This window comes from Sphingobium sp. RC1 (genome assembly GCF_059738765.1).
The window spans coordinates 55,974-112,201 of record NZ_AP027308.1 but is presented as its reverse complement, the minus strand read 5'-3'; the positions used below and the strand labels follow the sequence as shown (position 1 = coordinate 112,201).

The 56,228-nt window shown below is 62.4% G+C and carries 53 protein-coding genes and 3 riboswitches (2 of these 56 cut by a window edge); of the genes, 25 read left to right on the top strand and 28 right to left on the bottom strand.

All coding sequences use genetic code 11. The annotated features are described in order from the left end of the window. Positions 1–785, top strand: partial view of an acyl-CoA dehydrogenase family protein gene (locus AC6JBC_RS14600; protein WP_498026211.1) — the 3' portion only. Its footprint begins 421 nt before the window's first position; 785 of the gene's 1,206 nt are visible here — the last part of the coding sequence; the start codon falls outside the window, past its left edge; it ends in the stop codon at positions 783–785. Positions 786–789: 4 nt separating this feature from the next. Beyond that, the gene (locus AC6JBC_RS14595) at positions 790–1,905 is read left to right on the top strand and encodes an acyl-CoA dehydrogenase family protein (protein WP_498026210.1); all 1,116 of its coding nucleotides are present in this window, start codon (positions 790–792) and stop codon (positions 1,903–1,905) included. 2 nt (positions 1,906–1,907) lie between these two features. On the opposite strand, the gene AC6JBC_RS14590 is transcribed toward AC6JBC_RS14595, so the two are convergent. The 4 genes from AC6JBC_RS14590 to AC6JBC_RS14575 are packed head-to-tail and all read right to left on the bottom strand — an operon-like array spanning position 1,908 to position 4,737. Next, a complete protein-coding gene (locus AC6JBC_RS14590) occupies positions 1,908–2,357 on the bottom strand; it encodes a nuclear transport factor 2 family protein (protein ID WP_498026209.1) in 450 nt (149 codons plus the stop codon). Continuing rightward, on the bottom strand, positions 2,354–3,148 hold the full coding sequence (locus tag AC6JBC_RS14585) for a ThuA domain-containing protein (protein ID WP_498026208.1): 795 nt from the start codon (positions 3,146–3,148) through the stop codon (positions 2,354–2,356). The genes AC6JBC_RS14590 and AC6JBC_RS14585 overlap by 4 nt, the downstream gene beginning before the upstream one ends. A 21-nt stretch (positions 3,149–3,169) precedes the next feature. Continuing rightward, positions 3,170–3,931, bottom strand: a complete 762-nt coding sequence (locus AC6JBC_RS14580; RefSeq protein ID WP_498026207.1) for an SDR family NAD(P)-dependent oxidoreductase — start codon at positions 3,929–3,931, stop codon at positions 3,170–3,172. Positions 3,932–3,954: 23 nt separating this feature from the next. Then, complete coding sequence (locus AC6JBC_RS14575; protein ID WP_498026206.1) at positions 3,955–4,737, bottom strand: glucose 1-dehydrogenase; 783 nt, start codon at positions 4,735–4,737, stop codon at positions 3,955–3,957. Positions 4,738–4,983: 246 nt separating this feature from the next. On the opposite strand from AC6JBC_RS14575, the gene AC6JBC_RS14570 reads away from it, so the two are divergent. The 5 genes from AC6JBC_RS14570 (at position 4,984) to AC6JBC_RS14550 (ending at position 9,997) form a co-directional block, all read left to right on the top strand. Beyond that, positions 4,984–5,886, top strand: coding sequence for an SDR family NAD(P)-dependent oxidoreductase (locus AC6JBC_RS14570; protein ID WP_464795419.1), 903 nt, complete (start codon positions 4,984–4,986; stop codon positions 5,884–5,886). 67 nt (positions 5,887–5,953) lie between these two features. Further along, a complete protein-coding gene (locus AC6JBC_RS14565; RefSeq protein ID WP_498026205.1) occupies positions 5,954–7,078 on the top strand; it encodes an alkene reductase in 1,125 nt (374 codons plus the stop codon). Between the two features lie 102 nt (positions 7,079–7,180). After that, positions 7,181–7,411 carry a biotin/lipoyl-containing protein gene (locus AC6JBC_RS14560; RefSeq protein ID WP_498026204.1) on the top strand — a complete coding sequence of 77 codons (231 nt, stop codon included), beginning with the start codon at positions 7,181–7,183 and terminating at the stop codon, positions 7,409–7,411. A gap of 56 nt (positions 7,412–7,467) precedes the next feature. Next, positions 7,468–8,400 carry a 3,5-dioxohexanoate:acetyl-CoA acetone transferase gene (kce, locus tag AC6JBC_RS14555; RefSeq protein ID WP_196227088.1) on the top strand — a complete coding sequence of 311 codons (933 nt, stop codon included), beginning with the start codon at positions 7,468–7,470 and terminating at the stop codon, positions 8,398–8,400. Further along, complete coding sequence (locus AC6JBC_RS14550; protein ID WP_498026203.1) at positions 8,387–9,997, top strand: class I adenylate-forming enzyme family protein; 1,611 nt, start codon at positions 8,387–8,389, stop codon at positions 9,995–9,997. Before kce ends, AC6JBC_RS14550 begins: the two co-directional genes overlap by 14 nt. Before the next feature lie 51 nt (positions 9,998–10,048). Here the strand turns inward: AC6JBC_RS14550 and AC6JBC_RS14545 are convergent, their stop codons facing one another. Next, positions 10,049–10,909, bottom strand: coding sequence for a MaoC/PaaZ C-terminal domain-containing protein (locus AC6JBC_RS14545; protein ID WP_498026202.1), 861 nt, complete (start codon positions 10,907–10,909; stop codon positions 10,049–10,051). A gap of 158 nt (positions 10,910–11,067) precedes the next feature. Here AC6JBC_RS14545 and AC6JBC_RS14540 point away from each other — a divergent pair, with 158 nt between their 5' ends. Then, complete coding sequence (locus AC6JBC_RS14540; RefSeq protein WP_498026201.1) at positions 11,068–12,096, top strand: zinc-binding dehydrogenase; 1,029 nt, start codon at positions 11,068–11,070, stop codon at positions 12,094–12,096. Positions 12,097–12,121: 25 nt separating this feature from the next. Here the strand turns inward: AC6JBC_RS14540 and AC6JBC_RS14535 are convergent, their stop codons facing one another. From AC6JBC_RS14535 to AC6JBC_RS14505, 7 genes are all read right to left on the bottom strand, one after another. After that, a complete protein-coding gene (locus AC6JBC_RS14535; RefSeq protein WP_498026200.1) occupies positions 12,122–12,424 on the bottom strand; it encodes a YciI family protein in 303 nt (100 codons plus the stop codon). A 27-nt stretch (positions 12,425–12,451) separates the two neighbouring features. Continuing rightward, on the bottom strand, positions 12,452–12,979 hold the full coding sequence (locus AC6JBC_RS14530; protein ID WP_449468879.1) for a MarR family winged helix-turn-helix transcriptional regulator: 528 nt from the start codon (positions 12,977–12,979) through the stop codon (positions 12,452–12,454). Between the two features lie 162 nt (positions 12,980–13,141). Then, the gene (locus AC6JBC_RS14525) at positions 13,142–14,311 is read right to left on the bottom strand and encodes an acyl-CoA dehydrogenase family protein (protein WP_498026199.1); all 1,170 of its coding nucleotides are present in this window, start codon (positions 14,309–14,311) and stop codon (positions 13,142–13,144) included. After that, positions 14,304–15,197: an HpcH/HpaI aldolase/citrate lyase family protein gene (locus AC6JBC_RS14520; protein WP_498026198.1), complete on the bottom strand. Its 894-nt coding sequence runs from the start codon at positions 15,195–15,197 to the stop codon at positions 14,304–14,306. Before AC6JBC_RS14520 ends, AC6JBC_RS14525 begins: the two co-directional genes overlap by 8 nt. After that, positions 15,194–15,649: a MaoC family dehydratase gene (locus AC6JBC_RS14515; protein WP_498026197.1), complete on the bottom strand. Its 456-nt coding sequence runs from the start codon at positions 15,647–15,649 to the stop codon at positions 15,194–15,196. Before AC6JBC_RS14515 ends, AC6JBC_RS14520 begins: the two co-directional genes overlap by 4 nt. Continuing rightward, positions 15,649–16,845, bottom strand: a complete 1,197-nt coding sequence (locus AC6JBC_RS14510) for an acetyl-CoA acetyltransferase (protein ID WP_498026196.1) — start codon at positions 16,843–16,845, stop codon at positions 15,649–15,651. Before AC6JBC_RS14510 ends, AC6JBC_RS14515 begins: the two co-directional genes overlap by 1 nt. A gap of 12 nt (positions 16,846–16,857) precedes the next feature. Beyond that, positions 16,858–18,297 (bottom strand): 3-oxoacyl-[acyl-carrier-protein] synthase III C-terminal domain-containing protein, encoded by a 1,440-nt coding sequence (locus tag AC6JBC_RS14505; protein WP_498026195.1) that lies wholly within the window; start codon positions 18,295–18,297, stop codon positions 16,858–16,860. A 189-nt stretch (positions 18,298–18,486) separates the two neighbouring features. Between AC6JBC_RS14505 and AC6JBC_RS14500 the strand changes: the two genes are divergently transcribed. Together AC6JBC_RS14500 and AC6JBC_RS14495 are read left to right on the top strand one after the other, a co-directional pair. Beyond that, positions 18,487–19,236 (top strand): electron transfer flavoprotein subunit beta/FixA family protein, encoded by a 750-nt coding sequence (locus AC6JBC_RS14500; protein WP_464789258.1) that lies wholly within the window; start codon positions 18,487–18,489, stop codon positions 19,234–19,236. Next, entirely contained in the window at positions 19,233–20,162 is a 930-nt protein-coding gene (locus AC6JBC_RS14495) for an electron transfer flavoprotein subunit alpha/FixB family protein (RefSeq protein ID WP_464789259.1), read from the top strand. The genes AC6JBC_RS14500 and AC6JBC_RS14495 overlap by 4 nt, the downstream gene beginning before the upstream one ends. A gap of 262 nt (positions 20,163–20,424) precedes the next feature. On the opposite strand, the gene AC6JBC_RS14490 is transcribed toward AC6JBC_RS14495, so the two are convergent. After that, positions 20,425–22,104, bottom strand: a complete 1,680-nt coding sequence (locus tag AC6JBC_RS14490) for an AMP-binding protein (protein ID WP_498026194.1) — start codon at positions 22,102–22,104, stop codon at positions 20,425–20,427. Between the two features lie 173 nt (positions 22,105–22,277). Between AC6JBC_RS14490 and AC6JBC_RS14485 the strand changes: the two genes are divergently transcribed. Continuing rightward, positions 22,278–25,694 (top strand): ATP-binding protein, encoded by a 3,417-nt coding sequence (locus tag AC6JBC_RS14485; protein ID WP_498026193.1) that lies wholly within the window; start codon positions 22,278–22,280, stop codon positions 25,692–25,694. 32 nt (positions 25,695–25,726) lie between these two features. On the opposite strand, the gene AC6JBC_RS14480 is transcribed toward AC6JBC_RS14485, so the two are convergent. Continuing rightward, complete coding sequence (locus AC6JBC_RS14480; RefSeq protein ID WP_498026511.1) at positions 25,727–27,571, bottom strand: CocE/NonD family hydrolase; 1,845 nt, start codon at positions 27,569–27,571, stop codon at positions 25,727–25,729. 273 nt (positions 27,572–27,844) lie between these two features. Here AC6JBC_RS14480 and AC6JBC_RS14475 point away from each other — a divergent pair, with 273 nt between their 5' ends. Then, entirely contained in the window at positions 27,845–30,163 is a 2,319-nt protein-coding gene (locus AC6JBC_RS14475) for a TonB-dependent receptor (RefSeq protein WP_498026192.1), read from the top strand. A gap of 97 nt (positions 30,164–30,260) precedes the next feature. Here AC6JBC_RS14475 and AC6JBC_RS14470 read toward each other — a convergent pair whose 3' ends face one another. The 12 genes from AC6JBC_RS14470 to fdhD all read right to left on the bottom strand — a co-directional run bounded on the left by AC6JBC_RS14470 (position 30,261) and on the right by fdhD (position 40,692). Then, positions 30,261–31,040: an enoyl-CoA hydratase-related protein gene (locus AC6JBC_RS14470; RefSeq protein WP_498026191.1), complete on the bottom strand. Its 780-nt coding sequence runs from the start codon at positions 31,038–31,040 to the stop codon at positions 30,261–30,263. After that, positions 31,030–32,100: an enoyl-CoA hydratase/isomerase family protein gene (locus AC6JBC_RS14465; protein ID WP_498026190.1), complete on the bottom strand. Its 1,071-nt coding sequence runs from the start codon at positions 32,098–32,100 to the stop codon at positions 31,030–31,032. Before AC6JBC_RS14465 ends, AC6JBC_RS14470 begins: the two co-directional genes overlap by 11 nt. A 338-nt stretch (positions 32,101–32,438) precedes the next feature. Continuing rightward, a complete protein-coding gene (locus AC6JBC_RS14460; RefSeq protein WP_498026189.1) occupies positions 32,439–33,833 on the bottom strand; it encodes an NAD(P)(+) transhydrogenase (Re/Si-specific) subunit beta in 1,395 nt (464 codons plus the stop codon). Positions 33,834–33,836: 3 nt separating this feature from the next. Beyond that, the gene (locus AC6JBC_RS14455) at positions 33,837–34,127 is read right to left on the bottom strand and encodes an NAD(P) transhydrogenase subunit alpha part 2 (protein WP_196227069.1); all 291 of its coding nucleotides are present in this window, start codon (positions 34,125–34,127) and stop codon (positions 33,837–33,839) included. 277 nt (positions 34,128–34,404) lie between these two features. Further along, positions 34,405–34,935 (bottom strand): bifunctional adenosylcobinamide kinase/adenosylcobinamide-phosphate guanylyltransferase, encoded by a 531-nt coding sequence (gene cobU, locus AC6JBC_RS14450; RefSeq protein WP_498026188.1) that lies wholly within the window; start codon positions 34,933–34,935, stop codon positions 34,405–34,407. Then, entirely contained in the window at positions 34,932–35,894 is a 963-nt protein-coding gene (gene cbiB / locus AC6JBC_RS14445; protein ID WP_498026510.1) for an adenosylcobinamide-phosphate synthase CbiB, read from the bottom strand. Before cbiB ends, cobU begins: the two co-directional genes overlap by 4 nt. Continuing rightward, entirely contained in the window at positions 35,857–36,831 is a 975-nt protein-coding gene (locus tag AC6JBC_RS14440; RefSeq protein ID WP_498026187.1) for a threonine-phosphate decarboxylase, read from the bottom strand. The genes cbiB and AC6JBC_RS14440 overlap by 38 nt, the downstream gene beginning before the upstream one ends. After that, positions 36,831–37,538, bottom strand: a complete 708-nt coding sequence (locus AC6JBC_RS14435; protein ID WP_498026186.1) for an adenosylcobinamide-GDP ribazoletransferase — start codon at positions 37,536–37,538, stop codon at positions 36,831–36,833. Before AC6JBC_RS14435 ends, AC6JBC_RS14440 begins: the two co-directional genes overlap by 1 nt. Continuing rightward, positions 37,535–38,101 carry a histidine phosphatase family protein gene (locus AC6JBC_RS14430; protein WP_498026185.1) on the bottom strand — a complete coding sequence of 189 codons (567 nt, stop codon included), beginning with the start codon at positions 38,099–38,101 and terminating at the stop codon, positions 37,535–37,537. The genes AC6JBC_RS14435 and AC6JBC_RS14430 overlap by 4 nt, the downstream gene beginning before the upstream one ends. Next, entirely contained in the window at positions 38,098–39,114 is a 1,017-nt protein-coding gene (gene cobT / locus AC6JBC_RS14425) for a nicotinate-nucleotide--dimethylbenzimidazole phosphoribosyltransferase (RefSeq protein ID WP_498026184.1), read from the bottom strand. Before cobT ends, AC6JBC_RS14430 begins: the two co-directional genes overlap by 4 nt. Then, positions 39,111–39,518 (bottom strand): DUF1636 domain-containing protein, encoded by a 408-nt coding sequence (locus AC6JBC_RS14420; protein ID WP_498026183.1) that lies wholly within the window; start codon positions 39,516–39,518, stop codon positions 39,111–39,113. The genes cobT and AC6JBC_RS14420 overlap by 4 nt, the downstream gene beginning before the upstream one ends. 160 nt (positions 39,519–39,678) lie before the next feature. Further along, positions 39,679–39,864, bottom strand: a riboswitch (cobalamin riboswitch). 45 nt (positions 39,865–39,909) lie between these two features. After that, positions 39,910–40,692 (bottom strand): formate dehydrogenase accessory sulfurtransferase FdhD, encoded by a 783-nt coding sequence (gene fdhD, locus AC6JBC_RS14415; protein WP_498026182.1) that lies wholly within the window; start codon positions 40,690–40,692, stop codon positions 39,910–39,912. A 132-nt stretch (positions 40,693–40,824) separates the two neighbouring features. Further along, a riboswitch (cobalamin riboswitch) is annotated at positions 40,825–41,070 on the top strand. A 172-nt stretch (positions 41,071–41,242) separates the two neighbouring features. Here fdhD and AC6JBC_RS14410 point away from each other — a divergent pair. Genes AC6JBC_RS14410 through bluB form a run of 5 tightly spaced genes read left to right on the top strand, consistent with a single transcriptional unit; the run spans position 41,243 to position 48,266 of the window. Further along, a complete protein-coding gene (locus AC6JBC_RS14410; RefSeq protein ID WP_498026181.1) occupies positions 41,243–42,292 on the top strand; it encodes a HoxN/HupN/NixA family nickel/cobalt transporter in 1,050 nt (349 codons plus the stop codon). After that, on the top strand, positions 42,289–43,329 hold the full coding sequence (cobW, locus tag AC6JBC_RS14405) for a cobalamin biosynthesis protein CobW (protein WP_498026180.1): 1,041 nt from the start codon (positions 42,289–42,291) through the stop codon (positions 43,327–43,329). Before AC6JBC_RS14410 ends, cobW begins: the two co-directional genes overlap by 4 nt. After that, positions 43,329–47,024 carry a cobaltochelatase subunit CobN gene (gene cobN / locus AC6JBC_RS14400; protein ID WP_498026179.1) on the top strand — a complete coding sequence of 1,232 codons (3,696 nt, stop codon included), beginning with the start codon at positions 43,329–43,331 and terminating at the stop codon, positions 47,022–47,024. The genes cobW and cobN overlap by 1 nt, the downstream gene beginning before the upstream one ends. Continuing rightward, the gene (gene cobO / locus AC6JBC_RS14395; protein WP_498026178.1) at positions 47,021–47,626 is read left to right on the top strand and encodes a cob(I)yrinic acid a,c-diamide adenosyltransferase; all 606 of its coding nucleotides are present in this window, start codon (positions 47,021–47,023) and stop codon (positions 47,624–47,626) included. The genes cobN and cobO overlap by 4 nt, the downstream gene beginning before the upstream one ends. A gap of 1 nt (position 47,627) precedes the next feature. Beyond that, positions 47,628–48,266, top strand: a complete 639-nt coding sequence (gene bluB, locus AC6JBC_RS14390; protein ID WP_498026177.1) for a 5,6-dimethylbenzimidazole synthase — start codon at positions 47,628–47,630, stop codon at positions 48,264–48,266. Between the two features lie 116 nt (positions 48,267–48,382). On the opposite strand, the gene AC6JBC_RS14385 is transcribed toward bluB, so the two are convergent. Further along, positions 48,383–49,246: an alpha/beta fold hydrolase gene (locus AC6JBC_RS14385; protein ID WP_498026176.1), complete on the bottom strand. Its 864-nt coding sequence runs from the start codon at positions 49,244–49,246 to the stop codon at positions 48,383–48,385. A gap of 126 nt (positions 49,247–49,372) precedes the next feature. Continuing rightward, a riboswitch (cobalamin riboswitch) is annotated at positions 49,373–49,601 on the top strand. Positions 49,602–49,831: 230 nt separating this feature from the next. Here AC6JBC_RS14385 and AC6JBC_RS14380 point away from each other — a divergent pair. The 4 genes from AC6JBC_RS14380 to cobJ are packed head-to-tail and all read left to right on the top strand — an operon-like array spanning position 49,832 to position 52,981. Next, positions 49,832–50,887, top strand: coding sequence for a ferredoxin-like domain-containing protein (locus tag AC6JBC_RS14380; RefSeq protein ID WP_498026509.1), 1,056 nt, complete (start codon positions 49,832–49,834; stop codon positions 50,885–50,887). Further along, positions 50,887–51,516 (top strand): precorrin-8X methylmutase, encoded by a 630-nt coding sequence (locus tag AC6JBC_RS14375; protein ID WP_498026508.1) that lies wholly within the window; start codon positions 50,887–50,889, stop codon positions 51,514–51,516. The genes AC6JBC_RS14380 and AC6JBC_RS14375 overlap by 1 nt, the downstream gene beginning before the upstream one ends. Then, positions 51,513–52,235, top strand: coding sequence for a precorrin-2 C(20)-methyltransferase (gene cobI, locus AC6JBC_RS14370; protein WP_498026175.1), 723 nt, complete (start codon positions 51,513–51,515; stop codon positions 52,233–52,235). Before AC6JBC_RS14375 ends, cobI begins: the two co-directional genes overlap by 4 nt. Beyond that, the gene (gene cobJ / locus AC6JBC_RS14365; protein WP_498026174.1) at positions 52,232–52,981 is read left to right on the top strand and encodes a precorrin-3B C(17)-methyltransferase; all 750 of its coding nucleotides are present in this window, start codon (positions 52,232–52,234) and stop codon (positions 52,979–52,981) included. Before cobI ends, cobJ begins: the two co-directional genes overlap by 4 nt. Here the strand turns inward: cobJ and AC6JBC_RS14360 are convergent. Beyond that, the gene (locus AC6JBC_RS14360) at positions 52,957–53,706 is read right to left on the bottom strand and encodes a cobalt-precorrin-6A reductase (RefSeq protein ID WP_498026173.1); all 750 of its coding nucleotides are present in this window, start codon (positions 53,704–53,706) and stop codon (positions 52,957–52,959) included. The two genes, cobJ and AC6JBC_RS14360, sit on opposite strands and share 25 nt — an antisense overlap. Here AC6JBC_RS14360 and cbiE point away from each other — a divergent pair. The 4 genes in view from cbiE to AC6JBC_RS14340 are tightly spaced (each overlapping or abutting the next) and all read left to right on the top strand, a layout consistent with a single transcriptional unit that may run on beyond the window. Then, on the top strand, positions 53,705–54,907 hold the full coding sequence (gene cbiE, locus AC6JBC_RS14355; protein ID WP_498026172.1) for a precorrin-6y C5,15-methyltransferase (decarboxylating) subunit CbiE: 1,203 nt from the start codon (positions 53,705–53,707) through the stop codon (positions 54,905–54,907). The two genes, AC6JBC_RS14360 and cbiE, sit on opposite strands and share 2 nt — an antisense overlap. After that, the gene (locus AC6JBC_RS14350; RefSeq protein WP_498026171.1) at positions 54,904–55,260 is read left to right on the top strand and encodes a cobalamin biosynthesis protein; all 357 of its coding nucleotides are present in this window, start codon (positions 54,904–54,906) and stop codon (positions 55,258–55,260) included. The genes cbiE and AC6JBC_RS14350 overlap by 4 nt, the downstream gene beginning before the upstream one ends. After that, positions 55,257–56,042 (top strand): precorrin-4 C(11)-methyltransferase, encoded by a 786-nt coding sequence (gene cobM, locus AC6JBC_RS14345; protein WP_498026170.1) that lies wholly within the window; start codon positions 55,257–55,259, stop codon positions 56,040–56,042. Before AC6JBC_RS14350 ends, cobM begins: the two co-directional genes overlap by 4 nt. After that, positions 56,039–56,228, top strand: partial view of a cobyrinic acid a,c-diamide synthase CobB gene (locus tag AC6JBC_RS14340; RefSeq protein WP_498026169.1) — the 5' portion only. The gene runs 1,118 nt beyond the window's last position; 190 of the gene's 1,308 nt are visible here — the first part of the coding sequence; its start codon is at positions 56,039–56,041; its stop codon lies off the right edge, out of view. Before cobM ends, AC6JBC_RS14340 begins: the two co-directional genes overlap by 4 nt.

Below are 56,228 nucleotides of genomic sequence, written 5' to 3'. Positions count from 1 at the left end.
GCACGCGCGCGGTGAGGGATGGCGACCATTATGTCGTCAACGGGCAAAAGACCTGGACCACCGAAGGGCATCATGCCGACATGATGTTCATGCTGGTGCGGTCCAATCCTGACGTCAAGCCGCAGGCTGGCATATCTTCGTTGGTCGTGGACCTGAAGACGCCCGGCATCACCCGCCGCCCGATCTGGACATTGGACGAAGGATTGACGGTCAACGAGTTCTTCTTCGACGATGTGCGCGTGCCCGTGGAGAACCTCATCGGGGAGGAAGGGCAAGGTTGGACCCACGCCAAGTTCCTGCTGGGGAATGAGCGCACCAACAGCGCCGAAGTCCCGCACACCCGGCGTGACATTGCCCAGCTTCGCGCAATCGCTCGGATCGAGAGGAAGAACGGGCGCCCGTTGATCGAAGACCCGCTCTTTCGCGCAAAGCTGGCCCGTATCGAAATCGACACGAAGTCGCTGGAAATCGCGGTGCTGCGCGCACTGACGTCCGACAATCATGGCAGTGCATCCGTCGCGTCATTGGTTAAGGTTCGCGGATCGGAGCTGCGCCAGTGCGTGGCCGACCTCGCCGCCGAAGCCTTGGGCGACTATGGCATAGCCGTCAGCACCGACGGTGACGCGGCATATCGCCTATACGATCAAGATCATGGCGCCAGCCCCACGCCGGAACATGGCATCGGCGTCGCGGCCAAGGCGATGTTCCGTCGCGCGACCACCATCTATGGCGGGGCGAACGAAATTCAGCGCACCCTGATCGCCAAGACCGTCCTGGAGCTGTGACATCATGGATTTCAATTATACAGCCGAGCAGGACGCTCTGCGGGACAGCGTCAGGCGCTTCGTCGAACGGGAATATGATTGGGAAAAACGGTTCGCCATCATCCGATCGACGGACGGGATCGTGCCGGATCATTGGGGAGCCTTTGCCGAGCTAGGCTGGTTGGGCGCGGGACTGACGGAGGAGGCCGGCGGGTTTGGCGGCGGCGTCGCAGAAAATGCGCTGATTGCCGAGGAACTGGGGCGCGGTCTGGTGACCGAACCCTTTGTCGGCCATGTCCTCGCCACCCAATTGCTGGCGGCGATCGGATCGGACATCGCGGGCGCCCTGCTCGCGGACCTGATCATGGGCGAACAGCGCGCCGCTGTCGCTTTGCAGGAGCCTCAAGGGCGCGGCGACTGGCGGATGGTCGAAACGCGCGCGGAAGGTTCGGGGTCGTCGCGGTTCCTCACCGGGGTCAAATCTCTGGTCGAAGGCGCGAGCCACGCAGACTTGCTGCTCGTGACTGCCCGGCATGAAGATCAGGTCGGCATTTATCTTGTTAAACAGGGTCAGGCTGGTGTCGAACTGCGCCGCTATCGCACCCTGGACAATCGGCGGGTCTGCGACATCCATCTGGAGCGCGCGTCAGCCGAATTGCTCATGGAGGGCGCTGAGGCCGAACGCGCGATTGCGCTGGCCGTTGATCATGCCATCGTTGCCGTTTGCGGCGAAGCGCTGGGCATCATGGACGCTGCGCTCTGGGCAACGCGTGATTATCTGAAAGTCCGCAAGCAGTTCGGCACGACCATCAGCAATTTTCAGGCGCTTCAGCATCGCATAGCAGACATGCTGTTAGAGGTGGAGATGACCCGCTCCGCGTTGTTCCATGCGCTCGGCGCGATGGAGGAGGAAGAGGCCGTCAGGATCGCCGCCGTGTCAGCAGTCAAGGTTCAGGCATCAACCGGAGGGCTGTTCGTGGGCCAGCAGGCGATCCAGCTTCACGGCGGGATCGGCGTGACCGAGGAACTGAATATCAGCCACCATTATCGCCGCCTGTTCGTCATCGCGCGGCAGTTTGGTGACGCCGACCTGCATCTTGAGCGCTTCGCTCAAGCGACGGACGAGGTGGAAGATCGTTAGGATTAGGCGACATCGCGAAACAGGGCGACGTCCTGATTTCCCGCTTCACGCAGCGTGACGAGACCCATCTCCTCGATCAGCCATTCTCCGTCTGCAAGCCTGAAGCCATAGGAGAGCAGGCCCCATAGTTCATGAAGCGGCGGCGCCAGTTCTTCGCAGCTGGCCCAGCCATAGCGTTTCGCGCGCAGGGTCGCCCGCTCGGCCTTCACGGAAACGATCGGGTTGAGTAACATGTGGCAGGACGTCTTGGCGGGAGGATTGAGTGACGCGATCCCTGCCACCAGCTCGTCCACAGGTACGGCCGCAGCCTCATCGCCTACCAGAACCCCTATCCTTACGGTGACCATGGCTGTGAAGCTACGTCTTACGCGCCGCCAATCTTTCGCATCAACGGCTTCGTCGAGCATATATGCGGCCTTCAATACCGCTTCGGTAGGGTTGGGATGGGTCATGGCGCGTTCACCGGCATGCGCGCGCCCCAGCGGATCGCCCGCCGGATGACTTCCATGTAGACCGGATTGTCCCACGGTCCCACCTGCGGCTCAATCTCCGCGATAAAGGGCTGCATATCATATCGTCCGCAACTGTGGCCCGGTGCCAGGAACAGCGCCTCGCCCGTGCCGTGTCGATGCAGCACCGCTTGCGGACGAGGCGCATCCTCCAGCCATGGCCCCTTCACATAGCCGGGCGCATCGCCAGTATAGCGGGACTCGAGCAGGATTTCGCTCTCCCCACGCAACTCCAGAATATAGGGTTCGTCCACCACTTCGAATGACGGCAGGCCCGCTACGATCGGGTGGTCGGATATGGGGCGCACGGTAAAGGGCTGGGGCGCGAGGTGGGAGAGAAAGCGGCAGCCCAGGAGATCCATATAGGCCGGATGCCGGTCGGGCGTATCCGTAAGACCGGGCAGTTTGATGCCGCCAATCTCCACCTCTGGGCCAGAAAACTCGATGTAAGCGGCGCTCCCATGGACGGCGAGCCATCTTCCGCCGCGCGCCAGGAATTGCTCCAGTTCTGACAGTGCTTCGCCTTCTGGGAAGATGTTCGTGGTGTAGGTCACCAGAAAATCAGCAGTCCTCAGCGCATCCAGATCATGAAAACCGTTGGTGCATGTCGTCCTGATGCGCTCATGCTCCCCCAGTCGCTCCAGCAAGCGGCGGCGTACCATGTCGAAATCATGAAAGTTTCCACCAATTACGAGCAACGCCCGCACGATGCCGCTTGCCGGTTCGTCCTTCATCGCTTTTCCTCTGCCATCACTTCAGTTCCAGTTCGCCTGCCCACCATCCACCGGGATCGTTGCGCCGGTGATGTAGGCGGCCTCTTCGCTTGCCAGGAAAAGGACGACGCGTCCGATATCGGATTGGGGATCACCGATCCGTCGCATGGGGATGGTGGACAGATAAGCGTCCGGCCCCTCCGGCTTGGCGTCCAGCCAGGCGAGCATGGCGGGCGACCCGGCAAGTGGCGCGATGTTGTTGACGCGGATGCCGTCTGGTCCCCATTCGGATGCCGCAGCCCGCGTGATGGCGCCGATCGCCTGCTTCGCGGCCGAATAAGCGGCGGTGCCGCTCGTGTCCCAGTTTACGGCGGTCGAAGAGACGATGTTGATGATCGCCCCGCCGCCGCGCCGCTTCATATGGGGGTGAACCGCCTTCATCATGCGGAACGCCGCGAACGGTCCGCTCTCGAAGGTCAGCAATAGCCCCTCATCATCAATGTCGAGCAGCGGCGCCAGCACCGCCTGCTGTGCATTGTTGACCAGAATATCGATGCCGCCATGACGATCGGCGGCATAGGCGACGAGAGTCTCTATGTCCGCCGCGCTCCTGACGTCGGCGGGCGGAGCCACGTCCGACTGGCCACCCGCTGCCGTTATTTCGCCATGCACGGCGTCCAGCGTGGCCTTTGTGCGGCCAGCCAATATCACAAGCGCTCCGCCAGCCGCCAAAGCCAGCGCGATACCGCGCCCCACGCCCTGCCCCGCCCCCGTGACGAGCGCAATCTTGCCCATGATGTTCATATGACCGACCCTTCTCTTCCCCGTCAATATTGCGCAGACTGACCGCCATCGATCGGGATGACGGCACCGTTCACGAAGGATGAGTCGGCAGACAGCAGGAAGGCGACGACCGACGCGACCTCCTCTGCGGTGCCCATGCGGCGCATCGGATTATGCGCGACGAACTGCTCGGCGGCTTCCTGCCAGTCATCCGGATTTATCTGGCGCAGCGATGCTTCGACCAATGGCGTCAGGATAGCGCCCGGAGCGACCGCGTTGATGCCGATGCCCATCGCGCCATATTCCAGCGCTGCATTGCGGGTCAGGCCCACGATCGCATGCTTGCTGGCAGTGTAACCGGCCTGTCGCCCCGAACCGCGAATACCCAGCGCGGAGGCAGTATTGACGATCCGGCCATGTCCCTGCCTCGCCATCACCTTCAGCACATGTTTCAGGCCCAGCAGGACACCTTTGGCATTGACCGCCATGATGCGATCGAAAAATTCGGCATCGACATCCTCTGTAGCCACCTGCCGGTCTTCGATACCCGCATTGTTGAAGAAACCATCGACCGCGCCGAAGCGGGTCACGGTCCTTTCTACATAGGTGCGCACCTGATCTTCCTGCGACACATCAGCTTGCGCCAGGAGAATTTCCGCCTTCGGGCAAAACTCCCGGACGGCGCCGTTCGTTTCTTCAAGACCCCTGGCGTTCACATCGACCAGCGCCAACTGCGCGCCATCCTGCGCACAGCGGATTGCTGCCGCCCGGCCAAGGCCCGAACCCGCGCCGGTGATGATGATGACCTTCCGTTCCAACCTTGTCATTGCCGCCTGTCTCACCGGGCCATCCCCTGTCTGCTAAACATTGCCGCAGCCACCAATACACGACATATGTCATTTTTATTCCTGTGACACCGTCCTTGATGCTGACAGATGTTGCATAAACGATCTAAAGCATATAGTACGCATACGGATTAGATGCGTAAAGAGGCAAGGACGGGTGGGGCTTATGCGACGGCCCGTTCGGCCACCGCGCACCAACATATTTCCTAGGTAAGCAAGGAAGCGGGCATGAGTTTTCTAGAAGGCAGAGTGGCGATCGTTACGGGCGGCGGACGTGGTGTCGGCCGCACCTATGCGCTCAAACTTGCACAGCATGGGGCGAAGGTCGTGGTCAACGATCTGGGCGGCGACGCGGCGGGCAGCGGCGGCGAGGATCTGACCCCCGCGCAAGAGGTCGTCAATGAGATCAAGGCTCTGGGCGGCGAGGCTATCGTCAATGGCGGTGACGTTTCCAACTGGGACAATGCCCGGGAGATGGTCAGCCAGGCCGTCGAAACCTTCGGCCGTCTCGACATCCTCATCAACAATGCAGGCATCCTGCGCGACCGCATGCTGGTCAACATGACTGAGGAGGAATGGGACATCGTGGTCAAGGTGCACCTGAAGGGCACCTTCGCACCTACGCATCATGCCGCCAATTACTGGCGCACGGAAAGCAAGGCGGGGCGCCAGCCGGATGCCCGTGTCATCAACACGACATCGCACTCGGCCTTGTTCGCCAACATCGGGCAGGCAAACTATGCCGCCGCCAAGGGTGGCATTGCGAGCTTCAGTCAGGTCGCCGCACGCGAGTTGCAGCGGATCGGCGTCACTGTAAACGCCATTGCGCCGCGTGCCGAAACCCGCATGACGGCAGGGTTGCGCGAATGGACGCCCGAGCAGTTGGAGCGCCGCGACCCCGAATGGATCGCAGGATTCGTCGCCTGGCTCGCCAGCGCTGAAGCAAGCAAGGTCAGTGGCCGCGTCTTCGAAGTTTGGGGTTATGGCATCACCGTCGCCGAAAGCTGGCAGCATGGTCCGAGCTGCGAAGCGTCGAAGGACCCGACCGTGCTCGGCGAACGCGTCTCCAAGATTTTGAAATTCGCGCGCTCGAACGCCGGAATCAACCCGGGCGAATGGCTCGATCCCTGATAGCAGCGTGGCAGGCCGTCGAATGTCCGCCGCCTCTTTGGATGGGTAAGCTCGCAGGAATATCGCAATGTCTCTGGACGCTTTATTTGAACCACTGACGATCGGGTCGCTGGACATTCCCAACCGGGTGGTCATGGCGCCCCTGACCCGTGCCCGTGCGGACGACCGGCACGTGCCCACCCCGCTTCAAGGCGAATATTACGCCCAGCGGGCGGACGCAGGCCTCATCATTTCAGAAGCGACTGCCGTCGATCCGCTCGGCATGGGCTGGTATCGTGCTCCGGGCATTTGGTCGGATGAGATGACCACGGCCTGGAAAGCCGTCACGGAGCGTGTCCATGCGGCGGGTGGGCGCATCTACTGCCAGCTTTGGCACATGGGCCGGTTGGTGCTGCCGGATTATATCGGTGGGCAGCAGCCGATTGCTCCATCACCCCTTGCCGGGGAAGGCGAAACGATGGCGCCGCCTCCTGACGATTATCAGGGCGGGTTCCTGCCGATGAAGCCTTATGTCGTACCGCGTGAAATGACGCAGGCCGATATAGGCAAGCTTGTAGCCGCCTATGGCCGGGGAGCAAGAAACGCGAAGATCGCGGGCTTCGATGGCGTCGAAATCCACGGGGCCAATGGCTATATCATCGACCAGTTCCTGCAATCGAAAAGCAACCATCGGCAGGATGGCTATGGCGGCAGTGTAGAAAACCGCGTCAGGCTGTTGCGGGAGGTGATCGATGCGGTGACGGCAGAAGTCGATCCTGCCCGAGTGGGCCTTCGCGTCAGTCCCACCAGCGAACGCAAGGGAATGGGCGATGCCGATCCGGGCGCTTTGACGGAGGCGATCGGCCGCATCGCGCAGCAGAGCGGGCTCGCCTATATTCACCTGATCGAGCCCATCGCGTCAGGCTTCATGGAAAAGCCCGATTACCCGGTCATCGAGCGGTTGCGCGCCGTCTTTTCAGGGACGATCATTCAGAATGGCAGTTTCGACGGCCCCGCTGCGGGCGATGCCATTGCCAAGGGCAAGGCGGACGCTATTTCCTTTGGTCGTCCCTACATCGCCAATCCTGACCTCGTCGCCCGGATAAGGCGCAGCCTTCCGCTTGCGGAGGCGAATTTCGATTATGCCTATGTCGGCGAGGAACGAGGTTACACGGACTATCCTGTTTTCAGCGCATCGGGGTGCTCCGTCTGAGAGATAAATATCACGCGGATGGACGTGGACGTCGTTCATTCGCCACCATGTTAAATCGATCATCTTCGGCGTCACGGTAGCGCCGCCCAAGGAGAAAATATCATGTCGACTGAAATCCTGCTGCCCAAGCTCGGCTTTTCGATGAATGAAGGGCTGCTGTCCGAATGGCTCGTGGCCGATGGTGGGGCAGTGACGGCCGGAGAGCCGCTATTTGCCCTGGAAAGCGACAAGTCCACACAGGAAGTAGAAGCACCCGCATCGGGCACGCTGAAGATTTTCAAGGAAATCGGGGAAACCTATTCCGTGGGAACGGTGCTGGGCGAGATTATCTGACGAATTGTTGATAGGAACTGTTTTCTCTGGAGAGGCGGCGCAAAGCCGAAACATATATGAAACGCACCGACAAGGTCATCATCACCTGCGCCGTCACGGGGTCGATCCATACGCCGAGCATGACCCCCCATCTGCCGATCACCGCCGACCAGATCGCCGCCGAGGCGATCGCGGCGGCAGAAGCAGGCGCCGCGATGGTTCATCTGCATGCCCGTAATCCCGAAACCGGGCAGCCGTCTCAAGACCCGGAACTCTTCCGGCAGTTTCTCCCGCGGATCAAGCAATCGACCGACGCCATCGTCAACATCACCACCGGCGGCGGTCTGGGCATGAGCCTGGCTGACCGGCTGGCGCCCGCGAAGATGTTCCGACCCGAAGTCTGTTCGATGAACATGGGATCGGTGAACTTCAATATTTCCGGGGCCGGGGCAAAGATTTCGGATTGGCAATATGATTGGGAACTGCCCTATCTGGAAATGACCAAAGACTTCATCCTGTCGAACACCTTCGCCCAGATCGAGCAGGCGATGACGCAATTATCGGACCAGGGCACCCGGTTCGAGTTCGAATGCTATGACGTCGCGCATCTCTACAATCTCGCCCATTTCGTCGACCGCAAGATGGTGGAGCCGCCCTTCTTCATTCAGGGCGTGTTCGGCATATTGGGCGGCATCGGGCCGGACCCGGAAAATGTCATGCATATGAAGACGACGGCGGACAGGCTGTTCGGCGAGGATTTCATCTTTTCCGCTCTTGCCGCCGGAAAGCACCAGATGCGGCTCGTCACCTTGTCCGCGCTGCTGGGCGGGTCGGTGCGCGTGGGTCTGGAAGACAGCCTTTATGCTGGTCGGGGCAAGCTGGCGACGTCCAACGCCGAACAGGTAGCCAAGATCCGCCGCGTGCTGGAAGAACTCAGCCTGACCGTGGCCACGCCGGACGAGGCTCGCGCCCTGATGCAGACAAAGGGTGGAGACGATGTCGCATTCTGACGGCGAAGCGATCGGCGGGCTGCTGGAGGAGGGTCTAGCGCTCGCGGAAGGGCCGCCGCTCGACGATAGCGGCCTTATCCTGCCGTCCGATTATCCTAATGTCGCCGCCGCCATTTCGCCCGACAAGCCAGCCATCATCTTCGGCGATCATAGCTGGACTTATGCCCAGCTGGACCGGGGGTGCGATGCGGTCGTCACCTTGCTCGGCGAGTATGGCGTTAAACAGGGTGGACGGCTGGCCTATCTCGGCAAGAATAACGATCTCTTCTTTCTGATATTGATCGGGGCCATTCGCGCTGGCGCGGTCCTGGTGCCGATCAACTGGCGCAATACGGCTCCGGAAACGGCCTATGTGCTGGAAGACAGCGACGCGAGCCTGATCATTGCGGATGCCGAGTTTCTTCCCGTTCTCAAGGAAGCGGATCGCCAAGGCCTTCCGACACTCGTCGTGGATGAAGAAGGGCCGCAAGGTCTGCGAAGCCGGATCGCAGCGGCACAGCCAGCGCCTCGCTCGCCGTTGGACCCGCACGCACCCTGCCTGCAACTCTACACCAGCGGCACTACCGGGCGGCCCAAGGGTGTCGTCACGTCTCAATATGCGTTCGGCATCCATCGCCATGTCGAGAATGTGTCCGGCTATTTCGCCGACTGGGGCGATGACGAGGTCCTGCTTTCACCCCTCCCAACATTTCACATCGGCGGGATGTCCTGGGTCTGCACAGCCTTGGTGCGCGGTGCGACTGTTCATATCATCGCGGACACCGCGCCTGCCACCATATTGGACGCTTGCCTGGAATTTGGCGTTACCCGCACCTTCATCGTGCCGACGCTGGTGCGCGGGCTGATAGCGGAGATGGACGCGCGCAATGTTCGCGTGCCGACGCTGCGCGGCATTCATTATGGCGCCGCGTCGATGGACCCAGGCCTGCTGGAACGATCGGTCGATCGCTTCTCCTGCCACTTCCTGCAATATTACGGCATGACCGAAAACACCGGGACGATGTCGATCCTTGGGCCGCTAGAACATGACATCCATCGCGCTCATCTGCTCCGGTCGGTGGGACGGCCCTTGCCCGGTTTCAGCGTTGCGATCCGCGATGCGGAAGGCCAACTTCTGCCCGTGGACCAGCCAGGGGAAATCTGGGTCAAGTCGCCCAGCCTGCTGATCGAATATTGGAACAATCCCAAGGCAACGTCGGAAGCGCTGATCGACGGCTGGTATCGATCGGGTGACGGGGGGAGGCTGGACAAGGACGGTTATCTGTTCCTCACAGACCGGATCAAGGACATGATCGTGTCGGGCGGGGAGAATGTCTATCCCGCCGAGGTCGAGGCCGTGCTGCGCGATCATCCGGCCGTGATGGACTGCGCCGTGTTCGGATTGCCCCATCCCAAATGGGGCGAAGGGGTGACGGCGGCGGTGGAAGTTCGTCCCGGTCATGAACTCGATGCCGAAGACCTCATCGCCTTCGCGCGGCAATCGCTCGCCGCCTACAAGATTCCGCGCCGGATCGAACTAGGCGTTGCGCTTCCCCGCACAGCGTCGGGGAAGGTCCAGCGCGGGCTGATCCGCAAGCAGTTCCTGAGCGGGGAATAAGCCGGGCGTCGGCGCGCACGGAGACCTATCCGTGCGCGCCGCTCCTGCCCCTTATGCGTCGCTCACCTGCGCCGAGCAGCGGTCGAGCACCACCACATCCCGTTGCGCCGCGACGGCGCGGAAACGCAGCTGGCCGCCGCCCTGCTCGTAAAATTCAAAGCGGATCGTCTCGCCCGGCATGACCGGCTTGCTGAAGCGGACAAACATGCCCTTGAAGCGCGCCACGTCATTGTCGCAATAGTGCGCCAGCACCGCGCGATTGGCCAAGCCCTTGGTGCACAGGCCATGCAGGATCGGCCGGTCGAACCCCGCCTTTCGCGCAATCGCTGGCTCTGCATGCAGTGGATTCCAGTCCCCGCTCAAACGATAGATCAGGGCCTGGCCCGGCCGGGTAGCAATTTCAACCACCGCATCGGGCTTTCCTTCGGGCACCGGGTCCGCCGCCGGTATGGCATTGCCGAAACCGCCCTCCCCACCATTGCCGCGCATGAACAGCGTCGATCGCACGGTCGCCAGGTAATCTCCCGTAGCCGTATCATACAGCGCCTTTTCCTGATGGAGCAGCGCGCCGCGCCCTTCACCTTTGTCCTCGACCCCCGCCACGCGATATTCGCCCCTTATGGTGCCCGTCGGGGGCAGCGGCTTGTGCATCGTCAGATCCTGCTCGGCGTGCAGAATTTTCACCCAGTCGATGCCGAATTCCGGTCGTTGCGCCCAGAAGCCGGGATGGCAGAGAATGTTGGCAAAGCAGGGCAGGGAACGCAGGTCTTTTTCGTAGACGAACGGCAACTCTGCCTCATCAAGCGGGTCCAAGCCATAGCCCAGCCCCAGCGCATGGAGGATCGTGTCGCGTTTGTCATAGGATTGGACGATGGGCTCAATCGTCAGGTTCCTGATTTTCTCAATGTCCAAGCGTCATCCCTCCAATGGCGTTTCAAGACCACTCAACAGCCCATCGGCGTTATATGGTGCGTTATAGTACCATACGCATTATATCTGATTTGACAACCTTTGGCACGAGGATATAGATTGCAGGCATACCAGTTTTTGCCGCCTGATATGGAGCTTGCGTGCCGGACTTTATTCCTCCGTTCAGCACCCGCCTGACGAACCGGCAGGTCATCCTTGCGCGCCGCCCGGCGGCCAGCCCAATCGCTGCCGATTTCGCCCGCAAGGACGTCAGCATTGCATCGCCCGACGAGGGCCAGTTTCTGGTGCGCAACCTCTATCTTGCGGCGGACCCGGTACAGCGCGGTTGGGCGGCCAACGAAGCCCTCACGCCACTGGGTGAGCCAATGCGCGCCCTTGCGGTCGGCGTGGTCGTGGAAAGCCGCGATGATGGCATCCGATCAGGCGATGTGGTCTACGGCTTTTTCGGTTGGCAGGATTACAAGGTCGCGACACGCGGCGACCTGTTATCGCATATCCCCCAACCCCGCGCGCCGCTTTCCGCCTATGCCGGGGTACTTGGCATGCCCGGTGTGACGGCATGGCTCGCCTTGCAAGACATCGCGCCACCCTATGAGGGCGCGGCCATGCTTGTATCAACGGCGGCTGGTACGGTGGGCAGTGTCGTGGGCCAGATCGGACAGCGCGCGGGCGCGTTCGTCGTCGGCCTGACCGGCAGCGATGAGAAGGTGGAAAGCTGCGTGCGCGACTATGGCTATGACGTCGCCTATAATTACAAGTCGGTCGATCTGGCGGCCACCCTTGCCGAGGCTCGCCCGGACGGCTTCAATATCTATTTCGACAATACCGGAGGCCCGATCCTGGACACGGCAATCCGCGCCATGGCAAGGCACGGGCGGATCGTGCATTGCGGCACCGCCGCCACGCCCAGCTGGAATCCTCCGCCCACCGGCCTTCGCAACGAACGCGAGATATTGATGCGCGCGCTTATCTGCGGTGGGTTCGTCATCTTCGATCATGTCGCGCGTTTTCCCGAAGCCGTGGAAAAGCTGAGCGACATGGTGCTGAACGGCGACCTGAAGTTTCACGACCATGTCGAACCCGGTATCGAACGGGTCAGTGGCGCCCTTGAGGCGCTTTTTGCGGATAGCAACGCACCCAAGACGCTGGTCTATATTGGCGAGGATTAGCGGGCTTCGGGGACTGCGCTCGCGTTCAGTCTGGCCGCCACTCGCCTATGGCAGGCCGCACCGGCTGAATGACGAAATTGCCCGTGAACACGCCTTCCTTGGTGAAAGGGTCGCCCGCGAGCAGCGCGCGGACTGCGGCTTCATCTTCGGCCTCCAACAGGAAGGAACTGCCTTGAGGGCTTGAGTCCGGTTTGTCGCCATCCAACATGGCCCCAGCGACTTTCACCGCAGCGCCCTGTTCCAGCCAATAATCCAGATGGCGCTGCCGATGCTCCAGCCGAAGGGGCAGGGCGTCCGGCTTGTCGGCGGCCAGAACGATGAAAAACATGAGATTCCAGCCTTCCCGTCGCTGATTTCAGTCTTCGCCCTCGATCAGGCTCGAACCACCCTGCTCGCGCAGGACATCCTTCAAATTCTGCTTCACCTGCAACAGCACTTCCTCACACACTCCCCTGTCGGCGTCCGAAACGCCTTCCAGGATGCGGCGGTTCATCGTCGCGGCCAGTTCGATCATGAGGCCGATCACATCGAACCCCTTTTCGGTGATGAACACGCGCTTGGCCCGGCGGTCGTTGGCATCTGCCCGGCGTTCGACATGGCCCGACGCTTCAAGCCGATCTATCAAGCCACCGACGGTCACCTTGCCCACTTCCATCAGCCGGGCAAGATCGACCTGCATCATCCCGTCATTACCGGCTCGCGACAAGGTGCTGAGCACCGACCATTGCGACCGGGTGATCCCGTAAGGCCGCATCAGCAAGTCCATCACGGTGCGCCGGATACGCGATACGTCATGAACCAGATAGCCGAACGTGAACTGTTTCGCTGAAGGCCGTTTCGGCGTCTTCTTTTTCGGTGCGGCAGCTTTCAGCGTGTTCGTCATTCTCACCATCCAGTTAAAGGCAATTCCGGTGCATCATCTTCGTCCGATGATCTATAATTCGCCCTCTATTGCAATAGCGTATGATAGCGAACCCGATGATCAGCAGGCGTATGATGTCTCATAGCCTCTCTATGCTGACCAACTATGATCTGGCAACCGCCTTCATTTGCCGAACAGGTCTCGGCCGATAATCTGTTTCATCACCTCAGCAGCGCCGCCAGCGATGCGAACGATGCGGGCGTCGATATAGGCCCGCGCGATCGGATATTCGGTCATATAGCCATAGCCTCCGAAAAATTGCAGGCATTGGTCGACGACCTTCACATGCAGGTTGGTGACCACCAGTTTCACCTTCGCCGCTTCGACGCCGGTCAACTCTCCTGCGAGGAAGCGCTTGATGCACCAATCGGTGAAGGTCCGGGCTGACAAGATTTCGGCCGACAATTCCGCGAGCACGAACTGCGTATTCTGGAAATCCGCCAGCGTCTGGCCGAACATCTTGCGTTCGGCGGTATAGGCGACGGTCCATCCCAGCGCGGCTTCCGCGACGCAGATGCTGCGCACCGCCTGCGTCAGCCTTTCCTGCGCCAGCTTGCCCATCATGATCCCGAAGCCGCCGCCCTCGCGGCCCAGAAGCCGCCAGGATTCCGCGCGCGCGTCCTCCAGGAAAATTTCCGACGTATCCTGCGCTTTTAGGCCGATCTTCTCAAGATTGCGCCCACGCTTGAAGCCCGCTTGATGCGTGTCGATCGCGATCAGACTGACACCCTTCGCGCCCGCCGCCGGATCGGTCTTGCAGGCGCAGACCATTATGTCGGCGAGCTGGCCGTTGGAAATATAGACCTTCTGCCCGTTCAGCACATAATCATCGCCCTCGCGAATGGCGCGGGTGCGAACTTCCTTTACGTCTGAACCAGCACCCGGCTCGGTCAATCCAAGCGCGCCGATATACTCACCCGCGACCATGCGGGGCAGGACCTCGCGCTTCAGCTCCTCGGTGCCTGCCGTCAGGATATAGGGCGCGACCATTTCCGAATGCACCATGAAGCCGGGGCCGGTGATCCCCTTCTTCGCCAGTTCCTCGATGACGACGACATTGTAGAGCCAATCCGCGCCGAACCCGCCATATTCCTCGGGAATGTTGGGGCAAAGGATGCCCACCTCGCCCGCCCGCTTCCAAACCTCGCGGGGGACGACTTCGTCCTTTTCCCACTGATGATGGTTGGGAACCAGTTCCTCATCCACGAAGCGCGCGACTGTTTCGCGAAACTGTTCATGCTCGGCGGAAAAGATGCCGCGTCCGCCTTCGACAGGATGCTGTGCTTCAGCCACGGCGCGCCTCGTGCATTGCCAATGTTCTTTCCGCCTGTTTGAGGTGAGGGATGTCCAACATCTTGCCGTCAAGCCCCAAGGTTCCGGCGTCAGGGTTGGCGGCGAACAGGTCGATCACCCGCCGGGCGAAATCCACCTCGTCAGCTGATGGCGAGAAGCTCTCGTTGATGATATCCACCTGCGCGGGATGTATCGCCACGCGGCCGGAAAAGCCTTCTGCCCGCGCGGCCTTGCATGAGGCGCGCAGACCGTCCGGATCGCGAAAATCGACGTAGAGCGTGTCCACCGCTTCGCCGCCCGCAGCATGCGCGCCGAGCAGGCAGAGCGAACGCACCATCTTGTAAGTGTGGGTCCATTCGCCGGTCCCGTCGGTATTGCCGCTCGCGCCGATAGCTGAACTCAGATCCTCGGCGCCCCATGTCAGCCCGTAAAGCCGAGTCAGGCCTGCCGCCGCATAATCACCCAGCCGGAAGGGGGAGACTGCGGTTTCGGTCGCCACCGGCAGGATGCGGATCGAACCCTGTTCGACACCAGACGCCGCTTCCAGCGCGCTCAGATAATGGCTGACCTGCTCCACATCCTCTGGCCCGTTCACCTTTGGCAGCATGATACCGTCGGGCGCGACAGGCACGATCGCGGCCAGGTCTTCCAGAGTCCAGGGCGTGTCCAGCGGATTGACGCGCACCCATAGCTGCGACTTTCGTTCAGCGCGCGGACGTTCCTTGATAAAGGCCGGAACCATCTCCCGCGCCACTGGCTTGCGCGCGACGGCGACGGCATCTTCCAGGTCGAAGATGAAGGCATCGGCAGCGACGCCATCGACCTTGCCCAGCTTCTTCTCGCTGTCGCCGGGGATGAAGAGGAAAGATCGGATCGGCAGGGTCATGACGCAGGCCTTTTGAGCTGGAGGCCGGATCGCTTGCACGACGCCGCCAGTTCATCCTTCTGATTATAGGCCTTGTGAAGGAATGTGACGATCCCGGCTTCGGGCCGCGACTTTGACTCGCGCAGATCGATGACCTCGCTCGTGACGTGGATGGTGTCCCCATGAAACAGCGGGTTCGGGAAGCGCACCTCGTCCCAGCCAAGGTTCGCAACCGCCGTGCCCAGCGTCGTGTCCCCGACCGAAATGCCGACCATCAGGCCCAGCGTGAAGGCCGAATTGACCAGCCGCTGCCCGAAGGGCGTGCCCTTCATATACTCCTCATCCAGGTGCAGCAACGCCGGATTATGGGTCATACAGGAAAACAGAACATTGTCTGTTTCAGTGATGGTGCGCCGAATGGGATGGTCAAAGACCATGCCGACTTCAAGCTCGTCAAACCAGACTCCAGGCATCACGCAAGTCCCAGGATAGAGATGGCGGCGACGCCCTGATAGGGAACACCGCCCAGATTGTGCGTCAGTCCGATGGACGGACTGGAAAGCTGCCGCTCCCCTGCCCGGCCCAGCAACTGGCTGTAGACCTCATAGGCCATGCGCAGGCCCGAAGCGCCGATCGGGTGGCCGAAACATTTGAGGCCGCCGTCGATCTGACACGGTATCGCGCCGTCCCTGTCATAGCGGCCGTCCAGAATGTCGAACACGGCGCGGCCATCCTCGGAAAAGCCAAGGTCTTCCATCGTCACAAGTTCAGTGATCGAAAAACAGTCATGCACTTCGCTCAGGTTCACTTGGCGCTTGGGATCGGTGATCCCCGCCTCCTTGTAGGCGCGCGACGCGGCGTTGCGCGTGTTCGCGACATAGCTACCGTCCCAGTCATTGGTCTGGGTTTCCCGGCCGGAGCTGGCGGAAAGCTGCAACGCCTTGATCGTCACCAGGTCCGTCTTGCCCATAGCCCGCGCGATTTCCGGGGTGGTCACGATCGCACAGGCCGCGCCATCCGACACGCCCGAACAGTCGAACAGGCCCAGCGGATCGGAAATCATCGGCGCGTTCATGATGGTTTCCATCGGCACGGCCTTCTGGAAATGCGCCTTGGGACTGTGCACGCCGTTCTGGTGGCTTTTCCACGACACATGGCTGATGGCGCGCTTCAAGTCTTCCTTACTGGTGCCATATTTCGCCCGGTAATAGGGCGCGAGCTGAGCAAAGCCGGCGGGCGCGGAGCCCATCGGCATCCACAGGTCGTTAAACGTACCCTTGAAAGCTGGAGGCAGGCCGCCAAAGCCCGTGTCCTTCAGCTTTTCCGACCCGATCGCCAGTGCAATATCCACCGCGCCCGACGCGACGGCATAAGCGGCTCCGCGCAGCGCTTCTGTGCCGGTCGCGCACATATTTTCGACGCGGCTCACGGGAATGCCTTCAAGCCGCAGCGCCATCGCGGCGGGAATGGAGCTGTTGCCGACGTTGACGCTATCGCCCCAGCAGCCGAACCATGCCGCTTCGATCTGGTTACGCTCGATCCCCGCATCAGCGAGCGCTTCCTCGAACGCCTCCTTCATCAGGTCGGGCGACCCCATGTCCCATCGTTCGCCGAATTTGGAGCAGCCCATCCCCAGAAGGGCCACCTTATCCTTGATACCCGTCGCCATGTCGCGAACTCCTCAGGCCGCGCTCAGCGGCGTCGATTTCCAGAAGTAGCGGTTATATCCCCGCTGGCGGTCCTTCTCCTTGATGCGGAAGACCATGCGGACCTGATCCCCGGTGTCGATCCCATCCGGGCCGATATCCACCATCTCCATCAGGACGCGCGCACCATTGTCGAACTTCACAAAGCCGACCCACAACGGTGGTGAAGGATGATAGGACAGCCAGTCGGCGGTCGATGTCAGGACTTCCGCAGTCTTGTTCCGTAAGGGAACATCAGTGAACTGCTCCCCCGGGGCGTGACATTGCACGCAATATTGCATCTGGGGGAACTGGACCGCGCCACAATTGCCGCACTTCCCGGCGTTGAAACCTTCGAGCTGGGCGGCAGAGCGATACTGCTCGGTCAGAGCCGTCTTGGCGCTCTTCTCCGAACGCATGCCCCATTCATTTTCGATCCCACCGTAGAATGACAGCATTCGCAGATAGCTGTCCGTCCGCAAGGCATCCGCGATGGAGCCCGCGACGCCCCGCGCCGGGCGGGCTGATGCGATTGCCTCTGTCGCCTGGAATATGAGGACATCAGCGCCCTGACCGAAGCCGATCAGCAATATCCGGTCGCCCGGCTGGGCCTTTTCCAACGTCGCCGAGAACATCAGCAGCGCATGGGCCGCGCCAGCATAGCCTACGCCGTCGTCCAACGCCCCGGCGACAGCGCCTCCAAACTTCAGCGCCTTGGCCACCATGTCCGCCGCACCCTTCAGATAGGAGGGCATGACGAAATGCTGAATGTCGTCGATGGTGAGTTGCGCCTTATCCAGCGCCGCCCTGACAGCTTGCGGCACAATCTTCGCGTAACCTTCGTCGCGGACCCACCGTTCTTCCCAACCATAATCGCTCTGGACGTTCGCCGACCGGAAATGATCGACGAAAACTTCGGTGAGAGACGCTGATCCGATCAACCGCGCCACCACGTCACGGTCTGAAATCACAAAGGCGGCCGCCCCTGCGCCAAAGCTCATTTCCTGAGCGCTGGCAGGCTTTGCAAAGGGATTATCGGATGCCACCACAAGCGTTGCTTCCGCGCCCTTGAGCGCTTGTAGCAGGGCAGATGTTCCTGCCCGCTGTGAGCCAGCGGCGTCCGACGTAGCGACACTCGCCGGGGCACCGATCGCCCGCGCCATGATCGCCGAATTCTGAAGGTCGGCATAAGGCAGGCTGGTCGATGCCAGCCGTACGGCCTTTACGCTATCGAGGCTCGTATCAGCCAGGGCATCGCGGGCAGCTTCGACGCCCATGGTGATGGCGTCCTCATCCCAGCTGGTGAACGCCCTGCTGCCTTTCGCCTGCCCACGCAGGCCAGGCGCCATCCAACCATGTGCTTCCGCTATCAAGGAACGATCCAGCCGAAGCCGGGGAACATAGGCGCCATAGCGCGAAATGCCGAGTTGAGTCATTCACCTCACCTGCTCAAGGACGCGGCACCCTGCCGCCTGCCGTCGCTCACCGTGACGGCCATATTCAGCCGAAGACTCATTTAGTTCGCTAGATTACGTTACGCAAGGGTCTTATTTGACGCGGTCGGCTTTACGGCAGGAGATTCGCGTTATATATGACCGTATGCTTGCATACTTATGGAGAGATGCATGAAGATCCTTGTGCCCGTGAAGCGGGTCATTGACTATAATGTGAAGCCGCGAGTGAAGGCGGATGGGACGGGCGTTGATCTGGCGAACGTCAAGATGAGCATGAACCCGTTCGACGAGATCGCGGTCGAGGAAGCCATCCGCCTTAAGGAAAAGGGCGTGGCGACCGAGGTTGTGGCGGTGTCGATCGGCGTTGCCAAGGCGCAGGAAACGCTGCGCACGGCGCTGGCCATGGGTGCGGACCGCGCGATCCTGATCCAGACCGATGACGAAGTCGAACCGCTGGGCGTGGCCAAGCTGCTCGCCAAGGTGCAGGAAGAGGAAGGCGCTGGCCTGATCATCCTGGGCAAGCAGGCGATCGACGACGACAGCAACCAGACCGGCCAGATGCTGGCGGCTCTGCTGAACCTGCCGCAGGGCACCTTCGCCTCGAAGGTCGAAGTTGAGGGCGACAAGGTCAGCGTGACCCGTGAAGTCGATGGCGGCCTGGAGACGGTGAAGCTCAACGTCCCCGCGATCGTCACCACCGACCTGCGTTTGAATGAGCCGCGCTATGCGTCGCTGCCGAACATCATGAAGGCGAAGAGCAAGCCGCTTAGCACCAAGACGCCTGCCGACTATGGTGTCGATATCGCGCCGCGCCTGGAGACGCTGAAGGTCACCGAGCCCGCCAAGCGTTCGGCTGGCGTCAAGGTTGCCGATGTCGATGAACTGGTCGCGAAGCTCAAGGCTCTGGGAGTTGCAGCATGAAGACGCTTGTCTGGGTTGAACATGAGGGCGGCGCCGTCAAGGACGCGACCCTTTCCGCGGTCACCGCTGCTGCAAAGCTGGGTGAAGTGCATCTGCTGGTCGCTGGCGCAGGCGTCGGTGGCGTGGGTGAAGCTGCTGCGAAGATCGCTGGCGTGGGCAAGGTCCATGTCGCCGATGACGCGGCCTTCGGCCATGCGCTGGCGGAAAATGTCGCGCCGCTGATCGTCGAGCTGATGGGCAGCCATGACGCGTTCGTCGCGCCCGCCACCAGCAACGGCAAGAATATCGCACCGCGCGTCGCGGCTCTGCTGGACGTCATGCAGATCAGCGACATCCTGTCGGTCGAGAGCGAAGACACCTTCACGCGCCCCATCTATGCGGGCAACGCGATCGCGACCGTCAAGTCGAAGGATGCCAAGAAGGTCATCACCGTGCGCGGCACCGCTTTTGAGAAGGCGGCGCGCGAGGGTGGTTCGGGTGCGGTGGAGGCTGTGGCCTCGACCGGCGACAAGGGGCTGTCGAGTTTCGTCGGCGCCGAGATCGCCAAGCAGGAGCGTCCGGAACTGACGTCTGCCAAGATCATCGTGTCGGGTGGTCGTGCGCTGAAGGATGGGCCGACCTTTGAGGAGGTCATCTATCCGCTGGCGGACAAGCTGGGCGCAGCGGTCGGCGCGAGCCGTGCTGCGGTCGACGCGGGCTATGTGCCGAACGACTATCAGGTTGGGCAGACTGGTAAGATCGTGGCGCCGGAGGTCTATATCGCTGTTGGTATTTCCGGCGCGATCCAGCATCTGGCGGGGATGAAGGACAGCAAGACCATCATCGCCATCAACAAGGATGAGGATGCGCCGATCTTCCAGGTCGCGGACATCGGCCTGGTGGGCGACCTGTTCAAGGTCGTGCCGGAGTTGAACCAGAAGCTCTGAAGCTCTCTTTTTCAACACCCCAATGAGCCCTCGATTCTGCGACGAGGGCTCCCATCCTGCCATCGGGGGCAAGCATCGAAACGACTGCCTTGCCTTAGGGCCGATCGACATTCAGGAGATGGCGAGCCGAAAATGGTGGTTTTCCGTGAGCCTTGAAGCGAGTCACGCGCCTCGCTTCAACGCAGCGTACTCAAAGTACGTGAGTACCGGAAGCGCGGAGAACCGCCATTTGCAGGCCGCCAGAACTGAATGTCGGTCGGACCTAGCTTTGCCCTTCAAATTCCTCCACCATCGCCTGACGGATCAGATACTTCTGCACCTTTCCTGTCACCGTGGTCGGAAACGCGTCAACGATCCGTATGAACCGGGGTATTTTATAGTGGGATATCTGGTTCACACAAAATGCCCTAACCTCATCTTCGACCAGTTTTTCGTCGGCGCGTAACGTTATCCACGCACAGACTTCCTCCCCCATATGATCGTCCGGCACGCCCACGACAGAGACATCCTGGACGGCGGGGTGCATCCGCAGAAAATCCTCAATCTCGCGGGGATATATATTCTCCCCCCCACGAATGATCATGTCCTTTATCCGGCCTACGATGCTCCCATAGCCAGCCTCGTCCAGGACGGCCAGGTCGCCGCTGTGCATCCATCCGTCTGAATCAACGACGGCCGCCGTCTGTACGGGATCGTTCCAATATCCCATCATGACGGAATAGCCTCTCGTACATAATTCTCCCGGCGTTCCGCGCGGGACGATCACGCCGTCGGCATCGACGATCTTGCATTCGAGGTGCGGTTGGACCTGGCCGATGGTGGTGGTTCGACGTTCGATCGAATCTCCGGGCACGGTCTGGAAACTGACGGGGCTGGTCTCCGTCATCCCGTAGGCGATCGTCACATTTCGCATATTGAGGCGATCAACAACGTCCCGCATCAACGGTTCCGGACAAAGCGCCCCGGCCATGCACCCCGTACGCAATGACGATGTATCGGTGGCATCCGTGTCGAGCCGCGCCAGGACCGCAATGAACATCGTCGGAACGCCATATAGCGCGGTACAGCGTTCCTCCGCGACCGTACGCAGCACCGCCGCAGGATCGAACGCGCTCGACGGATAGATCATGGCCGATCCATGCGTGATGGCGGCCAGGTTGCCCATGACCATCCCGAAACAATGATACAGCGGCACAGGTATGCAGATGCGATCGCCGGGGGTCAGGCCCATGGCGCTGCCGACAAAATAGCCGTTGTTAAGGATGCCACGATGGCTGAGCGTAGCGCCTTTCGGCAAACCTGTAGTGCCGCTGGTGAACTGAATGTTCACCGCGTCCTCCGCCCGAATTTGCGGCTCGATTGAACGCAGATGATCCAGAGACGGAGCCGACGATAGCAGGTCGTCAAAGCGCAGCCAGCCCGGACGCGGCTGTTCACTGATAAGGATGGCCGCTTTGAGCGTCGGCAGCCGCTTTGCTTCCAACTGCCCCGGTACGCAGCCGGGCAGCTCCGGAGCCAGCGTCTCGATCATGTCGGCATAGGCACTGCTCTTGAATTGTTCGGCGGCAATCAGTGCCCTCAGGCCGACATTGTTGATCGTATACTCGACTTCCGACAATCGATAGGCGGGGTTGATGGTCACCAGAATCAGACCGGCTCGGGCGGCTGCGAACTGCGTCAAGGTCCATTCCGCGCAGTTAGGCGACCAGATGCCGATACGATCCCCAGGCTGCAAGCCGAGTTCCAAGAGACCGGCAGCCAGCTTATCGGCAAGAGCAAGTAGATCATCATAGGTCCAGCGGATATTCTGTTCCACCGAAACCAAAGCATCGCGATCACCCCACCGAGCGGCAGCGTCCGCCAGAGCCTGTCCTATCGTCAAATCCAGAAGCGGGGGATCCGTTCTACCCCGGACGTAGCTGAGAGCGCTCACTTTCCACATCCCCTCAGGGCCACTGGCATACTCCTCTCGAATATTGGCTGCGGTTCTGCAGCGACAAATTGCATAAGCAACCTGATTGTCTCGGACAGCGTCGCCTCTGCAAGTATGCTACTGTTAGGCACTTGCCTGTGAGCCGCCTCACCTTTCCGTTGCGTTGCGACTAAAGTCAGGCAATGTTCCTGAGCCGGGCAAGGATCGATAACGCGACAAATGACGGAGAGGCAACGGTGACGATGAGGCGATCATCCCTTGACGCGCGCAGCGTTCCTCCTCCTGGCGAACAGGAGATGCAGGCGCATTTAAACAAAGTGCTGATGAGCCCCGTCTTTGAACGCAGTCCCCGTATGCAGCGATTTTTACGCTATCTTTGCGAGGAGATGTTCGCAGGGCGAGGATCGCTGCTGAAGGAATATAGTATTGCGCTTGGTGTTTTCGACAAGCCTCAGGATTTTGATCCCGGCACCAGCGCGACTGTCCGGGTTGAGGCAGGACGCCTCCGCCGCCTGCTGATAAGCTATCAGATGAACCATGGTCAATCCGACACCATTCTGATTGTCATTCCCAAGGGAGGATATGTCCCAAGCTTCCAACGCAAGACGGAACAATCGGAAATTGTTGAGCGAGACGATGACGCTGCTGCAAAGGCCGCCGCCCCGGATTTACCTGCGCATATGGAACTGCGCAGGGTAACGGTCTTAGCCTGCTCTTTCCGGCTAAAAGCCTTTTCCCAACTGACGGCTGAGTTCCTTGAAGAATTTGACCGCTTCCACGCATATTTTTCCTCGACCGTAAAGCAATTGGGCGGCGTCATGGAGAACAGCGCAACGGCTCGGCTGACCGTTTATTTCGGCTGGCCCACCTCGCTGGAAGATGCTTCGGGACGGGCCATGACGGCGGCAACGGAAATCATTGCCTATGCGCGGCGTGAACATGGAGATAATTGTGAGGTCCGTGTGGCGATCGATACAGGCAAGGTTCTCTCACGGCCTTGCCTAGAACAGCCGCTGATATTGGGTGAAGTACCCACCATCGCCCTACAGATAATCGATCACACGCCATCTAACGCAATTCTCGTTTCGGAAGAGACCCGCCGACATTCACGCACCGCATTTGAAACCATTCCGGCTGGAGCAATCGAAGGCGAGGATGGGCACCAGATTCTTCTTTGGCGGCTGCTGAGCCCCAGATCGACAACATGCTTTCTCGCGAAACAAGATGCTTCGTCCGCCGACATCATCGGCCGCGGGGCTGAATTGGACCTGCTACGCAACCGTTGGCTCCTGGCTTCCGCCGGAGAGGGACAATCCGTCATCGTCGAGGGTGAAGCGGGAATCGGCAAATCCTGTTTGTCCGAAGCATTGATCAAACGGCTGCGGCCAAGGGGCTATCACATTCGCCTGCAATGCTCTGCACACCACAGCAACAGCGCTCTTTATCCCGTTATCCAAATCCTCCGCCGGTTGATGGCAGGGAATGATCCATCAAGCGCCGCACCGGGTCGATTTCTTGAGAGAGTCGGTTTGGACGGCCCGATCAACAGGGCGCTTCTTCAGACATTGCTCGCTCAGGCGGATGTGGAAGAAAATATGGAGGGCATCCTTCCGTCGGCGAGCGAAAAGAAAGAGAAGACACTTCAGCTTCTGATCGCCATCCTTTCTGCCTTAGGTAACCGCAGACCAGTTATCCTCCTTGTCGAAGACATACATTGGGCGGACCCCACGACGCTGGAGCTGATTGGATTTGCCACGTCGGCATGCCAGGATTTACGGCTCTACCTGCTAATGACGGGCAGGTCAGGGTGTGCGGCACTGTTTGGGCCGGGACAACCGGTGACTGTTCTTCGCCTCACCCGATTATCCCGCCAGGATTGCAGCCGGATGATTGACGGCATTGCGGGGGATGCGGCGTTGCCAATCCCGGCGCGGGACGCGATTATCGACAAAGCCGACGGGGTGCCGCTCTATCTGGAGGAACTGACAAAGCTCCTGCTCGCCCAAAATGTTGGGAAAGGCGATCTATCGACAGTGCCCGATAGCCTGAACGACTTGCTGGCATCTCAGCTAGGCTGCATGGGCTTTGCACGCCGGGTTGCGCAGGTGGCTTCCATAATAGGACGGGACTTCCCTGGCGAGATATTGAGGGCTCTGGTCGGCGATGAAGATCAGCGGGTGGCCGCTGCGATCGACCAGCTGCTGGCCGCCGGTATTCTTACGCGCGGTCGCTCCAACGGTAAAGGTCGATACGCCTTTCGGCACGCGTTGCTCCGCGACGCGGCCTACACCTCAATGATGGACGCAGACCGCCAGGACCTTCATTCTCGAACTGCCGACATCCTGGTTGACTATTTCCCGGAAATCGCAGCCGATCACCCCGAAGTAATCGCGGGACATATGCGCCATGCGGCGCGTTTCGACGAGGCTGTATCCTTCTGGCTGGATGCTGGCCGAACGGCGGCACAAAGATATGCCCTCGCTGAAGCAAGCGCGAACTATCGCGCGGCAATAGAAACCCTTGCATCAATTTCACCAAGTATCGAACGGAGCGAACGCGAACTCGACGCTATGTTGGAGCTGGGCGCTACTGTTCGGGAAGCGGAAGGCTATTACGCCCCAGACTTGAAGCAAATTTACGAGCGCGCGCACCTGCTGGCGAAGGAGGTCGGACGGCCTGAAGCGCTGGCGGCCAGCCTGCATGGGCTTTGGACCGTGGCGGCGGGCCGTGGGCGATGGAAGCATGCCGACCTGTTGGCGATTGAGTTCGATCAGTTCATTCATTCACTGGGACCAAATGCCCGCCTGGAAGCGGAAGGAGGGCGCCTGCTGGGCGCTGGCGCAGCATTCCGGGGAGACTTTGCCGCAGCCCGAACGCACTTCGAGCGCGTGGTCGCTGTCTACGATCCCGTGCGACACGGCCGCAGCTTCGGCTATGATCCCGGTGCGGCCTCTACGGCCTATCTTTCCTGGGTGCATTGGCACACCGGCAATCCTGAGCAGGGGAGGCGAGAGGCTGAGCGCGCGCTGGCCATGGCGGAGACCCTTGGTCATCCGGCCACTTTGTCGCTGGTACTTGTGTGGCTGCTCTTCCACGCAGTTTGCGAAAGGGATTACGGCCGTATCCACACCTATAATGACCGGCTTCAAGAGCTATGCTCGCAGCAGCTTTGCCGGTTCTGGCAACCGTTCGGACGAGCATGTCGGTCCTGGGCGTCGTTCCATTCGACGCGTGATCCGTCACATCTGGATCAACTCCTGGCCCATACGAAGGCCTTTTCTGAGCATTATCTTACATCCTGCCTGCACCTGCTCGCCGCTGATATTTGCGACGAAATGGGCCATTACGAAAAAGGTCTGCACCATACAGGTTTGTCCGCGACGTTCATGGCCCAACATGACGAGCGGATATGGGAAGCGGAATATTGGCGCTTGACCGGACAGTTGCACGCACGCTGGGGACCAGACAAGAGCGAGGCGAGGCGTTGCCTGGAACAGGCGCTGACCATCGCGCGTCAGCAAAACGCGGTCATGCTGGAACAGCGGGCGATCGCCGACCTGCAAGCTCTGTCAGGTGGGGATGTCAGCCTCGTCGCATGAACTTTCGACGCTGGCCACGAAATGATCCCCAGTCAGCCATAGGGCAGCAGGGACAATGGCATCTCTATAGGCGGCGCCTCCTCAACCGGTATGGGCCGGGTGTAAAATCGTCCGGCCTCGCCCGAGGGGAAGGGCGTGTCTATCCATTGCCTCGGCCGATCGGCAGGCACCACAGGCAACTCGATCGCCGAGGGGCGTGCGGCATCGTGATGGATCGTCTGGCGCGCTATCCGATAATCTTTTGGAGCAGCGGTGGAAAGGTCGATGAAATCCTGGGGGTTCACCTCACTGTTCGGATAATCGCTGCTCGAAATGACGATGCGAACGCGGTGCCCCTTTTTGAACAGGTTGCTGGTTGGTGCCAGCTCGATCTCATATCTTTCGACCGCATCCGGCATCAGCCCTTCCGGAACCATGCGCGATTTACGATAACGCGCCCGCACCATGCCGCTCGCCAGATTGTAGGAACGGCCGTCCGGGAACACGTCGATCAGCTTCACGAACCAGTCGCAGTCCGTTGCCGAAGATTGCCCATGGAGGATGACCCGGATCGCGCCCGTCACCTCCATATCCTCTTCCAGCGTCGCCGTGGTATAGACAAGAATGTCCGGCCGATGGTCATTCGGCCGTTGATCCGCGGGGCCACCGTGCAACGAATGCCCGCCCAGCGAGGGCACAGGATTAGCAGGATCGCTGACATAATGGTCAACGGGTTCGTCCACGCTCGGAGGAGTCGGGGATAGCAGCCCGCCGCCCTCTGCACCGTTCGCGTTACCATCGCTGTGCAAGTAGAACAGCGTCGGCCGAGCATCTGGAAGCGGCCAATCCTGCTCGGCCCGCCAACGATTTTCGCCCATCACGTACAGCATAACCCGATGGTCGTCCCCTTCCCCCGCGCCCCCCAGAAGGTGGCGGTCCATCCACGCCCCCATCATGGCGACGTCATCGACCAGCGCATTGGGGAAATGACAGAGCATTCCGTTCGCAACGTGACCCCACGGTCCTATGATCAGCCGCTGTCCCTGACGCGCCGCTTCAGTGGCGCCATGGCGAGAGATGTTGACGAACGCATCCAGCGAATTGCGGTTGAACAGATCGTACCACCCGGTGAAATGCAGGACCGGCACTTTCACCCGGTCAAACCGCGAGGCTGCATCGTTCGGGGCGAAGAATTCCGGATTATCCCTGTTGTCGAGCCAAGCGTTCCAGAATGGCATATGCCGGTTAATCGGGACATCCTTCAGTGCGTGCCCGCGCGCGATCTCGAAAGCCAGGTCGGGGGATGCCATTAGCATTTGCGGAGCCGCAAAGCCGCTGGGCAAGCCGACTGCCCAAGCGTCGGCCTTGATCGCTGCGGCCACCTCTTCGCCCATCCGTGCCGCGGCGGTGAAGGCCATGCCCATGGTCCAGCACAAGGCCGTGCTATCCATCACGCCTCCCTTGTAGACCCAGCCATTGTTGAACTGGTTGACGGCCGGAACCTGAACGAAGGCCGCGTCGATCTCATTACCTTCGGCCTGGAGGTGCAGGAGTTGGGTCCCGCCCATATAGGACTGGCCAGTAGTGCCGACCTTCCCGTTGCACCAACCTTGCTGCTTGATCCAGCGGACAGTATCGATGCCATCCTGTCGTTCGCCCCACCCCTCATTCATCATCGGGTCGAACACGCCGCCCGATCCGTTCGTACCGCGTACATCCTGAACCAGAACCGCGAAGCCTCGCCGGGTCAGATAAGCGGGTGTGCCGAACGAACCCTGCACAAACAGCTTGTTATAAGGGGTGCGGATAACAACCACGGGATAACCGACATCCGGCTCCACCTGTCCCGACGCCATCGGCAGGTAGAGGTCGGCGGCCAGATCAACGCCATCCCGCATCGGCACGTCAAGGTTCCGGAAAACAGCTGTTTGCGCGGTTGTCAGATCCGATGGCACAATGGTCACTCCACTGATTGAAGGGCGCAGCGGGCCGTTTCCCAACCGATCGCTGTGTTTGCCCCGATATACTCTTCCCAGACGCCGTTGGAACATATCAGTTCGCTATCTAACCGTATGCTACTATCATCAAATGGCGCATTGGGAGAGCATTTCCGAAAGGCTCGGATGAGGCCTGAAGAATATGTCGGAAAATGCATTGGAGGGGAATTGAATATGTCTGTCAGGAAGTGGGCGCTATTGGCCTCTGCGCCGCTGTTTCCGGCCATGGCCTACGCGCAAACCCCGCAGCCGGAGGGCCAGCCTTCAGGCGCGGGAATGCTGCAAGATATTATCGTCACGGCGCAAAAACGTGCCGAGCCACTGCAATCGGTGCCTGTTGCTGTTTCCGCTTTCAACAGCGAAACATTGGAACATGCGCGTCTGGATAACCTGACCGGACTGCGCGGATTGGTGCCCGGGTTGACGATCAACCGATCCGGCGCGTCTATGGACGTTCCCCAGCTTAGCTTGCGCGGCATGTCCATTCAGGACGTGCTGCCCAGCCTCGAATCCAGCATCGGCTTTACTGTTGACGGCATCCCGATCGCCTTCCAGCGCGGATCGCTCATGGATGCCTATGATATTGAGCGGATCGAAGTGCTTCGCGGCCCGCAGGGTGTCTTGAATGGCAAGAACACGACGGGCGGCACCATCAACGTCATACGTTCGCGGCCCGACCCGGCCGCCGACGCAACCGGAAAGGTTCGCTTCACGATCGGCAGCTTTGGCGAAAATGATTATGAAGGCGTCATAATGGCTCCGATCGTCAATGACCTGTTGGCGGTCAAGGGCTCGATCACGGTACGGAAAAACAACGGCCAATTCAGAAATATCGTGACGGGTGGACGCAATGGAGACCGGGACGTCCGCACGTTCGGATTGGCATTCGTCGCTACGCCAACGGACAAGCTCAACCTGTATCTCGCGCTGGACCGGGTGGAAAATGACAGCGACTTACCGCCCTACTCCCAGTTGCTGACGCCAAATCTGATCACCTACAAGGTGCCGGGTTATTTCGGCGGCGCCAACTCGCCTTGCCTCAATCCCTATACGGCTTCGATCTGCACGCCTCTCACCAAAGACAAGAATGTTGTCGAATCGAGACCATTCCCCGGTTCCCTGCGACTTAATGCCTTGACCGGCGAAATTTCATATCAGGCAACGGATGATGTTCGGCTCGTCAGCCTGACCGGCCTTCGCGAGTTCAAGGAGTATACGCTCGGAGACTATGACTCCACACGCTTCGCCCTGGCGCGCAATGAGAGCAATTTGAAGGCGCATCAATTTTCCGAGGAACTAAGGTTCGAAACATCTTTCAATGGCCCCTTCAATCTCGTCGGCGGCTTCTTCTACATGAACTATGAATATACCCAGAAAACCAACTTGTCGGTGGACCTTGCCGCCTTGCCCCCCATCGCCACGGGATTGCCCGATTGGCTGCCGCCGGGCTTTGCCTACCTCAATTCGGTGGATGCCTATGTCACCAACCAACATAACCGGTCGACAGCGCTATTCTTTCAGGCCGATTATGACCTGACGGACCAGCTTCGCCTGACTGTCGGTGGGCGCCAGACCTGGGACCGCAAGAAAACGCATTATGTCCTGTATTCGGCCGTGCCAGGAACGGTCCGGGACATGAGCGTTCTGGGACCGTTGGTAGGCGACGTCTCCGCTGGGGTGAGCTTTCAGAAGTTCACGCCAAAGGTCAACGTCCAGTATAAGTTCAATCCCGACATACTGGCCTATGCGAGCTACAGCCGAGGCTACAATACGGGAGGCTTCAGCGGCCGCACTGGCAATATTGTAACAGCCGTTCAACCCTATGACCCCGAAGTGATGGATGCATTTGAAATCGGGTTCAAAAGTGAGCTCTTCGATCATCGTGTCCGCTTCAATGTCGCGGCATTCCATAATATTCTCGACAACAAGCAAGAGAATGTTCTCCAGGTTGTTGGATCGCGTCTCTTGTCCAGCACCTTAAATGTCGCGAAGGCGAAATATACGGGGGTAGAGGCAGAGTTGACCCTCGTGCCCACTCGGAACTGGACGATCCTCGCCACAGGCGGCTATCTGCACGCCAAATATTCAGAGTTCAGGGGCAACCTGGGACAGGGGGACGCTGACCTGTCGGTACTCCGCCTGCGACGCACGCCCAAATGGACCGCTGGCCTCGTTTCCGACTATGCAATTGACGCCGGAACCGGGAAATTTGGCTTGAATGCTGCTCTATACTATACTTCACGATATGAAACGGACGCGTTGAACGATCCGCGAGGGTCGATCCCGCCTGCTGCCCGAATGGATGTAGGCATCCGTTACGAACTGCCGGTCAGCGATGGCACCAAGTTGGAAATTTCGGGCTTCGTGAAGAACGTCACCGACAACACCACTTACGATGGCATTACGTCGGGCGAGAGTCCGGGTTCATTGGTCGAGTTCGCGAACCCGATCACGGGCCGGACGTGGGGCGTTTCCCTGTCCGCGCGGTTCTAAAGCGGCTTTATCCGGAAGCTCGTGCCTGTCGCACCAAGTTGCGGCTGGCACGAGCCAGGGAATTCTCCAACAAACAAGCCAGCGACTGATCGCCTGATCAGCGACCGCGCCACGCCCCTGCGCGCTTCTCCACAAAAGCGCTCATGCCTTCTGCCTTGTCCTCGGTAGCGGTAAGAATCTGGAAAAGGCGCCGTTCGGTCAGGATGCCCTGAGCCAGCCCCGTTTCAAAGGCGATGTTCACCATCTCCTTGTTCACCATTGCTGCCATTGGCGGCATCGAGGCAATTGCGGCGGCGGTTTTGAGCGCCTCTTCCAAGAGGTGCGCGGCAGGCACGATGCGACTTACCAATCCGGAACGCTCCGCTTCGGCGGCATCCATCATGCGGCCTGTCAGGCACATCTCCATCGCCTTCGCCTTGCCCACGGCACGGGTCAGGCGCTGGGAACCGCCCATGCCAGGCGCGACGCCCAACTTGATTTCGGGCTGGCCGAATTTTGCCGTATCGCATGCGATGATGAAGTCCGCCATCATCGCCAATTCGCAACCGCCGCCCAGCGCAAAGCCCTGCACCGCTGCGATCCACGGCTTGCGTGTCGCCACCACGCCAGTTTGCCAGCCAGAAAAGAAATCCTCCAGGAAGAAGTCTGCCGCCTGCTTCTCCACCATCTCCTTGATGTCGGCGCCCGCGGCAAAAGCCTTCTCACCGCTTCCGGTCAGCACCGCGCACCGTTGTGCCGGATCGGCATCATAGGCGGCGAATGCAGAGCTAAGATCCTTGAGTACCTGGCTATTGAGTGCATTGAGCGCTTGCGGCCGGTTGAGCGTGATTAGTGTGACGGCGTCATGCTGTTCGACGATGATGGTTTCATAGGTCATGAGAGATTTCCGTTTGAGGCAGAGGGGTCCATTCCTTGTCCTGCGGCAAAGGCGCGAAGAGACTATCTATCAACCTGTCATCGACCTCCTCCGGCGTGGCCGGGGACCATTGCGGAGCGTTATCCTTGTCAAAGATCACCGCGCGCACGCCCTCGACGAAATCGGGACGGCGAATGATGTGGCAGGCCAGGCGATATTCGTTCCGCATATTGTCCGCAAAGTCGGTGAAGGCAGCGCCTTCCACCAGTTGACGCAGGGCGACCTTGACCGCTTGCGGCGATTTGGTTGCGAGCACCGCGAACTGCTTGTCCGCCCATTCCGACCCGTCCGCCTGGAGGGCAGCAAGGACATACTCGAAGGCGTCGCTGGCGAACAGGCGATCGATCCTGTCCCGCTGCGCCATCAACCGGGATTCCGGAGCGAGTTCATTTGCTTGATCGAGGATGGTTGAAGCTTGAGAGGGATGCGCAAGGATTTCAGCCTTGAGCGCATCCAGCCTGTCAGATCCGACATAATGGGTCGCAATCCCGATCGCGACGCAATCCGCACCATCCAGACGTGCTCCAGTCGCGGCAATCCATGTGCCGATCCGTCCCGGCAACCGAGGCAGAAACCAGCCTCCACCCACATCGGGGAAAAGGCCGATCCCGGTTTCAGGCATGGCAAAGGTCGTACGCTCCGTCGCGACACGATATCGGCAAGGCAGTGACAGACCGACGCCGCCGCCCATCACAATCCCATCAATGAAGGCAACGATGGGTTTGTCGTAGACGAACAACAGATGGTTCATTCGATATTCGACGCGGAAGAAATGCTCGGCCGCTGCGCAGTCCGTCTTTGCGCTATTGGCGATAAGCGCGATGTCACCTCCGGCACAGAATCCGCGCCCTTCGGCATGGTCGATCATGACCATGAGCACCGCCGGATCGTCGCGCCATTCCAGCAGCGCCTGATTGATCGCCTCGCACATCTCCGGGGTCAGCGCGTGGATAGCCTTGGGACGGTTCAGCCGGATGCGGCCCACGCCATTTTCGACCGAGAGGATCAACTGGTCAGTCATATCTTTTCCCTGCACGCGCGGAGCGTCTCCGATAATGATCCCGCGCGTGATCTGGCTGTGTTTCCAGGACCGATATTCCAAAGAGCACAGCAGTACCGTCCAATCGCCATGGATCTGTGCTGTCCATGCGCGGGCGCGATTGTGCAATCAACATCTCATATTCGCAAATTACGTCTGCATTTTTGCAGCAATGGGCACCATCAACATCGACGATGCATCACTCGACTGAGCAGCCGCTTGGCGCAATGCTTCTCCTACAAGCTGCGAGCGAACCTATATGAAAAAAGCCCGCTGCTTGGGGGCAGCGGGCTTCTGTGTCTTGGTGCTGTGCGGGCAGTTCAGTGCAAGCCCGACCCACCCCCTGCCAGTTCCTTGGCGATGGAGCCGACCATGTCCTTGGCGTCGCCGAACAGCATCTGGGTGTTGCTGTTATAATAGATCGGATTGTCGATCCCGGCAAAGCCCGCGTTCATGCTGCGCTTGATCACGAACACAGACTTGGCGCGGTCCGCCTCGATGATCGGCATGCCCGCGATCGCGCTTTGCGGATCGTCGCGCGCCGACGGGTTCACCGTGTCGTTCGCGCCGATGATCACCGCCACGTCCGCCTGCGGCAGTTCGGGGTTGATGTCGTCCAGATCGACCAGCTGCTCATAGGGGACGTTCGCTTCGGCCAGCAGCACGTTCATGTGACCGGGCATGCGGCCCGCCACCGGATGGATCGCGAACTTGACGTCCACGCCCTTCTTCGTGAGCGCCTGATACAGCTCGCTGACCTTGTGCTGCGCCTGCGCGACCGCCATGCCATAGCCCGGGATGATGACCACGCTGCTCGCATTCTCCAGCTGCATCGCGGCTTCCTCGGCAGAGGCGGAGCGCACCACCCGGTCGTCCTTGCCGCCCGCAACGCCCGCGACCACCTTGCCGAAGCCGCCGAACATCACATTGGCAAAGCTGCGGTTCATCGCCTTGCACATCACCAGCGCCAGGATGAAGCCCGATGCGCCATCGAGCGCGCCCGCCACGATCAGCAGCTTGTTGCCGAGCGCAAAGCCCATCGCGCTTGCGGCAAGACCCGCATAGCTGTTCAGGAGCGCAATGACCGTCGGCATGTCCGCGCCGCCGATCGGGATCACCAGCAATATGCCGAACAGCAACGCCAGGCCCGCGAAGGCCGGGAACAGCCAGGTCTGCGTCGGGTCAAGCGCCAGCGTCACGCCGATCGCCACCGTCGCCAGCGCCACCGCGCCATTGACGATGCGCTGGCCGGGGAAGGACACCGGACGGCTGCCCATCAGTTCCTGCAGCTTGGCAAAGGCGACGACCGAGGCCGTGCAGGTCAGGAAACCCAGCAGCATCTCGAACATCAGCGCCCACAGAATGAAGCCGCCCGCATATTCCGCATGGGCATGCTTGTAATATTCCGCCGCGCCGATCAGGCCAACCGCCAGCGCGCCAAAGGCGTGGGAGATGGCGGTTCGCTGCGGGATCGCCGTCATCGGCATCAGCAGCGCCATCGGAATGCCCGCCGCCGCGCCTGCGATCATCGCGATGATGATCAGATTATAGTCCACCACCTCATGCTGGACCAGCGCGCCGATGATCGCGATCACCATCCCGATCTCGCCCGCGCGCACGCCGCGACGGGCGGTCGAGGGATGACTCATCCACATCAGCGACAGGATGAACAAAGCGGACGCGACAATCGCCGCGAAGGGTACGAAGGCGTTCATCTGTTACTTCCCCCGCGGCTTGAACATCTTGAGCATGCGATCGGTAATCATGAAACCGCTCACAAGGTTCACCGTCGCGCAGAACACCGCGATGAAGCCCAGCGTCTTGGCCAGAGGCGTCGCCCCCGCCTCACCCGTGATCGTGATCGCCCCCACAATCACCACCGCCGCGATCGCATTGGTCAGCGACATCAACGGCGAATGCAAAAGCGGCGATACCTTCTTGATCAGCTGAAAACCCAAAAAAGCCGCCAATATGAAGACGAACAGATAATCTGCATTGAAAGCGTTCACTGAATTATCCCCTGTCCAGAAACCGCGATCTGATCACCCTGGCGGTCTTCCAATTTCGCCCAGGTTGGGAACATATTGCCCCTGCCATGATCGCTGGCTCCTATAAAATCCCTCCACGCACTATTAAACATGCCATATTGATCCAATAGATCGCAGGCAAGCCGGTCAGCGGCATTTATCACATAGGCGATTCGCGCAACGAATTTATTCGCTCTCTACGATAAGTAGGGCTGCTGGCATCCGCGATTTTCAAAATGGCTTGCAGCCGCGGCCTTCCTCATCCGCTTTGCTTGAGCATCAGGGGCAGACCGGCGGCGACAAATACCACCCTGTCGCAAGCGGCGGCCACATGCTGATTAAGCAGGCCCGCTTCGTCTCTGAAACGGCGGGCAAGTGCATTTTCCGGGACGATGGAAAGGCCGACTTCATTGGCGACCAGCACGATGGGAACCGTGCAGCCGGTGATGGCGGCGATCAGTTCTTCGCTCCACCGGGCAATGTCTTCGCCAGCCAGCAGCAGGTTGGACAGCCAAAGGGTAAGGCAATCGACAAGGATCGGGCCAGATGGCGTGTGCGCGTGGACATTCCGGATCGCGGCGGGCAGATCAATAGGCGCTTCGACCGTTCGCCAGCGCGCGTTGCGGCGGGCACGATGCGTGGCAATCCTTTCGTGCATTTCATCGTCGTACGCCTCGGCCGTGGCGATGTAGGTCATGATGCCCGGCAGCGCTTCGCACTGCGCTTCGGCATGGCGGCTCTTGCCCGAACGGGCGCCGCCCAGCACGAGCAGCTTCTGGAAAGCGGTCATCGGCCCATCCCTGCGATCAGCGCCGTCGCGAGCCAAAGGAGCGCGCAGGCGCGAACATAGAGCGCCAACGCGGCGCGAGCGGCGGCGGGCGTAGCTTCGTCCGCTTCCCCGCCGATCCATGGCTTGGCATGATATTGGCCTTCATAGGCGACCGGCCCGGCAAGGCGGATGTCCAGCGCGCCCGCCATCGCCGCCTCCGGCCAGCCTGCATTGGGCGATGCGTGACGGCCATGGTCGCGCCAGAGGATCCGCCAGCCGCCCATGCCAGCGACGCAAATGAGGACGCCCGACAGGCGCGCGGGGATGAGATTAAGGAGATCATCGAAGCGTGCGGCGGCCCAGCCGAAAGCCGTAAACGGCTCCTCCCGGTGGCCGATCAGGCTGTCGGCGGTGTTGACCGCCTTATAGGCCCAGATTCCGGGCAAGCCGCCGATGAGCAGCCAGAAGAGCGGCGCAACGACTCCGTCGCAGAAGCTTTCGGCGAGGCTTTCTATTGTGGCACGAGCAACCCCTGCCTCGTCGAGGGTGGCGGTATCGCGTCCGACGATCTGGCTGACGGCGCGGCGGGCGGCGAAGAGATTGCCTGCTTCGAGAGCCTGAACGACGGGCAGGACATGGTCGAACAGACTTCGCTGCGCAAGTGCTGGCCAAGCGGCGAGCGCGAGACCGATCCAGGCCCAGGAGCCGAGGAAGTGGCGAATAAGCTGTTCTGCGGCCCAGCCCGCTGCGATGGCGGTCGCGAGGAGGAGGAGCAGCGTGATGATGCCGCCGAGACGGCGGCGCGGGGTGCCGAAATGGCGCCGGTTCAAACGGCCCTCGCAAGCGGTGATGATCCGGGCGAAGGCTCCGACCGGGTGGCCGATACGGGCGTGCAGCCGGGCTGGCCAGCCTAGCACCGCGTCGATGATCATGGCGGTCAGCTCAACCAAGCGCTTCGTCCAGCCGGGCCATGGCGGCATCATCGTCGGGCAGACCGAAGCGGAGCCAATGAGGGTAATCTTCGAACGGGCGGGTGAGAATGGCGTGGCGCGCGAGGCGGTCGAACAGTCTGACGGCGTTCGGCGTATCGATCAGGCGGAATAGCGGGCAATCGCCGCGCGGGATGAAGCCGTGGCGGATAAGCAGCACGTCAAGGCTGGCAGCGCGGGTAGAAAGGGTCGCGATCGTCTCATCAATCCAGCCGTAATCGCGATAGGCAGCGCGGCCAAAGTCGATCGCAGCGGCGGATAAAGGCCAGTCTCCCATCAGCCTGCGGCAGGCGGCGATGATGGGGGATGGGGCGAGGAGGAAGCCCAATCGCACACCCGCTAGCCCGAAGAATTTGCCGAAGGAACGGAAGATGAGCAGGCGGCGGTGATCCGCGACTTCGGCCGCCATGCTGGCACCGGGCATGCAGTCGGCAAAGGCTTCATCGACGATCAGCCAGCCGCCTCCCCTTTCCTGTTGAGCCAGAAGCTGCTGCATTTGCGCCTGCGTATAGAGGCGGCCATCGGGATTGTTGGGATTGGCGAGGAGGAGCGCGGTGCCCGGTGGTGCGTCTTCCGGTTGCTGCAATGGGCGCGAGTTTGGGAAAGCCTGCGCATGGGTGCGGTAGGACGGCAGGATATGGCAGGCGGGCGTATCGATCAGATGGCCAAGCAGGCGCAGGCCGGTTTCGCTGCCCGGCAGTGCACAGATGTGATCGGGGGACACGCCAAAATGAGCAGCGGCGGCCTGTTCGAGATCGGCAAGCGCTGCGGGATCGGGGAGGGATTGCCAGTCCGGAGTGATCGTGGCGGTGCCGGGCCAGGCGAGCGGATTTATGCCGGTGGAAAGATCGATCCAGGGAAGGCGCGTCTCATAATGCTGACGCGCCGCCGACAGACGACCGCCATGCCAGTGGAAGATGTCACTCATCATGCCAGCACCAGTGCGGCTAGCAGGCCGCTTTCGATGAGTTCGATCCCGGCGCCATGGCCATCTCCCGAAATGCCGCCGATCCGGCTGCGCAGCCACCATCCCCAAAGCGGGACGAGGATAGCGGCGGACAGGAGTGCGGGAATGATGAAGCAGAGGGCTGCGGCCAGCATCGCCCAGCCCAGCAAATGCACCGGGCTGATGCTTGCACGGAAGCGGCTGGATAGGCCCTCATGGAGCGGCGGGAGCCAGAGGGTCCATGCCAGTGGGCCGATCCGGGCGACGAAGGGCACGGCGATGATGGCAATCGGCGCGACATGCTCCGCGCAGAGGTGCAGCAGGACGAGCTTCGCCAGCAGTTGCAGGACGATCGCGACGACGCCGAAACTGCCGATATGCGGGTCGGCAAGGACGGCGGACAGCTTTGCCCGGTCACCATGCGCTGCCCCTGCCCCGTCAGCAATGTCGCCAAGGCCGTCGAGATGCAGCGCTCCGGTGATGGCGACCCAGACGATGAGGCCGAGCAAGGCGGCCATCCAGGGATCGGCAAGCAGGCCGATCGTCATGGCGGCAGCGGCGGCGAGGCCGACGACGATGCCCGTCGCGGGAAACCATCGGATCGCGGCGGCGAAATCCTTTTCCTCCGCGCGCACTTGCGGGAGCGGCAGGCGGGTCATGAGTTGCAGGGCGAGGATGAGGCGGGTCATGTTACAAGCCCGGTGATCTGCGCGCTGGGATTATCCCCCGGCCAGATACGCAGGCTAAGCAAGGCGCCATAGGGAAGGTCGATTGCCCAGGCCTGCTGGTAAGTGAAGCCACACAGGGTAGTCAGCGCGCCACGGATCGCACCGGCATGGGTAAGGACCAGCGAGGGCCGGTCGATTTCGCCAAGTGCCGCCTTTACGCGCAGGCAAATGCCGGACCAGCTTTCCCCTCCGGGCGGAGGATGGTCGTCCGGGGATGACCAAAAACGACCAATTTCCTCGGCAGGGAGAGTTGCGGGATCGGTGCCCTCCCACGCGCCGAAGTGCAGTTCGCGCCAGCCCGCGTCGATGTCGTGCGGCACCTGCCGGGCAGCGGCAATCAAGGCGGCGGGGGTGCGGGCGCGTGTCAGGTCGGAGCTGATCAATCGGTCGAACGCAAGCGAGCGGGATCGTTCAACGCAAAGCTGCATCGCGGCCGGGTCGGGCGGCATGTCCATGTGACCGAGCAGGAGGCCGGGCGTCTGTGGCGCTGCGTGGCGCATCAGGTGGAGCGTGAGCGGGCTCATAGCGCGTTAGCCACCGCCGCTTCGGCGAAGGTTGCCATCTGGTCATGCGCGGCGAGGGCGGAGCGGATGAGTTGCGCCGCGACCGCCGCGCCGCTGCCTTCGCCGAGGCGCATGTCGAGATGAAGCAAGGGGTTCAGGCTGAGCTTTTCGAGCAGCCGGGCATGGCCTGCTTCGGCGGAGCAGTGGGCGGCGAGGCAGTGGGCCGTGATGGCCGGATTGTCGCGCGCGAGAGGGGCGATGGCCGCGCCGCAGATAAATCCGTCGAGCAGCACCGGCACGCGCATCAGGCGCGCGGCGAGGATGGCGCCTGCCATCGCTGCAATCTCTCGCCCGCCAAGGCGACGGAGCGTTTCGAAAGCGTCGGCGCAATGGGGGGCGTGCAGGGCGTGCGCGATCTGGACGGCGTGCGTCTTGCCGACGAGGGCGGCTGCGTCGATGCCGGTGCCCCTCCCCGTCCAATCCTGCGCCTCGCCGCCAAAGGATTGAAGGCACAACGCGGCGGCGGGGGTGGTATTGGCGATGCCCATCTCTCCGGTGAAGAGCAGCTCGCAATCTTGCACGACGGTGGCGGCGCCCGCGTTCAGGACGTCGAGGCACTCCGCCTCCGTCATGGCGGGGGCTTCGCATATGTCGGCGGTGGGTTTATCGAGGGCGAGCGGGACAATAACCAGTTCAGCTCCGCAGGCGCCTGCAAGCGCGTTGATCGCCGCGCCGCCTGTCTGGAAGTTCGCGACCATCTGCGCCGTGACGGACGCCGGAAAGGCGCTGACGCCGCGCGCGGCGACACCATGGTTGCCCGCGAAAATGGCGGCGCGGATGCGGTCGGCGCATGGACGTTCGCGACCCTGCCAGCCTGCCATGAAGAGGGCGATCTCCTCCAGTCGGCCGAGCGATCCGACGGGTTTCGTCAAGGAGGCCTGCCGCGCCGCTGCCGTTTCGATCGCCGCCGCATCAGGCTGAGGAAGGCTGGCGAGCGCGGCCTGAAAATCAGCGCGATCCTGAAAGTGGATCATGTGCAGACGAAGCCTTCAGGCGGCGTGCGGACGATGAAATGGCCCTTCACCCCCTGCGGCCAATCGGCGTAGCGCACGACGCCTTCTTCGCTGGCGGCGTGGCGCAGGGCGTAGTCGAGGATCGCGCGGGCGGCATCTGCATCCGGGGTGAAGTCGCCCAGAACATAGCCGACCTTGCCGGGACCACGCACATGGACGGTGCAATGACGCTGGCAGGCGAAGAGGCAGGGCATATCCTGCACGGCAACCGCATCATAAGCAGGCTCGGCAGCCTGAAGATCGCGCATGGCCTCAACCAACAGCGCGCCGCCGCGCCGTCCTGCCCCATCTTCCCGCTGGTCAGCGGACAGGCGGCAGGTCGAGCAGACCACCACCGAAGCTCTGTTTTCCACCGCGCACAGCATCAGCGGCGCGCTTCCATAACCATATGAACATGAAAGACCGTCATCATGGTCCTCCCCGCAAAATCGAACCGCAAACGGCCCTGCCCGGCCGTATGGCGAGCAAGGCGGTGGCTGTCGTCCGGCGAGGGAACCCCGTTCGTCCGGCACACCCTGTCCGGTCGAAGAACGACTGCGTCAGGCAGGTCTCCTGGCTCACGGGTCGCTGCGTACCGGCCGCCTTCTCGGGGAAAGTCCCAATGGCTAAGTGGCCGGTTCGCTCACCGCTTACAGTTGCAGGGGCAGCGCGGGTGTTGCACCCGACTTCCCTTTTGATCCCCTAAGGGGAACCTGTCGCGGGGGTGCTGATAAAGCGGGCGCGCTGCGCTCGCAAGCGGTAGATGAAGGGGGATTGTCAGCCGGGCATGGAACCGGCCGCCAGCACCGCATCGGGCCGCGCCAGCACCACGATCGGCAGGCCAGCGCTGGCGGCGCGTTCGGCCGCGAGGCGCGTCGGGGCGGAGATGGTGACGAGCAGCGGGCAGTCGGCGAGCACAGCTTTTTCCACCAGTTCATAGGAACAGCGCGAAGAGAGCAGGGCAAATCCGCCGTCCCACGACAGGTCCTGCCGCCGCATGGCGCCGATCAGCTTGTCAAAGGCGTTATGGCGGCCCGCGTCCTCATAAGCGAGGCGGATGGTGCCGTCGGGACCGGCCAGCGCAGCGGCGTGGACGGCGCCGGTTCGCCTGTTCAGCGGTTGATGCGCAGACAGATCGTTCAGCGCATGAAAGATCGCTTCGGGCTTGGCATCGCAGCGGGCGGCGATGGCAGGCAGCGGACGCATCGCCTGTTCAAGATTTTCGACGCCACACAGGCCGCAGGAAGAGTCCGAAACCCGATGGCGAATCCGGCCGAGCAGCCCCTCCGCGCGATCGGGCGGCAGCGTGGCGCGGGCTACAAGGCCCTGATCGGTCGCGTGCACATCGACATCAAGCGGCGCGTCGGAAGGGACGACCAGCCGCTCTGCCAGCGCGAATCCCTGCACCAGTTCCGCGATATCCGCCGGGGTCGCCATCAGCACGGCATAGCCGATGCCGTTATATTCGATGGCGACGGGAACCTCCTCCGCCAGTTCGCGCATGACCGGCGATGTGCCGCCATCGGGCGCGATCCGGGTGAAGGAGAAAGACGAGGACATGCGTCCGGTCTAGGCGGAGAGGACAGGCGCGGCAATATGGTGCGGGGAGTCCGGCACGTGTTTGCCGGGCAGCATGGGTCATTTCAATTTCATCGTCTTGCCCGCTTTCCTTTGACGGCCAAGCCATCTATGCACGGCATCGATCGCGCCGGTGCCCGGAAGGGCTTTAAAAGGGAATGCGGTGCGGGCTCCTGCCGAAGGAGCCCAAATCCGCGGCTGTCCCTGCAACTGTAAGCGGAGAGCGAGATGCATAGCGACCTTCCGGTACGACCGGGGGTCAGCCACTGGGCCGGACGCTAAATCATGCGAGGCCTGGGAAGGCCATGTGTCGAGCGATGACCCGCAAGCCAGGAGACCTGCCAGCGTCTGGTCGCTCTTGCTTTGGCCCAGGGGATGGCCGGGGCACGGTATTCCGTCTGAGCGACGCGTGCGGCGGGGCCGCACCGGCATGCGTGCCGGGCGCTATATGGTGTCCGTCCGGCGCATCGTGTCGGCCGCTCAGCGGAGGTCCCGTTCAGGTTCGCTGACGCCGACGGGAGCCATGTCTAAAATGGCGATACAATTTCCGGCGCTTCGCCGCCGTGCCACTGTCATGTTCGCGGTCTTGATCGCCTGCAATATCGGCCTGTGGCTCTTTGCCCTGCTGATCTTTGCGGGCAACACGATGATGCTGGGCACCGCCCTGCTCGCCTGGAGCCTGGGGCTGCGCCACGCGGTCGATGCCGATCATATCGCGGCGATCGACAATGTGACCCGCAAGCTGATGCAGGAAGGCCAGCGGCCGCTGACCGTGGGCCTGTGGTTTGCGATCGGCCATAGCGGCATCGTGCTGATCGCCGCGGTCATGATCGCCGTCGCCGCCAACGCGCTGAGCAGGGTCGAGGCGGCGGGCGAAATCGGCGGCACGATCGCCACGGTCATCTCCGCCACCTTCCTCTTCGCCATCGCCGCGATGAACCTGATCATCCTGCGATCGGTCCTGAAGACATTCAACCATGTTCGCAATGGCGGAACCTATGTCGATGAGGACATGGACATATTGCTGGGCAACCGGGGGCTGTTGGCGCGCCTGTTTCGGCCTCTGTTCCGGCTGGTCACGCGCAGCTGGCACATGGCGCCGCTGGGCTTTCTGTTCGGGCTGGGATTCGACACGGCGACAGAGGTGGCGATCCTCGGCCTGTCGGCGGGTCAGGCGGCGAGCGGTCTTTCGATCGCGACGGTCCTCATCTTCCCCCTGCTCTTTGCAGCGGGGATGGCGCTGATCGACACGGTGGACGGGGCGTTGATGATGGGCGCCTATCAATGGGCGTTCGTGAAGCCGATCCGCAAGCTCTACTACAACATCACCATCACGCTGGTGTCCGCGCTGGTCGCGATCGTCATCGGCGGGATCGAGGCGGCGGCGCTGCTGGGCGATAAGCTGGGCCTGACCGGCGGCGTCTGGTCGGTCGCGGCCGATCTGGGTGAGCATTTCAACAGCCTCGGCTTCTTCATCGTCGGCCTGTTCGCCGCCTGCTGGCTGGCGAGCTGGATCATCTACCGCTGGAAGCGCTTCGACGAGATCGACGTGCTCCTCCCCAATCAAGGACAGACTTTATGAGCAAGGTTCCTGCCACCGTCATCACCGGATTTCTGGGCGCCGGAAAGACGACGCTGATCCGCCACCTGATCGAAAATGCAGGCGGGCGGCGCCTGGCCCTCATCATCAACGAATTTGGCGATGTGGGCGTCGATGGATCGCTGGTGAAGGGCTGCGGTGACGAAGCTTGCCCTGAAGAGGACATTATCGAGCTCGCCAATGGCTGCATCTGCTGCACCGTGGCGGACGATTTCCTGCCCACGATGCAGCGGCTGCTGGACCGCGACGTGCCGCCCGACCATATAATCATCGAGACATCGGGCCTCGCCCTGCCAAAGCCGCTGGTGAAGGCGTTCCAGTGGCCCGACATCCGTACGCGGGCGACGGTGGACGGCGTCATCGCGCTCATCGATGCGGATGCTCTGGCTGCGGGGCGATTTGCCCATGACGAGGCAGCGCTGGCCGCCGCCCGTGCGGCCGACCCCACGCTGGACCATGACAGCCCGATCGAGGAACTGTTCGAGGACCAGATTGCCTGCGCCGACCTGATACTGCTGAACAAGAGCGATCTGGTCGAGCCGGACAGGCTGGCGGAACTGGAGCAGCAGCTGGCCGGGGAAGTGCGGCCGGGCGTCCGCATCGTCCGCACCGCGCGGGGGGAAATTGACCCGGCTATCCTGCTGGGTCTGGACGCGGGCGTGGAAGAGCAGATCGATGCGCGCCCTTCCCATCATGACGATGAGGGGGATCATGACCATGAGGATTTCGACAGCTTCGTCGTGGATTTGGGGGAGCTGGGCAATCCCGCGCCACTGCTGAGTTCGCTGGAGCAAGTCATAGCCGATCATGACATATTGCGGGTAAAGGGCTTTGTTGCCATTGCGGGCCGTCCGGCGCGGCTGGTGATCCAGGCAGTGGGGCCGCGCATCCAGCATCATTATGACCGGCACTGGCAGGCAGGTGAGGCGCGTAGCTCGCGGCTGGTGGTGATCGGTCAGGCGGGGATCGATCGACTGGCGATCGAACAGGTGCTGATGGGCCAGTTGGCGGTCGCCTGATGCATTTGCTGACCGCCACGCCCGGCACCGTCTCCAATGGAGAGGAAGCGATCGACCTTGGCCAGACGCCGGGCGACATCGTGCTGCTGACCGTGGCGGACAGCGACCTTGCCTGCTTTGCCAGCGCCGCAGCGATGCTGGGGGAAGGCGCGCCCTCGATCCGGCTGGCGAACCTCCTTCAGCTGAAGCATCCCTATTCGGTCGATCTCTATGTCGAGAAGGTGATCTCTCACGCGAAGTTCGTGTGCGTGGTGTTGTTGGGCGGCAAGAGCTATTGGCCCTATGGGATTGAGGAAATTGCCAATATTGCGCGCGACAAGGGCATCGCCTTTGCCGCGATAGCGGACGGGCGGGAGGATGATCCGGAACTGCGCGCCGCCTCCACCCTGCCGCCGGACATGTGCGATCGGCTGCGCGATTATCTCCGGCAGGGCGGCATTGCCAATGCCACGGCATTTCTGAAGACCGCCGCCCGGATCGCAGGCGTCGATGCGGGAGCGCCCGACGCGCCCGTGCCGGTCGCCGATGCGGGTCTCTATCTGCCCGGTGTCGAACGGCCGACGCTGGAACAGGTGATGGCTGGTTGGATATCCGGCCAGCCGACGGTGCTGTTCCTCTTCTATCGCGCGTTGCTGATCGCGGGGACGCTGGAGGCGGTGGACGCGATGATCGCTGGATTGCAGGCAGCCGGTCTCAACGTCCTGCCGGTCTATGTGCGGGCATTGCGAGAGCCCTTTGCACGCGACTATCTGGACGGGGTGATTGGGGCGGCACGGCCGGACGTCATCCTGAACGCCACGGCCTTTGCCGCGTCCGCACCCGGCGAACCGCGCACGCCATCCATATTGGAAAAGGCCGACTGCCCTGTCCTCCAGACATTATTCGCCAGCGCCGAACAGGGTGCGTGGCAGGACAGCGCGCGGGGATTGGGGCCGCGCGATCTCGCGATGCATATCGCCTTGCCTGAAGTGGACGGACGGCTGTTCACCCGGGCCGTCGCGTTCAAGGCCGCCGCCCGATTTGACGCGCGAACTGAGTGCAGTATCGTCGTGCCCCAGCTTCTGGCTGATCGCGTGAGCTTTGTTTCTCAACTGGCTGCAAACTGGGCGAAATTAGGCCGATCGCCTGTGGAAGATCGCAATATCGCGCTGGTCCTTGCCAATTATCCGAATAGGGACGGCCGGATCGGCAACGGCGTGGGGCTTGATACGCCGGAAAGCGCTGCGGCTATCCTGCGCGCGCTGGCGGAGTCTGGTTATGCGACGGGCGACGCTCCCACCGATGGCGCGGCGCTGATGCGGCATATGACCGGGAGCGATGTGACCTGCTCCCTCCTGCTGGCGGAGTATCGGGCGGCGTTCGACGGTTTTCCCGAGAGCGTGAGGGCGGCCGTCAGTGAACGGTGGGGCGAGCCGGAGGATGACCCATCCTGCCGGGATGGGGCCTTCCGCCTGCGGGTGCATCGCTTCGGCCATGTCGCCGTCGCGGTGCAGCCCTCTCGCGGCTATGATGTCGATCCCAAGAGCAGCTATCATGACCCGGCGTTGCCTCCGCCGCATGCCTATCTGGCCTTCCACATCTGGCTGGCGCGGGTGTTTGACGCGCATGCGGTCGTGCATGTGGGGAAGCATGGCAATCTGGAATGGTTGCCCGGCAAGGCCATCGCGCTATCGGAAAACTGCTTCCCGGAAATCTGCGCGGGACCGGTGCCGCAAATCTATCCTTTCATCGTCAACGATCCGGGCGAAGGCACGCAGGCCAAGCGGCGGATCGGCGCGTGCATCATCGACCATCTGACGCCGCCGCTGACCCGCGCGGAGACCTATGGCCCGCTGAAGGAATTGGAGGCGCTGGTCGATGAATATTATCTGGCGGCGGGGATGGACCCGCGCAGGCTGGAGACGCTGCGCCGGGACATATTGGCGCTGGCGGCGTCTCAGGGGCTCGACAAGGATGCAGGAGCGCAAGGCAGTGGAGACGATGCCTTGGCCGCGATCGACAATTATCTGTGCGAACTGAAGGAAATGCAGATCCGGGACGGGCTGCATGTCTTTACCCGGTCGCCCGAAGGGGCGCTGCGCCGGGACCTGCTGATCTCCCTCGCCCGCTGCCCCAGGGGTCTGGACGAGGATCAGCAATCGCTGCTGCGGGCTCTGGCGGATGATCTGGAGTTGGGCTTCGATCCGTTGGATTGCGGCATGGGCGCCCCGTGGGATGGGCCGCGCCCGGAGATGCTTGGCAGCCTGGCGGACGATGCGTGGCGCAGCGTGGGGGATACGGTTGAGCGGCTGGAACTCTATGCGATATGGCTGCTGGATCATGGAGCGGCTGCGCCGGGGCCGCGTAGCGCGGCGGTTCTGGAGGCTGTGAGGAAACAGCTTGCTCCTCGCGTGGATGCTTGCGGCGAGGCGGAAAAGGCGGGGCTGCTCCGCGCACTCGATGGCAAGTTCGTGCTGCCCGGCCCTTCCGGCGCGCCCACACGCGGGCGTCCCGATGTACTGCCGACCGGGCGGAATTTCTATTCGGTCGATACACGCGCGGTGCCGACCGTGGCCGCCTGGAATCTGGGCCAGCGGTCGGCCGGCCTCATCGTGCAGGACTATCTCCAGCGCGAAGGCGATTATCCTCGCGCCATGGCCCTTTCCGCATGGGGCACGGCGAACATGCGCACAGGCGGCGACGATATCGCGCAGGCGTTGGCCTTGATGGGCGTGCGGCCCCGGTGGGACTGGGCATCCGGGCGGGTTGTCGGATTTGAGGTGATGAAGATCGCTGAGCTGAACCGGCCGCGCGTGGACGTGACCCTGCGCGTGTCGGGATTTTTCCGTGACGCCTTTCCTGAACAGATCGACCTAATCGACAGCGCCGCCCGGGCCGTGATGGCGCTGGATGAACCTGATGAAGACAATCCCGCTGCGGCGCGGCACCGGGCGGAGGCGGCTGCGCTGATTGCGGAGGGGACGTCCGAAAAGGCGGCCACGCGCCGCGCCGGAGCTCGCATCTTCGGATCGAAGCCCGGCGCTTATGGTGCGGGTTTGCAGGCGATGATCGACGAGCGGTTGTGGCATGATCGATCGGACCTTGCGAACATCTATCTCGATTGGGGCGGCTATGCCTATGGTGGCGGGGTCGAGGGTGATGCGGAGCGCGACCTCTTCAGCCAGCGCCTGAGCGATGCCGACGCCCTGATCCAGAATCAGGATAATCGCGAGCATGACCTGCTGGACAGCGACGATTATTACCAGTTCGAGGGCGGCATCGCGGCCGCCGTCGAGCATCTGTCAGGCCGCAAGCCGCTAAGCTATCATAATGACCATAGCCGTCCCGAGCGGCCCATCGTCCGCACGTTGGAGGACGAGATCGGCCGGGTGGTGCGGGCGCGCGTCACCAATCCCAAATGGATCGCGGGCATGATGCGGCACGGCTACAAGGGCGCGTTCGAAATGGCGGCCTCGGTCGATTATCTCTTTGCCTTTGCCGCCACGACCCATGGGGTGAAGGACCATCATTTCGACGCCGTCCACGCCGCCTTCATCGAAGATGAGGCGGTGCGCGGGTTCATGGCGGAAGCCAATCCCGCCGCGCTGCGCGAAACCGCCGCCCGCCTCCACGAAGCGCTGGACCGGGGGCTGTGGCGGCCACGGTCCAACAGCGCCGCCATGCTCCTCTCCAGCCTCAAGGAAGACCGCCCATGATAGAACGCACCCCCGAACAGCATGCCGAAAAGATGAAGAAGAAGCAGGCCGCCCATGACAAGATCATGGCAACCAAGACGCAGGAAAAGGGCCTGCTGATCGTCCATACCGGCAAGGGCAAGGGCAAGACGACTGCGGCGCTGGGCATGGTCGTGCGCGCGATCGGCCATGGCAAGAAGGTCGGCGTGGTCCAGTTCGTGAAGGGCGCGATGACCACCGGAGAAAAAGTCGTGTTCGATGCGTTTCCAGACAATGTCACGTTCAAGCCCATGGGCGAAGGCTTTACCTGGAACACGCAGGACAAGACCCGCGACATCGCGCTCGCCCGCGAAGCGTGGGACGAGGTTAAGCGGATGATCGCCGATCCGGCCTATGATATGGTGCTGGCAGATGAGCTTAATATCGTCCTGCGCTATGACTATCTGCCCGTGGATGAGGTGGTGGAAGCCGTGACGGACAGGGACGAGATGAAGCATGTTCTTATCACCGGCCGCAATGCGCCCGAGGCGCTGATCGAGGCGGCCGATCTCGTCACAGAAATGACGCTGGTCAAGCATCCCTTCCGCAGCGGCGTGAAGGCACAGGCAGGGATAGAATTTTGACATGAGTGGACCCGCCATAACCCCGATCGACAGCGCGCAGTTCGAGGCGCTGGTGCGGGCGCGGCGGGACATTCGCCATTTCAGGACAGACCCGATCGACGAGAGTGACGTCGAGTGGCTGTTGAGCATGGCGCATCGCGCGCCATCGGTCGGATTGTCGCAGCCCTGGAGATTTGTGCGGATCGAGACGGAGGGGCTGCGAGAGAGGCTGGCGCTTCATGTCGATGCGCAGGTGAAGGAGGCGGGCCGGGAGTATGAGGGCGATCAGGACAAGCTCTACCGTAGTCTGAAGCTGCACGGCCTCCGCGAGGCGCCGGTGTTGTTCGCGGTCTATTGCGACGATGGGACGGAGACGGGCCATCATCTGGGCGCTGTCACCATGCCCGAGGCGCGCCGCTATAGCTGCGTCATGGCGGTGCATACGCTGTGGCTGGCGGCGCGGACGCGGGGGATCGGCATGGGTTGGGTGTCGATCATGGAAGCGGAACGCGTGAACGCGATGCTGGATGTTCCCGCCAGTTGGGAGTGCCTGGGCCTGCTTTGCCTCGGACGGCCGGAGAGCGAAGAGGATGCGCCGGAACTGGAACGGCGCGGATGGGAGCAGCGGACGAATTGGCATTCAGTGGTGGTGCGGCGTTAGCGCAACCCGCTCCCTCCTATTCGCCGTTCGGCCTGAGCCTGTCGAAGCCCCTCACTTCTCTTCAAAAAAGAAAAGCCCTTCGACAAGCTCAGGGCGAACGGGGTGGACGATTCTCCCTACCCCTCACCCAACAAGAACCCCAGCACCAACGTCTCAAACCGATCCTTGCACTCGATCATCGCCCAATGGCCGCATTTGGGGAACACATGCAGTTCCGCGTTCGGGATCACTCGCATCGGCAACAGCGCGCCGTCGAGCGGGCTGACCTTGTCATCGCGGCCCCAGGTGATCAGCGTGGGCGCCTGAATCCTGCCCAGATAATCGATCCGCTGCGACACGCCCGGCCCGCTCATTGACTGCGCGATGAAGCCCAGAACCGCGCGCGTGTACATCTTGCGGCTGCTCTCCATCGTCACCGGTTCGAGCGCGGCCTTGTAGCGCATGTCGATCAGTTCGTCGGTAATGATCGATTTGTCGTAAACCATCGATTCCAGCCAGGCGATGATGTTCTCGCGCGTCGGGTCCTCGATGAAATCAACAAGCCGGGTCAGCCCTTCATTGGGAAAGGTGGAGGTGATGTTGAACCCGATCCCGCCGATGGTGATATAGCGCAGCACCCGCTGGGGATGAGATGCCGCGAGATGGCCACCGGCAATCCCGCCATAGCTGTTGCCGAGGATATGCGCGCGATCGATGCCGAGGCCGTCCATCAACGCGACGGCAGCGTCGCGGAAAACCGCCACAGGATCGCCATCCACGGGATCGCTTTTGCCATAGCCGGGTGCGTCGAGGATGATCGTGCGGAAATGCTGGGAAAAGAGCGGCAGATTGCCCCGAAAATTCGCCCAGCCCTTGACGCCGGGGCCGGACCCGTGAAGCAGCAGCAGCGCGGGGCCTGATCCAGCCTCATGATAATGGAGGCGGCCATTGGCGGTTTCGAGAAAACGGCTGGTCGCTTCGAAGCTGAGATCGCTCATCATCTGCTCTCCATGTTGTTATTCAAGGACGGGACTAGCCTTGGGGCAAAGCGGGCGCAAGCAAGCCGTCGCTGCCCACTTCCCTTTCGCGCGCATCGCCCTTATGAAGCGCAGCGGATCGGGCTTGCCCGGTCCATCGATCGCGCCGGTGTCCCGCAAGGGACTTAAATGGGAACGCGGTGCGGGAGGTTTCCCCTCCCTAATCCGTGGCTGTCCCTGCAACTGTGAGCGGCGAGCAAGGCATGGACCGGCCGGACCCTTAAAACAGGGACGGTCAGCCACTGGAGCGATCCGGGAAGGCCCCATGCCAACGCTATGACCCGCAAGCCAGGAGACCTGCCGGAGCAAAGGTCGCTCTTGCCATGACCCAGGGGATGGTCACGGCTCGGTTCTCCGTTTGAGCGACGAATTCGTGCGGCTGCGGCCGTGCAGGCGTGCGGCCTGTCCGCCTGCCTGTGCGTGCCGTCCGTGTGTCGTGGCGCTGATGCGGGGAGTGCAGGAGCAATGCAGGAGCAGGCGCAACGTGCCGACGCTGATCCATGCGCGCACCTTGGCGTGCGCGGCTGGTGTCCGACGGCATGGCGGCCGATGATGGCTGGCGACGGGCTGCTGGTCCGGGTGCGCCCGGCGCTGGGCCGGATGACCCGCGCGCAAGCGGCCGGTTTGTGCGAGGCCTCTCTGGCGCTCGGCAACGGGCATATCGACATCACCAATCGCGCCGCACTGCAAATCAGAGGCGTACGGGAAGCAGACCATAGCGCTTTGATGGAGCGGCTGGTCGCGCTGAACCTGGCCCATGCCTACGCAGAGGGCGACAGGCAGATCCCCGTCCTGATCAACCCCGACTGGCTACCCGGCGACGACAGCGCGTTCATAGCGAACGCCCTGATCGCGCGGCTCGGCGAGTTGCCGGACCTGCCCGCAAAGGTCGGGTTCGCCATCGACGCGGGGCCTGCTCCGGTGCTGAGCGATGTTCCGGCTGACTTTCGGGTCGAAAGAGGGACAGGCGGCGCACTGGTCCTGCGCGCCGACGGGCGGACCCATGGCGTAGTCGTGAGCGTGCAGGAAGCGGCCGAGGGGCTACTGTGCCTTGCCCGATGGTTCGTGGACAGCGGCGGCGTTCAGGCCGGGCGGATGGCGCGGCATTCAGGGGAGCTTCCCGATGCGGCGGCCGAGGCCCCTGCCCCGGCCCGGTCTCGCGCTGCTGCGCTGGCTGCAGCGCCTGGGCCATTCCATGCGGCGCCCTTTGGCCGGATCGAGGCTGCTGCGCTCCTCGCCGCGATGAAGAGTGGCGCGGAGGCTGTGCGGCTTACCCCCTGGCGCGGGCTGGTGCTGGAGGGAAGCAGCGCGCCCTCCGACGATCCGGCCGATCCGCGCCTTTCGGCGGATGCCTGTCCCGGCGCGCCCGCCTGCCCGCAATCGAGCGTCGCCACGCGCGATCTGGCCGCCCGGCTGGCGCCGCATGTTCGCGGACTTCATGTCTCGGGTTGCGCAAAGGGGTGCGCCCGGCCTTCGCAGGCGGCGGTGGTCCTCACCGGTCGGGATGGCCACTTCGACCTTGCCCATAATGCGCGGGCGGGCGCGCCGCCGCTGCAATCGGGCCTGTCGCCCGATCAGATAATCGCCCTCTTCGGAGCCAAATGATGCCGCATATTTACGAAACCAACGGGGCGGAAATCTATCGCCAGTCCTTCCGCATGATCCGGGCGGAGGCGGCGCTCGGCCGCTTTTCGGCGGAGGAAGAACGGGTCGCCGTGCGCATGATCCACGCGACGGGCATGGTTGGCCTGGCGCCGCATATCCGCTTTTCGCCGCGCTTCGCCACGGCCGTAATCACTGCGCTGGAGGCAGGGGCGCCCATTCTATGTGACGCGCGCATGGTGTCGGAAGGGATCACGCGCGCGCGCCTCCCTGCCGCCAATCCGGTCCTCTGCACTTTGACCGATCCCCAGGTCCCAGACCTCGCCAGCGCCATGGCGAATACCCGCTCGGCCGCCGCGCTGGAGCTGTGGCGGCCGCATCTCGCGGGAGCAGTGGTCGCGATCGGCAACGCCCCGACGGCGCTGTTCCACCTGCTCAACATGCTGGAAGACCTCGCCTGTCCGCGCCCCGCGGCCATCATCGGTTGCCCGGTCGGCTTTGTCGGCGCGGCGGAGTCCAAGGCAGCCTTGTGGGACGCGCAGCCGGTCCCTTGCTGCATCGTCGAAGGGCGGCTGGGCGGCAGCGCGATCACCGTCGCGGCCGTCAATGCGCTCGCGAGTGCGGCCGAATGATCGGGACCATTCACGGCGTGGGCCTAGGCCCCGGCGCGCAGGACCTGATGAGCGTGCGGGCCGACCGGCTGATCCGAGAGGCGCGCCATATCGCCTATTTCCGCAAGCCGGGCCGCGCAGGTCATGCCCGGAAAATCGTCGAAGGACTGTTGCGTCCCGACGCGGTCGAATATGCGATGGAATATCCGGTGACGACCGAGATTCCGGTCACGAACCCGCGATATAATGAGCGGCTTTCCGCCTTTTATGCGGATTGCACCGCGCATCTGCACGGGCTGGCGGCGGCGGGTGAGGATGTGGTTGTCCTCTGCGAGGGCGACCCCTTTTTCTACGGCAGCTTCATGCATCTGCACAGCCGCCTGTCATCACTTGCGCCCGTGCGAATCGTGCCCGGCATCACCGGCATGTCGGGGGCCTGGACGGCGAGCGGGACGCCGATCAGTTGGGGCGATGATGTGCTGACGGTGCTGATGGCGACGCTGCCCGAAGAAGAGCTGGCGCGCCGTATCCATGACACCAATGCGCTGGTCGTCATGAAGATCGGCCGCAATCTGGCGAAGCTGCGCCGGGCGGTGGAGGCGGCGGGGAAGCAGGACTGCGCCTGGCTGGTCGAATATGCCACGATGGCGGACCAGAAGATCACGCCGCTGCGCGAGGCAGAGGCGATCACCGGCTATTTTTCCATCCTGCTGGTCCATGGGCAGGGACGGCGACCATGAGCGGATGGGTGGCGGTAGCCGGGCTCGGGCCGGGAGCCGAAGGGCTGGTGACGCCCGAAGTGACACAGGCCTTGGCGGAGGCGACCGATCTGATCGGCTATGCCCCCTATGTCGCGCGGGTGGAGGATCGGCCCGGACTTCTACGCCATGCGTCGGACAATCGGGTGGAACTGGAGCGGGCGGCCCATGCGCTGGAACTGGCGGCGGCCGGGCGGCGCGTGGTGGTGGCGTCCTCCGGTGATCCGGGCGTGTTCGCCATGGCGTCGGCCTTGTTCGAGGCGCTGGAAGCCGGGCCGAAGGCGTGGCTGGGGATCGACATCCGCATCCTGCCCGGCATCACCGCCATGCTGGCCGCAGCCGCACGGGCGGGCGCTCCGCTGGGGCATGATTTCTGTGCGATCAACCTGTCCGATAATCTGAAGCCATGGGCGTTGATCGAGCGGCGCCTGCGCTTGGCCGCTCAGGCCGACTTCGCCATGGCCTTCTACAACCCTCGATCGAAGGCCCGGCCGGATGGCTTTGCGCACGCGCTCGACATCCTGCGTGAGGAATGCGGGAACGACCGGCTGATCCTTTTCGCGCGCGCCGTTTCGACGCGGGAAGAGGAATTGCGCGTCGTGACGCTGGGGCAGGCGAGCGCCGATATGGCGGACATGCGCACGATGGTGATCGTTGGATCAAGCCGCACCCGCCTGATCGAGCGCGCGGTTGGTCCCATCCTCTACACGCCGCGCTGGGCCGAATGAACGATCCACGTCAGCACATCGCTAAGGTCGTGAACGGATTGCACTTGTGGCATGGGCGGCCGGTCGATCATGATGACAGGCAAGCCGAGCGCCCGTGCGGCGTCGATCTTCGCGCGCGCGCCGTCGCCTCCTGCGTTTTTGGCGACGATCAATTCGATGCCGTGCGCGCGCATCAGGGCAAGATCGCCCGCCAGCGTGAAGGGGCCGCGATCCACGACCAGATGATGGCGCGGCAACGCGGGGGGCAGTTCGGGCGCATCGACGAAGCGGAGCAGGTAATGATGCTGCGGCTGGGCGGCGAAGGCTTCGACATGCATACGCCCAAGGGCCAGCATGACGCGCCGGGGGGCACCGTCGAGCGCCCGGACAGCGCCGCCGATATTGGGCACATGGGTCCAGCGGTCGCCCTCCCCTGCTTGCCACGCCGGGCGGGTGAGCATCAGATGGGCCGCGCCCGCCTCGCGCGAGGCCGCGAGTGCATTCGCGCTTATCGTCGCGGCGAAGGGATGGGTGGCATCGATAAGGTGGGTGACCCGCTCGGCCTTCAGATAGGCCGCCAGTCCAGCCGCGCCGCCAAAGCCGCCGACGCGCACCGGTACGGGCTGCGCGCGCGGGTTGCCGGTGCGTCCGGCATAGCTCAACATGGCGCGCTCCCCTCGCTCGGCAAGGGCTTTCGCGAGCGCGCTCGCTTCGGTCGTGCCGCCCAGGATCAGGATATTGCGCATGGTGGCTGAAGGTCCCTGGCTGACGATCATCGGCATTGGCGAGGATGGGGCGTCGGGCCTGTCCGACGCCGCTCGCGCCTTGCTGGAACGGGCCTGCCTCGTGACCGGCGCGCCGCGCCAGCTGGCGCTGCTGCCACCCCTTAGGGCGGAACTTCTGAACTGGCCAGTGCCCTTTGAGGATGGCGTGACGGCGCTGCTTGCCCAGAGAGGGGAGCCGGTGGTGATGCTGGCGTCAGGCGATCCCTTCTGGTTCGGCGCGGGGACCAGCGTCACGCGGCATCTTAGGACGGATGAATGGGTGGCGCATCCGGCGCCATCGACCTTCTCCCTTGCGGCTTCGCGCCTCGGCTGGGCGTTGCAGGAGGTGGCCTGCCATGGCCTGCATGCCGCGCCACTGACCCGGCTGAGGCCCGGACTTGCATCGGAACGCCGCGCCATCCTGCTGCTTCGCGACGGGGCGGCGGTGCATGCGCTTGCGTCCTATCTCAGTCAGGAGGGCTTTGGCGCGTCCATCCTGCATATCCTGGAAGCACTAGGGGGACCGCGCGAGCGGATCAGGCAGGTGCGGGCGCAGGAACTCATCTTTGACGATATCGCTCATCCCGTCGCCGTGGGCATCGATATGGCGGGTGATGGTGACGTGATGCCGTGCACGGGCGGACTTGCCGATGGCTGGTTCGATCATGACGGACAGATCAGCAAGCGGCCGGTTCGCGCGCTGACGCTGTCCGCGCTTGCCCCCCGGCCCGACGAGACATTGTGGGACATCGGCGCCGGATCGGGATCGATCGCCATCGAGTGGCTGCTCAGCCATGCTTCCACCCATGCGCTGGCTTTTGAGGCTGACCCGGTTCGCGCCGCGCGGGCAAGGGCAAATGCGGAACGGCTTGGCGTCGATCGGCTGACATTGATCGAAGGACGCGCGCCTTCGGTGCTGGAAGGCCGTGTTCGTCCTGACGCGATCTTCATCGGCGGCGGATTGAGTGAGGCGCTGGTCGAAACAATCATCGCCCTGCCCGGACAGCGAACCCGGCTGGTCGCGAACGCCGTGACGCTGGAATCCGAAGCGCTGCTGGCGCGATGGTATGGGCAGCTCGGTGGCGAACTGTTGCGGATCGAGTTGGCCAGCGCCGCGCCGATCGGCACGCGACGGGGGTGGAAAGCCGCCTATCCGCTGGTGCAGTGGAGCGTCACGCTATGATCGTTGCTGGCTTTGGCTGCCGCAGTGGTGCGAGTGAGCAAGCCTTGCGCGCGGCGCTGGGCGGGCATGGCGCTGGCGTCACTGCACTGGCGACCCTAATGCACAAGGAAGCGCTGCTCGCCCCCCTCGCCCGTGCCTTGGGCTTGCCGCTGATCCTGATCGATCCCTGCACTATCGAGGGAATGGACACGCCCACGCGCTCCAGCGCCAGTCTGGCGGCTTACGGCACCGGCAGCGTCGCCGAAGCGGTCGCGCTGACAGCAGTGGGTCTGGGCGCGCGACTGATCGCCGAGCGTCTCATCTCACCGGATGGGCAGGCCACCTGCGCTCTGGCTGAAGGAGTATCGCGATGACCGTCCATTTCATCGGCGCAGGACCGGGCGCGCCCGACCTGCTCACGCTGCGCGGCCGTGATCTGATCGCTGCCTCGCCCGTCTGCCTCTATGCCGGATCGCTGGTGCCGCGCGCGCTACTCGACCATTGCCCGGCCGGTGCGCGGATCGTGAACAGCGCGCCGCTGACACTCGACGAGATCGTCGCCATCATCGCAGAGGCGGATGCGGCGGGGCAGGATGTCGCGCGGCTGCATTCGGGCGACCTATCGATCTGGTCGGCGATGGGCGAGCAGATCCGCCGCCTCAAGGTTCTGGGCATCGGCTATACGGTGACGCCCGGCGTTCCGTCCTTCGCGGCAGCGGCAGCGGCACTGGAAGCGGAACTGACGCTGCCCGGACTTGGCCAGTCGCTCGTCCTCACGCGCACGGCGGGACGGGCTAGCGCGATGCCTTCGGGGGAGACGCTAGCGGCCTTTGGCGCGACCCGCGCGACGCTGGCGATCCACTTGTCCGTCCACAATCTGGCAAAGGTGGTCGCGGACCTGGTGCCGCTCTATGGCGGGGACTGCCCGGTGGCGATCGTCTGGCGCGCAAGCTGGCCTGATCAGCGGATCGTGCGAGGGACACTGACCACCATAGAGGCGCTGGCGGCGGACGGGCCGGAACGCACCGCAATCATCCTCGCCGGGCCGGTGCTGGGTGAGGAAGAGTTCGCCGAGAGCCAGCTTTATGCGCCCGGCTATGACCGGCGATTCCGTCCCTCGACGGCGGAATCCCGCTTCGCCGGATCGGAAGAATGACGCCCGGCATCCTCATCGCCGCGCCGCGATCCGGATCGGGCAAGACGGTCATCACACTAGGCCTGCTCAGGGCTTTGAAACGGCAGGGCGTCTGCGTTCAGTCCTACAAGTGCGGCCCTGATTATATCGACACGGGCTATCACCGGCTGGCAAGCGGCCGGCCCGCCTTCAACCTCGACAGCTGGG

Coding starts and splice junctions, on each gene's coding strand:
- cobM (WP_498026170.1), top strand. CDS start 55,257: ATGACCGTCCATTTCATCGGCGCAGGACCGGGCGCGCCCGACCTGCTC.
- AC6JBC_RS14570 (WP_464795419.1), top strand. CDS start 4,984: ATGAGTTTTCTAGAAGGCAGAGTGGCGATCGTTACGGGCGGCGGACGT.
- AC6JBC_RS14495 (WP_464789259.1), top strand. CDS start 19,233: ATGAAGACGCTTGTCTGGGTTGAACATGAGGGCGGCGCCGTCAAGGAC.
- AC6JBC_RS14470 (WP_498026191.1), bottom strand. CDS start 31,040: ATGACCTATGAAACCATCATCGTCGAACAGCATGACGCCGTCACACTA.
- AC6JBC_RS14465 (WP_498026190.1), bottom strand. CDS start 32,100: ATGACTGACCAGTTGATCCTCTCGGTCGAAAATGGCGTGGGCCGCATC.
- AC6JBC_RS14585 (WP_498026208.1), bottom strand. CDS start 3,148: ATGAAGGACGAACCGGCAAGCGGCATCGTGCGGGCGTTGCTCGTAATT.
- cobW (WP_498026180.1), top strand. CDS start 42,289: ATGAGCAAGGTTCCTGCCACCGTCATCACCGGATTTCTGGGCGCCGGA.
- AC6JBC_RS14485 (WP_498026193.1), top strand. CDS start 22,278: ATGTTCCTGAGCCGGGCAAGGATCGATAACGCGACAAATGACGGAGAG.
- AC6JBC_RS14430 (WP_498026185.1), bottom strand. CDS start 38,101: ATGAGCCCGCTCACGCTCCACCTGATGCGCCACGCAGCGCCACAGACG.
- AC6JBC_RS14475 (WP_498026192.1), top strand. CDS start 27,845: ATGTCTGTCAGGAAGTGGGCGCTATTGGCCTCTGCGCCGCTGTTTCCG.
- AC6JBC_RS14480 (WP_498026511.1), bottom strand. CDS start 27,571: ATGCGGGATGGCGTTGATCTGGCCGCCGACCTCTACCTGCCGATGGCG.
- cobT (WP_498026184.1), bottom strand. CDS start 39,114: ATGATCCACTTTCAGGATCGCGCTGATTTTCAGGCCGCGCTCGCCAGC.
- AC6JBC_RS14560 (WP_498026204.1), top strand. CDS start 7,181: ATGTCGACTGAAATCCTGCTGCCCAAGCTCGGCTTTTCGATGAATGAA.
- AC6JBC_RS14410 (WP_498026181.1), top strand. CDS start 41,243: ATGGCGATACAATTTCCGGCGCTTCGCCGCCGTGCCACTGTCATGTTC.
- AC6JBC_RS14375 (WP_498026508.1), top strand. CDS start 50,887: ATGCCGCATATTTACGAAACCAACGGGGCGGAAATCTATCGCCAGTCC.
- AC6JBC_RS14420 (WP_498026183.1), bottom strand. CDS start 39,518: ATGCTGTGCGCGGTGGAAAACAGAGCTTCGGTGGTGGTCTGCTCGACC.
- fdhD (WP_498026182.1), bottom strand. CDS start 40,692: ATGTCCTCGTCTTTCTCCTTCACCCGGATCGCGCCCGATGGCGGCACA.
- cbiB (WP_498026510.1), bottom strand. CDS start 35,894: ATGCCGCCATGGCCCGGCTGGACGAAGCGCTTGGTTGAGCTGACCGCC.
- AC6JBC_RS14460 (WP_498026189.1), bottom strand. CDS start 33,833: ATGAACGCCTTCGTACCCTTCGCGGCGATTGTCGCGTCCGCTTTGTTC.
- AC6JBC_RS14590 (WP_498026209.1), bottom strand. CDS start 2,357: ATGACCCATCCCAACCCTACCGAAGCGGTATTGAAGGCCGCATATATG.
- AC6JBC_RS14500 (WP_464789258.1), top strand. CDS start 18,487: ATGAAGATCCTTGTGCCCGTGAAGCGGGTCATTGACTATAATGTGAAG.
- AC6JBC_RS14440 (WP_498026187.1), bottom strand. CDS start 36,831: ATGAGTGACATCTTCCACTGGCATGGCGGTCGTCTGTCGGCGGCGCGT.
- AC6JBC_RS14360 (WP_498026173.1), bottom strand. CDS start 53,706: ATGCGCAATATCCTGATCCTGGGCGGCACGACCGAAGCGAGCGCGCTC.
- AC6JBC_RS14535 (WP_498026200.1), bottom strand. CDS start 12,424: ATGTTTTTCATCGTTCTGGCCGCCGACAAGCCGGACGCCCTGCCCCTT.
- AC6JBC_RS14490 (WP_498026194.1), bottom strand. CDS start 22,104: ATGTGGAAAGTGAGCGCTCTCAGCTACGTCCGGGGTAGAACGGATCCC.
- AC6JBC_RS14530 (WP_449468879.1), bottom strand. CDS start 12,979: ATGACGAACACGCTGAAAGCTGCCGCACCGAAAAAGAAGACGCCGAAA.
- AC6JBC_RS14510 (WP_498026196.1), bottom strand. CDS start 16,845: ATGGCGACGGGTATCAAGGATAAGGTGGCCCTTCTGGGGATGGGCTGC.
- AC6JBC_RS14385 (WP_498026176.1), bottom strand. CDS start 49,246: ATGATGAGCGATCTCAGCTTCGAAGCGACCAGCCGTTTTCTCGAAACC.
- cobJ (WP_498026174.1), top strand. CDS start 52,232: ATGAGCGGATGGGTGGCGGTAGCCGGGCTCGGGCCGGGAGCCGAAGGG.
- AC6JBC_RS14565 (WP_498026205.1), top strand. CDS start 5,954: ATGTCTCTGGACGCTTTATTTGAACCACTGACGATCGGGTCGCTGGAC.
- AC6JBC_RS14575 (WP_498026206.1), bottom strand. CDS start 4,737: ATGACAAGGTTGGAACGGAAGGTCATCATCATCACCGGCGCGGGTTCG.
- cobO (WP_498026178.1), top strand. CDS start 47,021: ATGATAGAACGCACCCCCGAACAGCATGCCGAAAAGATGAAGAAGAAG.
- AC6JBC_RS14550 (WP_498026203.1), top strand. CDS start 8,387: ATGTCGCATTCTGACGGCGAAGCGATCGGCGGGCTGCTGGAGGAGGGT.
- AC6JBC_RS14350 (WP_498026171.1), top strand. CDS start 54,904: ATGATCGTTGCTGGCTTTGGCTGCCGCAGTGGTGCGAGTGAGCAAGCC.
- cobU (WP_498026188.1), bottom strand. CDS start 34,935: ATGACCGCTTTCCAGAAGCTGCTCGTGCTGGGCGGCGCCCGTTCGGGC.
- bluB (WP_498026177.1), top strand. CDS start 47,628: ATGAGTGGACCCGCCATAACCCCGATCGACAGCGCGCAGTTCGAGGCG.
- AC6JBC_RS14515 (WP_498026197.1), bottom strand. CDS start 15,649: ATGCCTGGAGTCTGGTTTGACGAGCTTGAAGTCGGCATGGTCTTTGAC.
- cobN (WP_498026179.1), top strand. CDS start 43,329: ATGCATTTGCTGACCGCCACGCCCGGCACCGTCTCCAATGGAGAGGAA.
- cbiE (WP_498026172.1), top strand. CDS start 53,705: ATGGTGGCTGAAGGTCCCTGGCTGACGATCATCGGCATTGGCGAGGAT.
- AC6JBC_RS14505 (WP_498026195.1), bottom strand. CDS start 18,297: ATGACTCAACTCGGCATTTCGCGCTATGGCGCCTATGTTCCCCGGCTT.
- AC6JBC_RS14595 (WP_498026210.1), top strand. CDS start 790: ATGGATTTCAATTATACAGCCGAGCAGGACGCTCTGCGGGACAGCGTC.
- AC6JBC_RS14520 (WP_498026198.1), bottom strand. CDS start 15,197: ATGACCCTGCCGATCCGATCTTTCCTCTTCATCCCCGGCGACAGCGAG.
- kce (WP_196227088.1), top strand. CDS start 7,468: ATGAAACGCACCGACAAGGTCATCATCACCTGCGCCGTCACGGGGTCG.
- AC6JBC_RS14380 (WP_498026509.1), top strand. CDS start 49,832: ATGATGGCTGGCGACGGGCTGCTGGTCCGGGTGCGCCCGGCGCTGGGC.
- AC6JBC_RS14580 (WP_498026207.1), bottom strand. CDS start 3,931: ATGAACATCATGGGCAAGATTGCGCTCGTCACGGGGGCGGGGCAGGGC.
- AC6JBC_RS14435 (WP_498026186.1), bottom strand. CDS start 37,538: ATGACCCGCCTCATCCTCGCCCTGCAACTCATGACCCGCCTGCCGCTC.
- cobI (WP_498026175.1), top strand. CDS start 51,513: ATGATCGGGACCATTCACGGCGTGGGCCTAGGCCCCGGCGCGCAGGAC.